52 protein-coding genes, 3 tRNA genes and 1 pseudogene (2 of these 56 running past the window's edge) are annotated in these 55375 nt (G+C 69.8%); 29 read left to right on the top strand and 27 right to left on the bottom strand.

Annotated features, from left to right (window positions below; genetic code table 11):
• Positions 1-565, bottom strand: partial view of an NAD(P)H-quinone oxidoreductase gene (locus tag ACN269_RS19055; RefSeq protein ID WP_421473703.1) — the 5' portion only. Its footprint begins 413 nt before the window's first position; 565 of the gene's 978 nt are visible here — the first part of the coding sequence; its start codon is at positions 563-565; its stop codon lies beyond the left edge, outside the window.
• Positions 566-864: 299 nt separating this feature from the next.
• Between ACN269_RS19055 and ACN269_RS19050 the strand changes: the two genes are divergently transcribed.
• The 3 genes and pseudogenes from ACN269_RS19050 (at position 865) to ACN269_RS19040 (ending at position 1970) form a co-directional block, all read left to right on the top strand.
• Positions 865-951: transfer RNA gene (locus tag ACN269_RS19050), tRNA-Ser, on the top strand.
• A 14-nt stretch (positions 952-965) separates the two neighbouring features.
• Positions 966-1326 (top strand): annotated as a pseudogene (locus ACN269_RS19045) (XRE family transcriptional regulator); the annotation flags it as partial.
• Between the two features lie 326 nt (positions 1327-1652).
• Positions 1653-1970 (top strand): hypothetical protein, encoded by a 318-nt coding sequence (locus tag ACN269_RS19040; RefSeq protein WP_421473702.1) that lies wholly within the window; start codon positions 1653-1655, stop codon positions 1968-1970.
• 10 nt (positions 1971-1980) lie between these two features.
• Here the strand turns inward: ACN269_RS19040 and ACN269_RS19035 are convergent, their stop codons facing one another.
• The gene (locus ACN269_RS19035; protein WP_421473701.1) at positions 1981-2136 is read right to left on the bottom strand and encodes a hypothetical protein; all 156 of its coding nucleotides are present in this window, start codon (positions 2134-2136) and stop codon (positions 1981-1983) included.
• A gap of 143 nt (positions 2137-2279) precedes the next feature.
• Here ACN269_RS19035 and ACN269_RS19030 point away from each other — a divergent pair, with 143 nt between their 5' ends.
• Complete coding sequence (locus ACN269_RS19030) at positions 2280-2822, top strand: YbhB/YbcL family Raf kinase inhibitor-like protein (protein ID WP_421473700.1); 543 nt, start codon at positions 2280-2282, stop codon at positions 2820-2822.
• A gap of 90 nt (positions 2823-2912) precedes the next feature.
• On the opposite strand, the gene ACN269_RS19025 is transcribed toward ACN269_RS19030, so the two are convergent.
• The gene (locus ACN269_RS19025; RefSeq protein WP_421473699.1) at positions 2913-3623 is read right to left on the bottom strand and encodes a class I SAM-dependent methyltransferase; all 711 of its coding nucleotides are present in this window, start codon (positions 3621-3623) and stop codon (positions 2913-2915) included.
• 212 nt (positions 3624-3835) lie between these two features.
• On the opposite strand from ACN269_RS19025, the gene ACN269_RS19020 reads away from it, so the two are divergent.
• Positions 3836-5665, top strand: coding sequence for a hypothetical protein (locus ACN269_RS19020; protein ID WP_421473698.1), 1830 nt, complete (start codon positions 3836-3838; stop codon positions 5663-5665).
• An 18-nt stretch (positions 5666-5683) separates the two neighbouring features.
• Here the strand turns inward: ACN269_RS19020 and ACN269_RS19015 are convergent, their stop codons facing one another.
• Entirely contained in the window at positions 5684-6466 is a 783-nt protein-coding gene (locus ACN269_RS19015) for an IucA/IucC family C-terminal-domain containing protein (RefSeq protein ID WP_421476422.1), read from the bottom strand.
• A 386-nt stretch (positions 6467-6852) separates the two neighbouring features.
• On the opposite strand from ACN269_RS19015, the gene ACN269_RS19010 reads away from it, so the two are divergent.
• Positions 6853-8382 (top strand): peptide deformylase, encoded by a 1530-nt coding sequence (locus ACN269_RS19010; RefSeq protein ID WP_421473697.1) that lies wholly within the window; start codon positions 6853-6855, stop codon positions 8380-8382.
• 69 nt (positions 8383-8451) lie between these two features.
• Here ACN269_RS19010 and ACN269_RS19005 read toward each other — a convergent pair whose 3' ends face one another.
• On the bottom strand, positions 8452-9567 hold the full coding sequence (locus tag ACN269_RS19005) for a globin domain-containing protein (protein WP_421473696.1): 1116 nt from the start codon (positions 9565-9567) through the stop codon (positions 8452-8454).
• 144 nt (positions 9568-9711) lie between these two features.
• Between ACN269_RS19005 and ACN269_RS19000 the strand changes: the two genes are divergently transcribed.
• A complete protein-coding gene (locus tag ACN269_RS19000) occupies positions 9712-10482 on the top strand; it encodes a CPBP family intramembrane glutamic endopeptidase (protein WP_421473695.1) in 771 nt (256 codons plus the stop codon).
• Here the strand turns inward: ACN269_RS19000 and ACN269_RS18995 are convergent.
• Positions 10443-11339: a hypothetical protein gene (locus ACN269_RS18995; RefSeq protein WP_421473694.1), complete on the bottom strand. Its 897-nt coding sequence runs from the start codon at positions 11337-11339 to the stop codon at positions 10443-10445. The two genes, ACN269_RS19000 and ACN269_RS18995, sit on opposite strands and share 40 nt — an antisense overlap.
• 817 nt (positions 11340-12156) lie before the next feature.
• Here ACN269_RS18995 and ACN269_RS18990 point away from each other — a divergent pair.
• Positions 12157-12247 (top strand) — tRNA-Ser (locus tag ACN269_RS18990).
• 35 nt (positions 12248-12282) lie between these two features.
• Positions 12283-12355: transfer RNA gene (locus tag ACN269_RS18985), tRNA-Arg, on the top strand.
• Positions 12356-12741: 386 nt separating this feature from the next.
• On the opposite strand, the gene ACN269_RS18980 is transcribed toward ACN269_RS18985, so the two are convergent.
• The 5 genes from ACN269_RS18980 to ACN269_RS18960 all read right to left on the bottom strand — a co-directional run bounded on the left by ACN269_RS18980 (position 12742) and on the right by ACN269_RS18960 (position 17477).
• Positions 12742-14526, bottom strand: a complete 1785-nt coding sequence (locus ACN269_RS18980; protein WP_421473693.1) for an AIPR family protein — start codon at positions 14524-14526, stop codon at positions 12742-12744.
• A 314-nt stretch (positions 14527-14840) separates the two neighbouring features.
• Complete coding sequence (locus tag ACN269_RS18975) at positions 14841-15335, bottom strand: hypothetical protein (RefSeq protein WP_421476420.1); 495 nt, start codon at positions 15333-15335, stop codon at positions 14841-14843.
• A 152-nt stretch (positions 15336-15487) separates the two neighbouring features.
• Positions 15488-16099 (bottom strand): PIN domain-containing protein, encoded by a 612-nt coding sequence (locus tag ACN269_RS18970; protein WP_421473692.1) that lies wholly within the window; start codon positions 16097-16099, stop codon positions 15488-15490.
• A gap of 45 nt (positions 16100-16144) precedes the next feature.
• On the bottom strand, positions 16145-16615 hold the full coding sequence (locus ACN269_RS18965; RefSeq protein ID WP_421473691.1) for a helix-turn-helix domain-containing protein: 471 nt from the start codon (positions 16613-16615) through the stop codon (positions 16145-16147).
• A gap of 661 nt (positions 16616-17276) precedes the next feature.
• Positions 17277-17477: a hypothetical protein gene (locus tag ACN269_RS18960; RefSeq protein WP_421473690.1), complete on the bottom strand. Its 201-nt coding sequence runs from the start codon at positions 17475-17477 to the stop codon at positions 17277-17279.
• Between the two features lie 411 nt (positions 17478-17888).
• On the opposite strand from ACN269_RS18960, the gene ACN269_RS18955 reads away from it, so the two are divergent.
• From ACN269_RS18955 to ACN269_RS18925, 7 genes are all read left to right on the top strand, one after another.
• Positions 17889-18104: a hypothetical protein gene (locus tag ACN269_RS18955; protein ID WP_421473689.1), complete on the top strand. Its 216-nt coding sequence runs from the start codon at positions 17889-17891 to the stop codon at positions 18102-18104.
• A gap of 100 nt (positions 18105-18204) precedes the next feature.
• On the top strand, positions 18205-21270 hold the full coding sequence (locus tag ACN269_RS18950) for a type 2 lanthipeptide synthetase LanM family protein (RefSeq protein WP_421473688.1): 3066 nt from the start codon (positions 18205-18207) through the stop codon (positions 21268-21270).
• Positions 21263-21451, top strand: coding sequence for a hypothetical protein (locus ACN269_RS18945; protein ID WP_421473687.1), 189 nt, complete (start codon positions 21263-21265; stop codon positions 21449-21451). Before ACN269_RS18950 ends, ACN269_RS18945 begins: the two co-directional genes overlap by 8 nt.
• A gap of 8 nt (positions 21452-21459) precedes the next feature.
• The gene (locus ACN269_RS18940; RefSeq protein ID WP_421473686.1) at positions 21460-23628 is read left to right on the top strand and encodes a peptidase domain-containing ABC transporter; all 2169 of its coding nucleotides are present in this window, start codon (positions 21460-21462) and stop codon (positions 23626-23628) included.
• Positions 23629-23647: 19 nt separating this feature from the next.
• Positions 23648-24901 (top strand): sulfotransferase family protein, encoded by a 1254-nt coding sequence (locus tag ACN269_RS18935; RefSeq protein WP_421473685.1) that lies wholly within the window; start codon positions 23648-23650, stop codon positions 24899-24901.
• A complete protein-coding gene (locus ACN269_RS18930) occupies positions 24898-25494 on the top strand; it encodes a hypothetical protein (RefSeq protein ID WP_421473684.1) in 597 nt (198 codons plus the stop codon). The genes ACN269_RS18935 and ACN269_RS18930 overlap by 4 nt, the downstream gene beginning before the upstream one ends.
• Positions 25484-26248 (top strand): hypothetical protein, encoded by a 765-nt coding sequence (locus ACN269_RS18925; RefSeq protein ID WP_421473683.1) that lies wholly within the window; start codon positions 25484-25486, stop codon positions 26246-26248. The genes ACN269_RS18930 and ACN269_RS18925 overlap by 11 nt, the downstream gene beginning before the upstream one ends.
• On the opposite strand, the gene ACN269_RS18920 is transcribed toward ACN269_RS18925, so the two are convergent.
• Positions 26249-26626, bottom strand: a complete 378-nt coding sequence (locus ACN269_RS18920; protein ID WP_421473682.1) for a hypothetical protein — start codon at positions 26624-26626, stop codon at positions 26249-26251.
• Positions 26627-26854: 228 nt separating this feature from the next.
• Complete coding sequence (gene sigJ / locus ACN269_RS18915; protein ID WP_421473681.1) at positions 26855-27790, bottom strand: RNA polymerase sigma factor SigJ; 936 nt, start codon at positions 27788-27790, stop codon at positions 26855-26857.
• Positions 27791-27929: 139 nt separating this feature from the next.
• Between sigJ and wrbA the strand changes: the two genes are divergently transcribed.
• From wrbA to ACN269_RS18900, 3 genes are all read left to right on the top strand, one after another.
• Positions 27930-28538, top strand: a complete 609-nt coding sequence (gene wrbA / locus ACN269_RS18910) for an NAD(P)H:quinone oxidoreductase (protein ID WP_421473680.1) — start codon at positions 27930-27932, stop codon at positions 28536-28538.
• Between the two features lie 135 nt (positions 28539-28673).
• Complete coding sequence (locus tag ACN269_RS18905) at positions 28674-29195, top strand: DUF2243 domain-containing protein (protein WP_421473679.1); 522 nt, start codon at positions 28674-28676, stop codon at positions 29193-29195.
• On the top strand, positions 29195-30028 hold the full coding sequence (locus ACN269_RS18900; protein WP_421473678.1) for a cytochrome c oxidase assembly protein: 834 nt from the start codon (positions 29195-29197) through the stop codon (positions 30026-30028). Before ACN269_RS18905 ends, ACN269_RS18900 begins: the two co-directional genes overlap by 1 nt.
• Before the next feature lie 20 nt (positions 30029-30048).
• Here ACN269_RS18900 and ACN269_RS18895 read toward each other — a convergent pair whose 3' ends face one another.
• Complete coding sequence (locus tag ACN269_RS18895) at positions 30049-30675, bottom strand: disulfide bond formation protein DsbA (RefSeq protein ID WP_421473677.1); 627 nt, start codon at positions 30673-30675, stop codon at positions 30049-30051.
• Positions 30676-30714: 39 nt separating this feature from the next.
• Here ACN269_RS18895 and ACN269_RS18890 point away from each other — a divergent pair, with 39 nt between their 5' ends.
• Both ACN269_RS18890 and ACN269_RS18885 read left to right on the top strand, forming a co-directional pair.
• A complete protein-coding gene (locus ACN269_RS18890; RefSeq protein WP_421473676.1) occupies positions 30715-31233 on the top strand; it encodes a MarR family winged helix-turn-helix transcriptional regulator in 519 nt (172 codons plus the stop codon).
• A gap of 105 nt (positions 31234-31338) precedes the next feature.
• Positions 31339-32541, top strand: a complete 1203-nt coding sequence (locus tag ACN269_RS18885) for a low temperature requirement protein A (RefSeq protein ID WP_421473675.1) — start codon at positions 31339-31341, stop codon at positions 32539-32541.
• Between the two features lie 101 nt (positions 32542-32642).
• Here the strand turns inward: ACN269_RS18885 and ACN269_RS18880 are convergent, their stop codons facing one another.
• The 3 genes from ACN269_RS18880 to ACN269_RS18870 all read right to left on the bottom strand — a co-directional run bounded on the left by ACN269_RS18880 (position 32643) and on the right by ACN269_RS18870 (position 36431).
• Positions 32643-33911: a cellulose binding domain-containing protein gene (locus ACN269_RS18880; protein WP_421473674.1), complete on the bottom strand. Its 1269-nt coding sequence runs from the start codon at positions 33909-33911 to the stop codon at positions 32643-32645.
• On the bottom strand, positions 33908-35023 hold the full coding sequence (locus ACN269_RS18875; RefSeq protein ID WP_421473673.1) for a ricin-type beta-trefoil lectin domain protein: 1116 nt from the start codon (positions 35021-35023) through the stop codon (positions 33908-33910). Before ACN269_RS18875 ends, ACN269_RS18880 begins: the two co-directional genes overlap by 4 nt.
• Before the next feature lie 247 nt (positions 35024-35270).
• Complete coding sequence (locus ACN269_RS18870) at positions 35271-36431, bottom strand: low temperature requirement protein A (protein ID WP_421473672.1); 1161 nt, start codon at positions 36429-36431, stop codon at positions 35271-35273.
• 214 nt (positions 36432-36645) lie between these two features.
• Here ACN269_RS18870 and ACN269_RS18865 point away from each other — a divergent pair, with 214 nt between their 5' ends.
• Positions 36646-37479 carry an ABC transporter ATP-binding protein gene (locus ACN269_RS18865; RefSeq protein WP_421473671.1) on the top strand — a complete coding sequence of 278 codons (834 nt, stop codon included), beginning with the start codon at positions 36646-36648 and terminating at the stop codon, positions 37477-37479.
• Between the two features lie 43 nt (positions 37480-37522).
• Here the strand turns inward: ACN269_RS18865 and ACN269_RS18860 are convergent, their stop codons facing one another.
• Positions 37523-37741 carry a hypothetical protein gene (locus tag ACN269_RS18860; protein WP_421473670.1) on the bottom strand — a complete coding sequence of 73 codons (219 nt, stop codon included), beginning with the start codon at positions 37739-37741 and terminating at the stop codon, positions 37523-37525.
• Between the two features lie 169 nt (positions 37742-37910).
• Between ACN269_RS18860 and ACN269_RS18855 the strand changes: the two genes are divergently transcribed.
• On the top strand, positions 37911-39137 hold the full coding sequence (locus tag ACN269_RS18855) for a sensor histidine kinase (protein WP_421473669.1): 1227 nt from the start codon (positions 37911-37913) through the stop codon (positions 39135-39137).
• Positions 39125-39781 carry a response regulator gene (locus ACN269_RS18850; RefSeq protein WP_421473668.1) on the top strand — a complete coding sequence of 219 codons (657 nt, stop codon included), beginning with the start codon at positions 39125-39127 and terminating at the stop codon, positions 39779-39781. Before ACN269_RS18855 ends, ACN269_RS18850 begins: the two co-directional genes overlap by 13 nt.
• Positions 39782-39845: 64 nt before the next feature.
• On the opposite strand, the gene ACN269_RS18845 is transcribed toward ACN269_RS18850, so the two are convergent.
• From ACN269_RS18845 to ACN269_RS18835, 3 genes are all read right to left on the bottom strand, one after another.
• Entirely contained in the window at positions 39846-41075 is a 1230-nt protein-coding gene (locus ACN269_RS18845) for a GH25 family lysozyme (RefSeq protein WP_421473667.1), read from the bottom strand.
• A gap of 337 nt (positions 41076-41412) precedes the next feature.
• The gene (locus tag ACN269_RS18840; RefSeq protein WP_421473666.1) at positions 41413-42858 is read right to left on the bottom strand and encodes a non-reducing end alpha-L-arabinofuranosidase family hydrolase; all 1446 of its coding nucleotides are present in this window, start codon (positions 42856-42858) and stop codon (positions 41413-41415) included.
• Between the two features lie 341 nt (positions 42859-43199).
• A complete protein-coding gene (locus tag ACN269_RS18835; RefSeq protein WP_421473665.1) occupies positions 43200-43862 on the bottom strand; it encodes a hypothetical protein in 663 nt (220 codons plus the stop codon).
• 182 nt (positions 43863-44044) lie between these two features.
• Here ACN269_RS18835 and ACN269_RS18830 point away from each other — a divergent pair, with 182 nt between their 5' ends.
• The 3 genes from ACN269_RS18830 to ACN269_RS18820 all read left to right on the top strand — a co-directional run bounded on the left by ACN269_RS18830 (position 44045) and on the right by ACN269_RS18820 (position 48537).
• Positions 44045-45262, top strand: coding sequence for a HupE/UreJ family protein (locus ACN269_RS18830; RefSeq protein ID WP_421473664.1), 1218 nt, complete (start codon positions 44045-44047; stop codon positions 45260-45262).
• Positions 45263-45404: 142 nt separating this feature from the next.
• Entirely contained in the window at positions 45405-47378 is a 1974-nt protein-coding gene (locus ACN269_RS18825; protein ID WP_421473663.1) for a fibronectin type III domain-containing protein, read from the top strand.
• Positions 47379-47469: 91 nt separating this feature from the next.
• Positions 47470-48537 carry a WxL protein peptidoglycan domain-containing protein gene (locus tag ACN269_RS18820; RefSeq protein WP_421473662.1) on the top strand — a complete coding sequence of 356 codons (1068 nt, stop codon included), beginning with the start codon at positions 47470-47472 and terminating at the stop codon, positions 48535-48537.
• Positions 48538-48541: 4 nt separating this feature from the next.
• On the opposite strand, the gene ACN269_RS18815 is transcribed toward ACN269_RS18820, so the two are convergent.
• Positions 48542-50101, bottom strand: coding sequence for an acetolactate synthase large subunit (locus ACN269_RS18815; RefSeq protein WP_421473661.1), 1560 nt, complete (start codon positions 50099-50101; stop codon positions 48542-48544).
• A gap of 238 nt (positions 50102-50339) precedes the next feature.
• Between ACN269_RS18815 and ACN269_RS18810 the strand changes: the two genes are divergently transcribed.
• Positions 50340-51311, top strand: coding sequence for an NADP-dependent oxidoreductase (locus tag ACN269_RS18810; protein ID WP_421473660.1), 972 nt, complete (start codon positions 50340-50342; stop codon positions 51309-51311).
• 3 nt (positions 51312-51314) lie between these two features.
• Here ACN269_RS18810 and ACN269_RS18805 read toward each other — a convergent pair whose 3' ends face one another.
• The 5 genes from ACN269_RS18805 to ACN269_RS18785 form a co-directional block, all read right to left on the bottom strand.
• A complete protein-coding gene (locus ACN269_RS18805) occupies positions 51315-51905 on the bottom strand; it encodes an HAD family hydrolase (protein WP_421473659.1) in 591 nt (196 codons plus the stop codon).
• A 16-nt stretch (positions 51906-51921) separates the two neighbouring features.
• Complete coding sequence (locus tag ACN269_RS18800; RefSeq protein WP_421473658.1) at positions 51922-53127, bottom strand: low temperature requirement protein A; 1206 nt, start codon at positions 53125-53127, stop codon at positions 51922-51924.
• Between the two features lie 72 nt (positions 53128-53199).
• Positions 53200-54258, bottom strand: a complete 1059-nt coding sequence (trpS, locus tag ACN269_RS18795; protein WP_421473657.1) for a tryptophan--tRNA ligase — start codon at positions 54256-54258, stop codon at positions 53200-53202.
• Positions 54259-54350: 92 nt separating this feature from the next.
• Positions 54351-54527 carry a hypothetical protein gene (locus ACN269_RS18790; protein ID WP_421473656.1) on the bottom strand — a complete coding sequence of 59 codons (177 nt, stop codon included), beginning with the start codon at positions 54525-54527 and terminating at the stop codon, positions 54351-54353.
• A 4-nt stretch (positions 54528-54531) separates the two neighbouring features.
• Positions 54532-55002 carry a PRC-barrel domain-containing protein gene (locus ACN269_RS18785; RefSeq protein WP_421473655.1) on the bottom strand — a complete coding sequence of 157 codons (471 nt, stop codon included), beginning with the start codon at positions 55000-55002 and terminating at the stop codon, positions 54532-54534.
• A 144-nt stretch (positions 55003-55146) separates the two neighbouring features.
• Between ACN269_RS18785 and ACN269_RS18780 the strand changes: the two genes are divergently transcribed.
• Positions 55147-55375 carry the 5' portion of an SCO4848 family membrane protein gene (locus ACN269_RS18780; protein WP_421473654.1) on the top strand. 26 nt of this gene lie beyond the right edge of the window, so only the first 229 of its 255 coding nucleotides appear in the window; its start codon is at positions 55147-55149; its stop codon lies off the right edge, out of view.

Below are 55375 nucleotides of genomic sequence, written 5' to 3'. Positions count from 1 at the left end.
CGATCGTGTGCGCGGCACCTAGCTCCCGCAGCCGGGCATGCTTCGCCGTGCGGGCCGTCGCCAGGACCGTGGCACCGAGCGCCGCCCCGAACTGGATCGCGAACGTGCCGATCCCACTGCCCCCGCCGTGCACGAGCAGCGTGTCGCCCGCATCGAGCCGACCCACCCCCACTACGTTCGACCAGACCGTACAGGCCACCTCCGGCAGCGCCGCCGCGTCGACCAGGTCCACGCCGGCCGGCACCGGCAGCAACTGGCCGGCGGGCACCGCGACCCGCTCGGCATACCCGCCGCCGGCCAGCAACGCGCAGACCTCCTGGCCGACCGCCCACCCGGTCACCTCCGGGCCGACCGCGTCGATCACCCCCGAACACTCCAGACCGAGGTACGCGGGCGCGCCCGGCGGCGGCGGATAGTGCCCCTGCCGTTGCAGCAGATCCGCGCGGTTGACCCCGCTGGCCCGGACGCTGACGATCACCTCGCCCGGGCCGGGCTCGGGATCGGGCACCTCGGCCCAGACCAGCGCGTCGGGTCCACCGGGCTGCGGAACGGTGATGGCTCGCATGCCCCCAGTCTCACCCGTCGCGCTCCGCGCCGCAGACGTACCCCTCGCGGCGGTGCGGCGGCTCGGTCCGGCCGTGGCCGGCTTGGTCCGGCCCGTGGCCGGCTTGATCAACTCGGCTTCCGGGAAACCGGGGCATCCTGACGCGCGGGATGCCCCGGCTTCAGGGAACCCGAGTCGATCAACGCCACAATGGACCCTGGAGCTGCCGCCTGGCCGGCCTTTTCGGGGAGGGACGGCGAGCCGGCCGGCGGGTGCCGTGGCAGACTGTTCACGGCCGCGCACCCACGGGTGCCGGTCCGGGAGGGTTCGCCTAGTGGCCGATGGCGCTGGTCTTGAAAACCGGTAAGGCAGCGATGTCTTCGTGGGTTCGAATCCCACACCCTCCGCTCATCTGGACATTGTCGGCCTTCGTACCCGGGTTTCGCGGCCGTTGGTCGACGTGTACGCCGTGATGTGCGCGGTGGACCTAGGAGATCCTGACGAGGCCCAGAGGCGTGCGCATTCGCTCGATCCAGCATCGATTCCGTCGACCGAGCGGCGCGGCCGACACTACGTTGAGCTTGCCCGCTCCGCCGATCTTGAAGGGGCGCGCGAGGCGACGCTTCATCTGCTGACTCTCGCCGAGACCACGTCTCCGGAGACCGTTCGATACTCGCCAGCGGCTCAGGAGTTGGCGGGGCGGCTGGCTCGGGAGGCGCCGGCGGCGATTTCGCGCGGAGGCGATTCAGTTGGAGACCCGGATCGCGGTGCCGGAACTCTAGGGGTACCTCCTGTCGCTGGGTACGTCGCGTACCCTCTGCGGCCCGTCTAACTCCATAACGTGTCCTCGCGATTGCAGTAGGTGGTGGCGGTTGGCCGTTGACCCGGAGGGGCAGCGGCCAGGACGCCGCGCCCTGAGGCGGGAGGACGCCACGATGGTTTGGCCTTTCAAATTGCTGCGCCGGAGATTCCGATGGCTGTCGCTTGCCGTACCGCCGACGGGCATCGGTCCGGCGATCCAACGGGCTGAGCAGGAAGCCGCGCGGACGCGATTGCTGGCTCAGGCTCGTGAGCAGTCCGCCGGGCGGCCGGAAACCGGTGCGGGCCGATGATCGGGGAGGTGCCCACCACAGCCAAGGCGGCGGCACGAACCCGAGTGGCACAGGGCGAGCGGGCCGCCGCCGCCCTGGATGGCCGGCTAGCAGATTTCCACGTGCCGCGCCGACCGGGATGGACCTGCCGTAGCTGTGATCAGGACACGCCATGGCCGTGTGCGCCGGCCCGAGTCCGCTTGGCCGAGGCCTACGGACGGGACCGGATCGGCCTGTCCATGTACGTGGGCAGCCTGCACGCGGTGGCTGTGATGGAGTTGCCGACGATCCCGGCGGGCGAACTGTACGAGCGCTTCGTTTCCTGGGCCCGTTGATAGCCGACGGCTACGTACCCTCGGGATCGTTCCGTCGGGCTTCGCGGATGGTCGTGTCGGCGAGCCGTTCGACGGCACGGCGGCGCTCCTCGGCGAGCGCCCGTTCGTCCGGTTTGCGTAGCGCGCCGACCACGGCGACCAGAAAGTCCCGCCAGATGCTGAGCAAGAAATTCCCCCCGTGGACGCTTCCGGGGCATCACCCTAGCCTCCGCTCCGTGACCCGGCACACCCCGACCAATCGGTCGTTCCACGCCGTGGAAAGGGGTATGAAGAGGCAGGTATCTGCCTACTCCGGAAGGACGCGTCCCGATGACCCTGGAACGACCGATCGCCCCGGACCCGTACGAGCTGCTGCCGACCGTTCCGTCGTTCACCCTGACCAGTGACGACGTGCAGAACGGCGAGCCGATGGACGTCCGGCACGCGCACGGCAGCACCGGCGGTGAGAACGTCTCGCCGCAGCTCACCTGGTCGGACTTTCCCGCTGAGACCAAGAGCTTCACCGTCACCTGCTACGACCCGGACGCGCCGACCGGCAGCGGCTTCTGGCACTGGGTGCTGGTGAACGTGCCGGCCGGCGTCACGCAGCTCCCCACCGGCGCGGGCGGCGCGGCGGGCACCGATCTCGGCGGGGCGTTCTCCGTCCGTAACGACTACGGCGACCAGGGCTACGGAGGTGCGGCGCCGCCGCCCGGCGACCGCCCCCACCGGTACGTCTTCGCGGTGCACGCCCTCGACGTCGACCGCCTGGACCTGACCCCCGACGCAAGCCCCGCCTACGTCGGCTTCAACCTGACCTTCCACACCCTGGCAAGGGCGGTAATCCGCCCCACGTACCAGATCAAGGAGTAACCCCGGCCGCGTCGATCTTGCACTTTCTGCGCTCACATATCCCCATGCAAGGGACGTGTCGGCAACAGGAAGTGCAAGATCGGCGGAAAACTAGGCCGGGACCCGGGCTACCGCGAAGACGGATTGGCCGAACGGGGGGCGGACGAGCTGCTCGGCGGCCTTGGTGGCAGGCAGGACCAGGGTGTCGTACACCTTGACCATGGGGCCTTCCTTCGGCATCAGCCGGAAGACCTTGGTGGCCATGAAGTAGCCGATCAGCCCGAGCGCGTTCGCGTAGTGGATCTTCTCTACGGTCAGGCCGGCCTCGGTCATCGCCGTACCGAGCGTCTTCTTCGTGTAGCGGCGGACGTGGCCGGTGGCGATGTCGGCCGGGCTCATGGCGAACTGGAACGCCGGCACGATGATGATCACCGCGCCGCCCGGGCGGACCAGGTCGCGCATGCTCTTTAGCGCGCCCACGTGGTCCTCGATGTGCTCCAGGACGTTGTACGAGACCGCAGCGCTGTAGTTTCCCCGGTCGTTGTGCGGCAGCAGCATCTGTCGGACGTCGACGCCCGGCTGCTCGGCGAGCCGCTCCTTGAGCTGCACGAGCCGGTCGGGGTCGGCCTCCGTGGCGGTGAACCGGGGCAGCCGCTGCGACCATTCCAGCGCGTAGTCGCCGAGGCCGCTGCCGATCTCGATCGGGTCGTCACCGAGGTACGGCACCGCCAGTTCGACGAACCAGCGACGGTGGTTGACGGCCATCGCCAGGCCCTCAAGCACCTCGGACTGGACGCGCTGGTCCCCAGTGATTTCTGCCATGCGTCGATTCCTCACGATATGAACTCGACCCGTGCCTGGACCGACAGAGTGAATCATCCGCGTGGATGGCAGCGGAATCCGGGGAGCTGTTGGCCGAATTGCGGGTCGGGGGATGGGCACGTGATCGGCGGTCGGCGAACCCGGCACATAGTACGGCAGTACCTCGAAACATGTCACGGCACCGCCATACGCTGACTACCCTATGAATTGTCATGACTACTCCCGAATCGGACGCTCCCGGCGAGGGCCCGTCCACCGCGTCGCGGGTGGAGGGGTCCGACGGCGGCAGTCGGTTGCGCCGCAACGGGAAGTGGGCCGATCTGGTCGCCGTGCTGAGCTTCGTGGCGCTCGGCTTCTGGGTCACCGGGCGTCTCTGGTGGGATCCGGGCAGTGGAGTGCGGGACAACCGCTCGGATCAGTCGCAGTTCGAATGGATGATGGCGCACGGTGCGCGGGTGGTCACGCAATTCGTGTACCCGTTCCACTCGGACCAGATGAACGTGCCGGACGGCGTCAACCTCATGGCGAATACGTCCGTATTATCCATTTCATTGCCAATGACGCCGATCACCCTGCTATTCGGGCCACGTGCGTCATTTCTCCTATTCCTCACCCTCGGAATGATCGCCACCGCCACGGCCTGGTACTTCCTGCTCTCCCGCGTCCTGGTCAAAAGCCGGGGACCGGCCTGGCTGGGCGCCGGCTTCTGCGCCTTCGCGCCGGCCATGGTGTCGCACGCCAACGGGCACCCGAACATCGTGTCGCAGTTCGTCGTCCCGCTGATCATCTGGCGTACGCTGCGGCTCGCCGACCCCGGCCGCTGGCTGCGTAACGGTGTGCTGCTCGCGTTGGTGATCTTCTGGCAGGCCTTTCTCAACCTGGAGATCCTGCTGATGACCGCGATCGGGCTCGGCGTGATCGTCGCCGCGTTGGCCCTCGCTCGCCCCGCCCTGCGGTCACGGGCCCGAGGATTCCTCGCCGGGCTGGCCGTCGCCGCAGTGGTCGCCGGTGTGCTGCTCGCGTACCCGTTGTACGTGCAGTTCTTCGGCCCGGGCGCCTACTCCGGGTTGTCCAGCCTGATCCGCGGCTACTCCAGTGACCTGGCCTCGTTCGTGGCGTACTCCCGGGAGTCGCTCGCCGGCAGCCCGCGCACCGCCGCCGGCCTGGCCAAGAACCCGACCGAGGAGAACAGCTTCTTCGGCTGGTCGCTGCTCGTGCTGGTGGTCGCCCTCGTCTGGTGGCTGCGGCGCTCGGCGGTGGTGCTCGCGCTGGCCGGGCTCGGGCTGCTCTTCGCGGTGCTCTCGCTCGGGCGGGAGATCCGCTTCAACAATCGGGGTACCGGGGTGCCGGGACCCTGGGCGGCGCTGGAGAACCTGCCGATCCTGCACTCGGTGGTGCCGACCCGGTGGGCGCTGGCGATCACCCCGATCATCGGGGTGTTGCTCGCCTACGGCGCCGAACACGCCCGCGAGTTGGCCCGCGCCCGTCCGGCCGCCCGACCGCAGATCCGCTTCGCCACCGCGACCGTGCTGACGATGGCGCTGCTGCCGATCCTGCCCACCCCGCTGCCGGTGGTCGAACTCGATCCGGTCCCCACCTTCGTGACCAGCGGGTCGTGGCGGCCGTACGTGGCGGGTGGGCGCAGTGTGGTGACTCTGCCGCTGCCGGACACCACCTACGCGGAGCCGCTGCGCTGGGCCGCCGCGACCCGGGACGACATGCCGCTGGCCCGGGGTTACTTCCTCGGCCCGGACACCCGCCCGAGCGCCCGGCCGCCGAAGGTCGCGCTGTTCACCGCGCCGCCCCGACCCACGAGCAGCTTCTTCGCCACCATTCGCCGTACCGGCGCGGTGCCGCCGATCACCCCGCAGAGCCGGGTCAAGGCGGTCGACGACCTGCGCTACTGGCGGGCCGGCGTGGTGATCCTCGGACCGCACGAGCACGAGACGGAACTGCGCCGGGGGATGACCGAGCTGACCGGTATCCAACCGATCTTCACCGGCGGCGTCTGGGTGTGGGACGTGCGACCGCTGACCGACTGAAGGGCGGGACGCGCCTGGTCAGCCCTGACGGACGCAGCAGCCCTGGCAGACCTTGGGGCTGGGCAGCGTGAAGGCCAGGCAGCAGGTGCGGCGCTGGACGCTGGGCTCGCCCGCCGGGCCGGGGACCAGCTCGATCAGATCGGCCAGGTCGAGCGCGCCCAGCAGGGTGTCGATGCTCTGCACGGTCGAGCCGGGCAGAGCGTCCGCACCCCGCAGGATGCCGTGCGCGATGCCGGAGGCGACCGAACCGAGCAGCGTCCGGGTGCCCACCCGCACCTCCGCCTGGATCGCCGCGATCAGCGGGGCCAGGTGGGCGTCGAGCAGGGAGGCCCGTAGTTCGGCGAGCAACTCCGCCTCACCCGCGACGACGCGTACCTCCGACAGGCCGGACAGCGCCAGCGGGTCGCTCGGCAGGACCGCCACCGTGGTGCCGCGGCGCAGACCCAGCGTGATCAGGGGCCGGTGGTCCTCGAAGTGGATCAGAACGTCGGACGGGTGGAGCAGCGGAACCCGGCGGGCCGAGGCCCAACCGAGCACGACCGGCAGCGCCGTCCAGTAGCTGTACGACTTCCAGGCCAGCGCGGCGCAGGCGTGCGGGGTGCCGCCCCAGCGGACGCTCGCCGCGCGGAGCAGCTCCGGCAGGCGGGTGCCGTCGACCAGGGTCGTCGCGGGTGCCCAGCCCAGCTCGTCGTCGACCAGCAGCCCCCGAGCGAGCCCGGGGAGGTCGTCGGTGCCGAACATGGTCCGCAGTGCGGCGGTGACGGGGGCGAGCGGCGTGGCGATCACGTCCCGCCTCGGCATCACCGCAGTCACCTGAGCCGTCCCCCGTCTGAGTGGCCGAGGAACCTCCCCGGCGGACGACCAGATGCCGTCCTGAGCTAAGGCTAGCCTAACCACACTCGCCGGAATACGCGAGCGTCTGTAATCCGAGCGACAGGCCGGACACCTGGAGGCCCTGGACCGCGTACCGCGATCCAGGGCCTCGTAAACGCCGCTCAGCCGTTCGGCCGGCGTGGGCTTGCACGACAGCTTCCGGTGACTCCGACCGTCCGGCGCGGGTTGCCATCGCCGGCTGCTGTCACACGGGTTGCGACATCACCTGTCAAGCGATGTGTCGGGAACATGCCAGATGAGTGTGCGCTCGGCCACGGAACGTGAAACTGATACTCCCGGCCGCGAGGAAGCCGATGACGACCTCACCCCTCGAACGGGCTGCCGAGTCCTTTGCGGCCGAGCTTGCCCGCCAGCGCGCCGGGCGGGGCCTCTCCAAGAAACAACTGGCTGTCCTGATGGGTTTCGACCCGTCCTACGTGAGCCATGTCGAAGGGCGTCGGCACCGTCCGACCGAGGACTTCGCCCGCCGGGCCGAGGCCGTCCTGGAGGCCAGCGGCGCGATCTGGCAGCGTTTCCGGGAGTACGACGACCTCCGGCACGCCCGCTCCGGCCAACCGCAGCGCGAACCCCCGCTGTCCGGTCAGTGGCTGCCCCCCGGCACCGGCCTCGTGGTGGAACGGGAGCTGGCCACCCTCACCCACACCGACGACGGCTACCGGTGCGTCATCCACCGCGAGCTGTACAACGCGGGTACCGAGCCGGTCACCCGCTACCTCGTCCGCGTCGCGGTGGACCGTTACCCGAACGACCCCGGTCGCTCCAACCGGCACCACCGGGAACACCCGCTCACCTTCGCCGAGCTGCAACTCCAGGCCCGCCGCGACGACGGCACCGGCGACCCGGAACCGATGCACTGGCGGGCGAAACACGACCGGGACGCGTTCAAGGAGATCTGGCTGCTGTTCGAGAACGGCGAACGCCGCTTTCCGCTGTACCCCGGCGACCGGACCAGCATCGAGTACGCGTACAGCGTCGGCCACGACAAGTGGGGCCCCTGGTTCCAGCGGGCCGTGCGGCTGCCCACCCGGCACCTCGCCGTACGCCTGGATCTGCCGGCGGCGTTCGACCCGCAGGTCTGGGGCGTGGAGACCTCGCTCTCGGCGGAGGAAGGCCCGCTGCGGACGGCCCCGCAGCGGCACGACGAGGGTGACCGGGCGATCGTCGACTGGCAGACCGACGACCCGCCGCTGAACGCCCGCTACCGGATGCAGTGGCGATTCCGGGCCCGGCCGGACAACGAACCGGACCTCGGCCCCGGTGCCAACCGGGTGCGGCCGAGCGACCGCATGCGCGGGATCGGCATCGTGCAGCGCGGCGACGACCTGCTCCGACAGCCGGTCCGACAGTTCGACCTGCCCGGCGAGGAACAGGCGGCCCGCGACATCGTGGACCGCCTCACCATGGCGCTGGCCCGGCTCGACGAGCTGCACCCGTTCAGCAAAGGGGTGGGTATCGCCGCCCCGCAGCTCGCCATCGGCCGGGCCGCCGCCGTCGTCCGACCCCCCGACCGTTCGGCGGAACCGGTCGTCCTGCTCAACCCGCGGGTGGTGGACGCCGACCCGGAGACCGACGAGCAGTACGAGGGGTGTCTCTCCTTCTTCGACCACCGTGGCCTGGTGCCCCGGCCGCTGCGGCTCGACGTCGAACACGCCCAGTGGGACGGCAGCCGGATCATCACGTCGTTCGAGTTCGGCATGGCCCGGCTCGTCGCGCACGAGATCGACCATCTTCAGGGCCGGCTCTACGTGGACCGGATGGCGCCGGGCGTGCCGCTGGTGCCGGTCGAGGAGTACCGGGAGACCGGGCAGCCCTGGCGCTACTGAGACAGGGAGGGGCCGGGGCGCGCGCCCCAGGGGGCAGGGGCACGCGCCCCGGTGTGGGGGGAGGAACGTCTAGAGATCACCGAACGTGTCGTAGCGGACGGTCGACGGCGGCACCTCGTCGGCGGCCAGCACCCGTAGCGTCGACCGGACCATCTGGGACGACCCGGAGACGTAACAGTCGTGCGCGGTCCACGGGCCGTACCGCGCCACCACGTCCGGGATGTCGCCCTGCTCGCCGTCGAAGTCCGGGTCGTCGCTGCACGCCGCCGTGACCGACAGCCACGGATGCGCGGCCACCAGCTCCTGCAACCCGGCCAGCCCGTACAGGTCCGTCGCCTGCCGCGCGCCGTAGAAGACGTGCACCCACCGCGTCCGGTTGTAGCTGGCCAACTCCTCCACCAGCGCCTTGATCGGCGCGAGCCCGACGCCACCGGCCACGCAGAGGATGTCCCGCTCGGAGGAGCGGTCCAGGGTCATCGACCCCATCGGCGCCGCGAGCCGCAGCAGATGCCCGGGCTGCACCCGGCGGACCAGCGCCCCGGACACCCATCCCGCGCCGGGGCTCCGCACGTGGAACTCCAGCACGTTGTCGTCGTTCGGGGCGTTCGCCACCGAGTAGTTCCGCCACACCCTCGGGTGGAAGCGGGGCAGCTCCAGGCTGACGTACTGGCCCGCCCGCCAGGGCAGCGGATGTTGCAGGGCCCGGCAGGTCAGCACGGCGATGTCGGGGCCGTGGCGCTCGTGGGTCAGCACCTCGGCGTGCCAGAACGGCGGGTTGTCGTCGGCGGCCGCCCCGGCCACCATCTTCGCGCAGATGGCCGCGTACGCATCCCGCCATGCCTGGTCGTACTCCAGGTTCCAGCCGTCGCCGGCGGTGCTGCGCAGCGCGTCGAGCAGCGCGACGCCCATCGTGGCGTAGTGCCGGTCGTCGACGTGGTACTTGCGGTGGTCGCGACCCAGCGCGCGTAGGAACTCGTCGAAGCTCTCCGGGTCGCCCACGGTGTGGATGGCCGTGACGATCGCCTCCAGCAGGCGGTCACCCTGGCCGGTCATCTGCACCGGGAAGAGCTGGCGCAGGGTGGGGTCGAGCAGGAACACCCGAGCGTAGAAGTGCGCGGTCAGCCGCTCCCGGTCCTCCTCGACCAGGGTCCAGCTCTCCTTCAGCAACCGTGCGACGTCGTCCACCGGCGCTCCTTCTCCAGACGGCAGCGGATCGGGCACCCATAGAATCTCCACGGAGCGTGCACACCGGTCGCACAGAATGTGCGATCGGTTCATGCCGACCGGTCGGCCCTGCCCGCCGGCCCGTCCGTCGGGCAGAGTGGTGCGGTGACCGTTGAGCTGACCCGCCCGGTGTCCCGCCGGCTGCTGGGGACCGAAACGTTGCTGGTCCTGGGCTTGTCCCTCGGCCAGTCCGCCGTCTACGCGGTGGTCTCGATCATCGCGAAGCTGACCGCCGAGGGCCCGCTCTCCAAGCAGACCGCCGCACTGAACACCTCCGCGTCGGCCCGCCCCTGGCTGGACCTGACGTACCAGCTCCTCGGCATCGTGTTCGCGTTGCTTCCGGTGCTGCTCGCCGTACACCTGCTCAGCAGGGACCCCGGCGACCCGGCGCGGACCCTCGGCCTGGACGCGCGGCGGCCCGGTCAGGACCTGGCCCGGGGCGTCGGCCTGGCCGCGCTGATCGGCCTGCCCGGCTTGGCCCTGTTCTGGGTGGCGGCGCAGCTCGGCATCAACGCCACGCTGGTGCCGGCGGCCCTACCGCACGTCTGGTGGGCGGTCCCGGTGCTGATCCTCGCCGCCGTGCAGAACGCCGTGCTGGAGGAGGTGATCGTGGTCGGCTACCTGGTCACCCGGCTGCGTCAGCTTCAGTGGCGGCTCGGTGCGGTCATCGCGGCCAGCGCGCTGCTGCGCGGCAGCTACCACCTCTACCAGGGCTTCGGCGCGTTCGTCGGCAACGCGGTGATGGGCGTCGTGTTCAGTCTCTTCTACCTGCGTACCCGCCGGGTGATGCCGCTGGTGATCGCGCACACCCTGCTCGACGTGGTCGCCTTCGTCGGCTACGCCTCGCTGCCCCGCGAGTGGTTCGACTGGTTGTGACGCGGCCGGTAGGCGGCCACCGCACGGGCCGCCAACCGATCGGCCGCCGCCGCGTCGCCGAGCGTGGCGGCCACCACCGCCGCCCCCGGCACCAGCCGGGACGCCAACCGCAACGCCACCCATCCGCCGGCCTGCGCGGTCAGCGGCGCGGCCAGCCGCCAGGCGGCCTCCGCCGCCTTCGGCCACGCCCCCTCCACCGGGTCGCCGGCCTCCCGCGCACCGACCAGTGCCGCCCGCGCGCTCGCCGCGTCCGGATGCACCTGGGTCAACACCAGCAGTTCCTCGGCCCGATCGGGGTGCGCCGGGTCGCGGCCGTACGCCGCCGCCAGGTGCAGCACCAGGTTCGACTGGCTCCACAGCACCGACACCAACTCCGCCAGCGGCGCGAACAGCCCGGCGAGGGCCGCCGCCGCCCCTCCCGCGCCCGCCGCCCGCACGTACCGCCGGGTCGCCAGCCGGGCCAGACCGTCCGCCGGAGCGTCCGGGTAGCGTTCCCGCAGCCGCCGCGCCCACTCGGCCGCGCCGGGTCCGAGCATCCGCACCGCCTCCATGGCCAGGATCTCCGGCGCGAAGCCAGGATGGTCGCGCAGGCGCGCGACCACCGCCGGCAATTCCGGGGTACGCGTCGAAGCCTGCTCGGGGTTGCTCGGTGCGACCGTCACTGGGGCCGGGCCCGGGGTGATCGCGGAAGTGGCTTCCGGGCTGGGTGCCGGTGCGCTCACCTGCGGCGTGGCGACCCGGCGCGGGGTGGGCTCGGCTCCTGCGGCCTTCTCCGGATCGGCCGTGCGCGAGGTGGCCTTGCCTGGAGCGGCGGGGTCCGACTTCGCCGCGCGCGAGGTCGCCTTGCGCGGCGTCACCCTGCTTGGCCCTGCCTCGTCCGGCGTCGCGCTACCTGCCGCCGCTCTGCCCGAGGTGGCCTTGCTGGGGGTGGCCTTGTTCGGGGCCGCCTTGGTCGGGGTCGTCTCGCTGGCGGTGGCCCTGTTAGAGGGCGTCGCGCGAGTGGGTGCGGCACGCTTGCGAGGTGTCGGCGTGACCTCGGTCGGCTCGGCTGTGACCGGCGTCGCATCTGGTAGGGCCTGCGCCGACGGTGGTGTCGGCGCCGCGACGGCTGCCGTAGCGGTCTTCCGGGGGCGGGGAGTCCGCGCCTTTGGTGGCTGGACCGTCGGTTCTCCCGCCGTGCCGGTAATCACCGGAACCGTGTCGGGCTGCGCGGCCTCCGCGGCGGGCTGCCCGGTCTCCTCGGCAGGGGGTGCCGCTTCCCTGGCGGCGGGTGGCTCGGTGGGCACGCGCTCCGCGCGGGCGGGGGTGAATTCCGACTGTCGGGGCAGAGGACGGTCTGGCTCCGGTGGCTGGAAGATCACCGGCGCTGCCTTGGCCCGGCGTGGACGCGGGCTCGCCGGTGCCGCAGGGGCGGTCTCGGCAGACTGCTCGGTCACCTGCGGCGGCGTGAACGTGGCCCGCGCCGGACGCCGACGCGGGCGCTCAGCAGGCTCTTGGCGAGTCGGTTCGCTGGGCGGCTGCTCCTGCATATCGATGGAGCGTAGTCCCGATCACGTCGCCGCACAGCGGTGAAATACCGGGACGGACCACCCCGGTCGGCGTACCCAGGAAGTCGCTTTGCCCCCGGTGGCTGCCGACCTGTATCCTCGGGCGCGGTGGTCTGCGGGCCACCAGGGAGACTTCGCCTAGTCTGGTCTATGGCGCCGCACTGCTAATGCGGTTGGGGTCTTAAAGCCCCTCCCGGGTTCGAATCCCGGAGTCTCCGCGCGAAAGCCGGGTGTGTACACTGGCTGAGCACGAGCGCCCGTAGCTCAATGGATAGAGCATCTGACTACGGATCAGAAGGTTAGGGGTTCGAGTCCCTTCGGGCGCACAGTGGTTGAGCAGGGAAAACACCCCTCCAGTCATCGATGAAGGTCGACTGGAGGGGTGTTTTTGTGCCACTTGGGTGGCACGCTGGACCCTCGATGTTGGCTCACCGCCACGCAGTACGAAGCGGCTACATATCCGATGAGGCGACGCCGCCTGCTTCGAAGCCCCTACCCCTTGCTCGTCCTACCCACCGGGTTTAACCACCTGGGATCGCCAAGCATGGCGATCCACTACAGCCCACGCTGCTCCCGCGCGACGGTCCGGGACGGTCAGCGGGACGGGGTGCCCGAGTTGGGCTATCTGGCAGCGAGGCTAGATTGGAAGATCAGCGCGGGTCCGCCGTGCTCCAGGAGCTCGTAGGCTTCCCTCGTCTGAAGCTCCCTTGCCCTACGAAAAACGCTTGAGCAGGCGCTCGACGAAGTCAGGCCCCTTGGTAGTGCTGTCGTGCGATATCCCCAGCAGGTGCTCGACGAAGTCAGGCCCCTTGGCGATCTTGTCGAGTGAGTTCCCCGTGCGGCGTTCGTGCGCAGCAAACTCGCCGCGGAGGAAGGCCAAGGTCGCCGGTAGGTCTGCGTCTGCCAGCGGGGTGCCCGCCGAGGCCAAGCGGCTGAGCTGCTTCGGAGACCGTACGGGCTGGCCCACGAGCTTCGCCGTTGCCACCATTGCCAGATGGAAGCGGTAGTTATTGCGCTCAGGCACGCTGACGCCGGCAGTCTCCGACGCCAGGAAAGCATCGATCTCCTTCTGAGCCCGGGCGACCCAGAGATAGATCTCCACCGGGATTTCCGTGGAGAAGATCCGCTTGTACTCTTCGTCACGCTTCAGCAGGCTAGAAGGTCGGGCACGGGAGTTGTCGGGGCGGCTCAACCCCATGGCCATAACCGCCTGCGCAAGTAGGGAGATGCTCACGATCCGTTCGGCGCTGCGGCCGCTGTTGCGGTAGAAATTCTTCCGGCGGTCGTAGTACCAGTCGTGTCCGAGGAAGTACGCCTCAATGTCCCGCTGGATGTTGTCGGTGGCCCGCAGCGAGGCGGCTGGCACCGACGTTTGGCGGTTGGTGGCACGGATGACGAGATCCCGGGTAGCCAGGTCGTCGCCCGTCACCAGGATGCGGACTAGCACTGAACGGTCGAGGGCAGGATGGCTTTCAGATGCCGTGCGCAAGAAATTGAAAATGGTGTGCGAGGACTGCAGCCCGTTGACTACCTGGACATCGTCTAAAGAATAAGTCTTGCCAACTGCGGTTGCCTTGGAGCAGACGATAGTAACGCCGTTGTTGAGCCACCAGAATTCGGGGCCTTCGGGGTCTTCCAACGAGGCCCGGATTTCTCGGTTTACCTCAACGTCGCCTTGATAGTCGCGGACGTTCCAGTCGAAGATGTGCCGCCGGAGTTGGCCGTCCTCATCCTTTAGGAAAGCCATGTAATCGCGGAGCTTAACCAGAGCGACGTGGCTGTTGCCGCTGGTCGCGTTTTCCTGGTAGGTCAGCTCAGTTGTGTATGACGCGACGGTGTTCGCCCGTCGCCATAGCTCGGCCGCCCCGAGGAACTCGACGTGGCCCTTCGCGCCGGATATGACGCTAGCGAGTTGGGTCTCAAGGTCCCGCGCCTTGATCTCGACCTTGGTGTTGATCGAGTTTTGGCCGGTGGCCCGACCACGGGTGGCATACACGAAGTGGATTTCCACCTGGGGATGCCGTGTGGCTAGGGCCCGGAGGGCCTTTCGGAAGAATCCGGTCCGCGAGACGGTGCCTGAGGAGTAGAGCTTGAGGAGATCATCTTCGTTCTCGGCGAGACTCAGTAACCGCGCGAGCGCAGCTGCAGCCTTGTCGATGGCCGTCTCGGTGAAAGAGGTCTCCCGCTTGGCCTGTACCAACCAGAGTTGCAGCTTGACGCCCCGGGGCAGCCTGCTCGATGAGAATCCGGCCTGCAGCACATCGCTGTCCTCGGAGAGAAGCATTCCATCGACGAATACGTAGATCGCGTCGATGGCGCCGTCGTTGCTGCCTCCGATGACTCCCTCAGCGACTTCCTCTGCGGATAGTTGCCGGGTTACGAGCGCCTGTTCCGCGGCGAACAGTTCGAAGGCTTCGTCGTCGCGGATCGGGACCGATCGCTCGGCCTGCCGCTGGACCAGAACTTGATCGAGCAGCACCTGTTCGTTGTCGGCCACGCACGAAGTGTAGGGGAAGCCTCTCGTCCCCGCGATCCTGATAGGCATCTGTCTTTTGCCTGCTATCCGACCGATTGGTGGAGATCTCCACCTAACCGAGAGGACTGTTGCACCCTCCAGGCAGAGAGTGTGCCGGCCGGTCGTCGGGCCGTGCGACCCGGCAGTACTTCGACACGAGTCAGGCGTGCCATTTGAGTGGCACCTTGCAGGAGCGAAGCGTGTTCGGGCGTCACGTTCCGTTTACGCTGCTATATATCAAAGCAGGACAAACATATATATGCAGGTCACGGCAACTCCTTTGCGTTGACTACGGATTAGAAGGTTAGGGGTTCGAGTCCCCTTCGGGCGAACAAGATCAAGAGGGGCCCGAGCTTCCGAAACGCGGTTCGGGCCTTTTCTGCTGTCCGGCCTTTTCGGACGGTGAGTGTCACGTGGGTGCGATGTGGGTGCGGCCCCGGAAGCGACCCTCTCGCGGTTCCGTCGGGACGTGACCTGCGACTTTGCGGCCTGCTTGCGCTTTCGTGGGGTCCGAGCACCTGCTTTCGGTTTTGTCGGCGCCGGGGTGCCGGCTTTGGGGCCGCGCGGTCGGGCCGGTTCTTGCGGGCGCTGGCTTTGGTCTTTTTGCGGGTGCGGCGGGCGGCGTTGAGGACCAGTTGGGCGGTGGCGTCGGCGCAGCGGCGTTGGATCTGCGGTAGGACGCTGGTGTAGGTGTCGGCGGTCACCACGATGCTGGGGTGCCCGAGGAGGTCCTGCAGGGTTTTGAGGTCGGCGCCGGCTTCGTGGGCGAGGGACGCGGCGCCGTGGCGCAGGTCGTGCAGGCGTTCAGTTCAGACGGGTCGGCAGCCCAGCCGAATCCGGTGTCCATGCTCCACGGCTGCGGTCAGCCGGCGGTACCCGGTGGTTGCGGCGGCGGGTGTGCCGATGAAGGTAATGCGAGCGGCGGACATTGCTGCTTGCGTGGTCACCAGATTCGGAAGTGTTCACTGGTTCTCAGTAGGAATGCGAACCGTCCAGCCCCCGCCCTGTCAAGGCTGTCCGTGCTGGAGTCCGCAGCCTCCTCTTCGCTTAGCTTGTTGCGGCGTTGCCAGTACATGACCTGGGACAGGAAGCGCCGCCGAACAAGCTCTGGGTGGCGGTCGGCGATCATGCAGAGGAAGGTGTCGACGTGCTGCACATCGATGCCAGCGTCAACATGGTCGAGACACTGCTGGAAGTCATTGACGTCACCGTCCTGGGTGACGAGTATGTCGACCCTGCCAGCATGGGCAGCGGCCAAGACATGGTGATCATTCGGATCTCTAGGGCAGGGAATAGACCCAGGCTCCCAGTTGGTGACCTTGGCTTCAGGGAAGTTCTCGTCCAGAGAGTCACGCCAACGCTCGATCTGCTGCTCCGGCGCACCTGGATGATTGCGGCGTAAGTGGTAGAAAGCCTCAGCCAACACAGCCTCGCTCCATCGAAGCTCAAACGCGGTATGTTGGCTGTCGAGTGCCATCATCACCAGCCAATCACGCAGGCATCGTGAGTACAGGATGTTGGCGTCTATGAACACTGTAAGCGGCACCGGCAGCACGCGTTGAGGCTACCGATACCGCATGGCTAAAGCCACAGTGGAGGTTTACTCGTAGATGCCCAAGTCGTCTTGCTCGGTCATCAAAGCTTCATAGGCCTCGCGCTGTTGAGAGATGCGGCGCCGACGGTAAGCCAGTACGTCCCTCAGTGCTACTCGACGGTGCGTGCCCACCTTGTGGGACTTGATCGCTCCTTGATCAAGCAGGCTGATCACGGTCGGTCTAGACACGCCTAGCACTCGTGCGGCCTCACTGGTGGTGAGCTCTCGAGCAACCTCGCTCACGACCACACCGTCCCCGCGGTCAAGGACGGCGCTTACTTGCCTCAGTAGATCAACGACCAGGCTGGGGACGGTGACGGATCCCGCGTTGCGGGCTACTAGGCGCACCTCATCGTGATCCAGTTGTGAGAGAAGAGCGAAGAGAGACTGCAGTGAGTTGTATTCCGGGCTGTCCTTCCGGTTGGCCGCTTCGGAAAGACGGAGCGCCGTTGCCGCGAGTGTCGTCGCCGTGGCCATGATCTACTCCTCGCTGCGGAGCCTCTAGGTGAGCTCGCGCCTCTAGTTTCGGTCACATCTGCAGCATCCGCAACTAGCTTTGATTTATTTCACTTACCTGAAGTCTAGCCGAGGGATGCCGCCTTCGCTGGTAGACGCGGGTGTCTGGGCGGAACTCGGGCCATGCCGGCCGACCGCAGGAGCGCAAGAGTGCCTCAAGCCCCTCGTTGTACCCGTCGCCGAGTAGGCGAGACCACCGACTGTGGCAGTGTCGTCAGCCGTCTCATCCCCGACCGCCGGGCCGCCCCGGGCCTACGCAGGCGCACCGGCCGATCACAGTTGCGGGCATCTGTGTCTGTTACCGACTCACTGGGATGGACTGTCCCTGGATCTGCAATCTCGCGCTCCGATGGTTCGCCGTTGTCGGTGCGCTGTTCCGACGGTGGTCCGCGTGTGGATCCTTACCGTCCTCGCCGCTCAGCGCGCGACGGCGACCCGGCGATCATCGCGCTGACCGTCTCCGCAGACTCCTCGACGCCTTTGTCCTCGCCATGACGCTCCCACCAGAGCACGCCTGCCCTGGTCGATCTGGCGACGAAGATCCCCGAGTCGCGCCCGACGAGCCCCAGGCGACAGTGCCCACCCATTTTGATCGCGCCCGACGGCCGGCAGGCACCTTGAATCAGGCGAACAATGCGATCGCGGAGAGGATGAGTCCGAGTACGGACATCACCATTCCGGCGGTGCGGTATTCGGTAGTTCTCGCGGGGTCGAATTTCACCAGGCCGAAGTGGCCGACCAGGCGTGCCATCCCGATCGGACGCCATGCCAAAAGGGCACCGGCCACCAGTGAGAACAATCCAACGATAAGGACGGTCGTCATCGTCCAAGGGTAACGCTGATCCGGACGGAGCGCTGCCCACCGGAGGGTCGGGCCGGCGGTCAGCGGCGCCGTCGGCGGTGCCGCGTGATCACCGTGGCCAGCGTCGTCGCCAGGGCCGCCACTGCGGCCACGCCCAGTACGATCGTTGCTCCGGCAAGTCCCATAGGGACGATCGTACGTCGCACCCCGCTTGTTCGCACGCTAGTCCAGATTTGCGGGCGTCTCGTTCGGGATGAGGGCCGGATCCACTCTGTCAAGAATTGTTTGACATGCTGTCTACAGGCGTCCGTCAATGTCAAATTGACGGACGGTCGAGCAGATGCCAACTAATTCACAAAGGGATGTCGCCTGGCATTGTCGTGGATATGTTGAGGTCTCCGTTGTTCGCACGAACGAAAGGGAGGACGAGCAATGATCATCAAGGGTATGACGGACGCCTGGCAGAACCGAGGGTCCGAGGAGGCCACCATGCCGGCCGTTCCGGCGGGCGCTTCTCCGCTGGACGAGATGTACCTGGAGTCGATCGTCGGTGGCGCCGCCGACAGCCTCGACTTCTTCACCTTCGTCTGCAGCAGCAGCGTCCCGCCGTCGGTCGTCTGCCCGACGACGTCGAACCTCTGCGCCTGATCGCGCGGAAGCGCTGCGCCGAGTAGTCCGGTGCACCGGCCGCCCGTCCCGGCCCGACCGGGGCGGGCGGCCGTCCTCATCCATGACGCGGGGAGGCTCCATGTCGACAGACCTGATGCGCCGCTGGTCCACCGTGCCGCCGTTCCGGACGCTGCCGGAGGACGCACTGCGTACCCGACTCTCCCTTCCCGTCGGCGGCAGCCCACCACCTCCGGGTGACGCGCCTGGATCGGGGTCTGCGGCGCTGCCGCAAACGCTGGCGGAGTCGCCGGTCGGCTGGATGGCCGAGGAGCCGGTTCTCTGGCCGCTGCTGCCGTTGTGGCCCCGGCTCGCCGACCTGCACGGGGCCCTCACCGAAGCGGGACGCGCCGAGGACCAGGGGGCTGCGGCCACGGTGGCCGATCGCTATCTCCGGAGTCTGCTGGGCGACGTGCGCCGGCTCGCGTGCCGCGCGGCCGCAGAAGATCTCAACGCCCCGAACGAGAAAGCCGGGAAGACCGGAGGATCGCCGACTGCCCGGCGGACCGAGGCGGAAGCGGCGGAGATGCTTGCCGTCCGGTACGCGACCCGCCCCGCCGCGGCCGAATTCGCCGACCGGTACGCCCCGCTCCTCCGCCAGGTGAAGCACGTCCTCGACGCGTACCTGCGCACGTTCACCGAGATGCTGCAGAGGCTGCGCGCGGACGGCCCGCTCGTCACGCCGCTGCTCGGCGGGGTCGAGGCCCGGCAGATGCGAGCGGTACGCGCCGTGGGCGACCTGCACGAGTCGGGCGCGGTGCTGCTGCTCACCTTCGCCGACGACACCCAGCTCCTCTACAAGCCTCGCAGCCTCGCCCTGGAAGTCCAGCTCACCTCGGTTCTGCGGTGGCTGGACAGCCACGAGCCGGGACTCGCGCCCCGGGTGCCCCGATCGGTGGACCGCGGTCGCTACGGGTGGCAGGAGTTCGTCGCGTGGTCGCCGGCCCGCTCGGCCGACGAGGTGCGGGCCTTCTATCGCCGCTCGGGAGCGCTCGTTGCGCTGGCGTACCTGATGCGGGCGACCGACCTGCACTACGAGAACGTGCTGTGTGACGGCCGGTCACCCGTCCTGGTCGATCCCGAGTGTCTGTTCACCACCTCCTTCCGCACCCGTGGCGACGGTGTCGAGGAGATGGGTGGGGTGAAGGCCACCACCGTCCTGGACTCCGGTCTGCTGCCGGAACCCGGCCACCGCGGCGACCTGCCGACGGCCCTGGACCTCTCGATGCTCGGCGCCGTCGGCGAACGGCGGCAGCCCCGGCAGATCCGCGAGCTGCGCGTCGACGAGCACGGCCGATCCGAGTTCGTGATGCGGTCCCTGCCGGCGGAGGACGCGACGCACATGCCGGTGCTCGACGGCCGCGTCGTGCCGGTGGTCGGGCACGAGGACACGGTCGCCGACGGTTTCGTCGCTGCGTACCGGATGTTCCTGTCCGACCGTGACCACCTCGACCAGCTCCTGGGCGGGTTCGCCGGGGCCCGGGTGCGGCACATCGTGCGACCGAGCTGGCAGTACGGCAAGTTGCTGTACGAGTTGGGGCATCCCGACGCCGCTCGGTCGGCACTCAAGCAAGAGGAAGTCGTCAACACGATCTGGCCGGCGAACGCCCACGAGCGGCAGCTCGCCCTCCATCTGTTCGGCAGCGAACGCCGTGGACTACTGCGCGGTTGCATCCCGACGTTCGAGCGCCGCGCCGGTGATGTCGACCTGCTCTCCGACGGCGAACTGGTGCACTCGTCGGCTCTGCTGGTCAGCGGGCTGGACCTGGCCCGCCAGCGGCTGCGCTCACTGTCCGCCGAGGATCTGCGGGTGCAGACCGGGATCATCCGAGCCACCCTGTCACTGCTGCGCATCCCGGCCGACGCACGGCACCGGCAGTCGTACTCCCCGGTCCGCGCCGCAGCGCCGGACAGCGACGCCGTCCTTCGCGCGGCCACCGACATCCGGGACGCCCTGACGGCCGACATGGCCGACGTCCGCGGCCGAGCCTGGTGGCTGGGCGGTGTCGAGGTGTCCAGCGGAATGTTCGGCGTGCGACCGAGCCCGTTCGGTCTCTACGACGGCGTCGCCGGGATCGCGCTGTTCGCGGGCTACCTGGACTTGATCACCGGAGCACGCAGCCGGCTGGCCACCTCCGCCCGGTCGGCGATGCTGGTCGATGCCGAGTCCGTGCTGCAACACAGCACGCTGGAGCAGCTGGCCCGCAACCGTCAGCTTGGGGTGCTGAACGGGCTCTGGGGAACGGTGTACGTGGCAGCCTGCCTCGGCCATTCCGCCGGGGACTCCGGCCTGGCTCGCTGGGCCCGCGACGTCGCTGACCGGCTGACACCGGCCCCACTGCCGACCGACTGGGACCTCCTCGGTGGTTCCGCCGGAATCGCCGCCACGGCGGCGGAGCTCGCCACGGCCTTCGGCCGGGAGGCGTACGCGACGGCCGCCGACCGGTTCCTCCGATCGACCGCGATGCAGCTGGAATCCGTCCTGCGTGCCGAGGAGATTCCGGCGGGCGTGGCACATGGCATGTCCGGCGCCGCCCTCGCCTTCGGCCGGGGAGCCGGCCTGTTTCCCGGCGCCGGGTGGGACACCGCCGCCCGGGTGTGCCTCGACGCCGAGCGTTCGCAGCGTCGTCCCGACGCGGGTGGCTGGCACGACGCCCTGCTGGCGCGCGAGGGAGTGCCACAGGAGGGCAAGCGGCAGAGCTGGTGCCGTGGCGGGGCCGGGATCGGACTGGTCCGGCTGGCACTCGGCGAGGAGGCGGCCGGCGGCGGCGCACTGATCGGCAGCGAGGAGAAGCTCGACATCGACCTGGCGGTCCGGCTGACCGTCGAGCACGGTTTCGGGTACGACCAGAGCCTCTGCCACGGCGCCATGGGAGCACTGGAGCTGCTGCGAGCCGCCGGATGCGAGCAGGAGTACGACGCCCACCTCGGTGGACTCCTCGCGGCCGGTGAGCGGCACGGCTGGCGTACGGGCCTGCCGCGGCCGCTGCCGGATCCGGGCCTGTTCACGGGCGTCGCGGGCATCGGCTTCGGTCTGCTGCGGCATCTGGAACCACGCGCCGTTCCGCGCGTCGTGACGCTCAGCCTGCCGGCCGGTTGCCGGTCGCCGGAGGGGCCCGTCGAGGAAGGAGCGCGGAGCGATGCGTGACAGCATCACCGATCCGTACGAGAGCGTCGAGGCGTCCGCCGCCGGGGTGGAACGAGCGGCGCTGTGCGGGCTGGCCGCGCAGCGTTCGATCACCCGCCTGTGGGTGGCGCTCGCGGTGTGGATCCTGCTCGCGCTCGGAGTGCTGGTGCTGGTGCTGGTCGTGAACGGGATCGGGAGGTAGCGGCAGCGATGGCGAAACGGGTTCAGACGATCCTGCAGATGTCCCAGTCGGACTGCGCCGCGGCCTGTCTGGCGATGGTCGGCAGCGCTCTCGGCCGCAGCGCCTCGACCGGCTTCTGGCAGCGCGCTCTCGGCAGCGGCCGGGACGGTACGTCCGTCGCGCGGATCGTGACGACGGCCACCGCGCATGGCCTGACCGCGCGGGCGTACGCCGTGCAGGATCTGCGCGCCGCGGTCACCTCGACCGTGATGCCGGCGGTCCTGCACGTGGACGGCAACCACTTCGTGGTGCTCACCGGTGTGCGGGGTGGCCAGGTCGAGATGGTCGATCCGGGGGAGGGCCGGCAACGCTGCGACGTGGACGCCCTCGCGCGGCGGATGTCCGGGCCGCTCATCGTCTTCGGCGTTGCCGGCGACGGACGTACGCCCCAGTCGCCGGACGTCGCGTCGCGGTTGTCCCTGCGGGGAGTGATCACGCGGAGCTCTCGCGGGTTGCGCGGCCAGTTGATCGCCGCCACCGCGATCATGGTCGCCGCCACTCTCGGCCCGGCGTTGCTCACCCGCGAGGCGGTCAACGCCGCCGTGGCCCGCGAGGGGCACCTGTCGCCCTGGCTGGTCGGCGTCGCGGCGGCAGGCTGTCTGGGCCTGCAGTTCCTGGGCACTCTGCTGCAGTCGGGGCTGGTCCTGCGCCTACGGGCCCGGATCGACGCGCGGTTGATGACCGCCTTCGTCCACCACCTTCTCGGCAAGGACCTGGAATTCCTCGAACAGCGTGCGGCCGGGGACATCCTCTCCCGGATCTCCGCCAACGCCGCCCTCCGGGATTCCCTGACCCTGCTGCTTCTCGCCGCCGGCCTGCACCTGCCCCTGACCCTGATCTATCTGGCCGCCCTGGTGGCCGTCTCGCCGGCCCTGTCGGTGATCGCGCTGCTAGGCGCCGCGTTGCAGGTGGGCGCCGCGGTCGCCTTCGGCCGGCGGGTGGAGGCCGCCCAGCGGGAGGCACTCCGCGCCGACGCCGAGCTCCAGATCAACTCGGTCGACGCGGTGAACAACTACGCGGTGATCAAGGCGATGCGGCTGGAAGCCGGGGTGACCGGACGCTGGCTGCGGACCTTCGCGGCATCGGCTGCCCGGGGCCTCAAGCGCGACTCCGAACTGCAGTCCCTGCAAGCCTTCACCGGCCTCGTGCAGTTCGCCGTCCCCATCACCATCGTGCTGACCGGCGTCTGGCTGGCGGCCGACGGCACCGTACGGCTCGGCTCCGTCCTGGCCATGCTGACCGTCGCGGGCATGTTCCTGGCCACTCTCGGGCGCCTGGTGACCGGGGCGCAGGGCATCTTCCTGGTCCGCGGCCAGCTGGAGCGGCTGGAGGACATCATCGACGGCGCAGCGCCGGCACCGGTCGCGCATGCCGGCGATACGGCTGCCGGCCAGGACGCCGCTGCCGTCACCGCCGCCGACCGGCACCCGGCCCGAGCGGCGATCCGGCTGGAGCGGGTCAGCTATCGCTATCACCGGGACGGCGCCGATGTGGTCGACGACGTGTCACTGGAGGTGCGCCCCGGCGAGCTGCTCGGCATCGGCGGGGCCACCGGTGGTGGCAAGACCACCCTCATCCACCTTCTCCTCGGCCTGTACCAGCCGCAGTCGGGCACCGTGACCAGGGCGCGCGTCGACGCAGGCGGCCGGCGGATGCCCGGCGAACTGTCCTACGCCTACGTACCGCAGGACCCGGAGTTGTTCTCTGGCACCATCCGCGACAACGTGCTGGCGTGGCGCGCTGGCGTGCCCGACCGGGCGGTCTGGGAGGCGCTGGAACTCGCCGCGGTCGAGGAGGACGTCGCGGCGATGCCGCTGCGACTCGACACGCCGATCGGCAGCCGCGGCATGCACCTCTCCGGCGGGCAGCGGCAACGCCTCGCCCTGGCCCGCGCCTTCCTGGCCCGGCCGGACCTGCTGGTGGCCGACGAGCCCACCAGCCACCTGGACCCGGCCACCGAGCAGACCGTGCTGACCGCGCTGCGGATGATGCCCGGTACCCGGATCGTGGTCGCCCACTCGACGCCGGTGCTCGGCGCCTGCGACCGGGCGCTGCGGATGACCGCGGGTGATCTCACGCCGCTCACGGTCGTCCCCGGCGGCCCGCTGTCCCTCGCCGACGTCGACGCCGTCAACTGATCAGACTGGAGGTAACGCCATGACGAGCGAGCCGCGCACCAGCACCGACGGCCCGGTCTTCATCCTGTGCTTCGCCCGGTCCGGGTCGACCCTGTTGCGGGTTCTGCTGGACGCTCATCCGGAGCTGGCGAGCCCACCCGAGACGAGCGTGGCCCGGGTGTGCGAGACCACCGAACGGGCCTGGCGGCAGGTCTGCCTCTCCGGTGGTCGCGGCCCGCTGCCGACCGAGGCGATCGACGAGATCCGCTCGGCGGTGGATCGACCGATGCGCGCGTACGCCCGCGCCCGGGGCAAGCGCCTCTGGGCCGACAAGTCGCTCGACAACCTCTTCCTGGCCCCGCTGCTCTCCGAGGTCTTCCCGCAGGCCCGCTTCGTCGCTCTGCACCGGCACTGCCTCGACTTCGTGATGTCCGGCCTGGACGCGAGCCGCTGGGGCTTCGCCGCGTACGGTTTCGAGAAGTACGTCCAGAAGTCCCCCGGCAACACCGTGCACGCGCTCGTGCGGTACTGGTGCGATCACACCGAGGCGCTGCTGAGCTACGAGCGGCGCAACCCGGACCGCACGGTGCGCGTCCGGTACGAGGACCTCGCCCGCGACCCGGACCACGAGATGAGCCGGCTGACCGGATTCCTGGGCGTCGAGGACATCCCCGGCCTGTCCCGGTCGGCTTTCGTCGGACAGCACGACATCGGCGCCGGCGACCACAAGCTGCCGTTCACCGACCGGGTCTCCGCCGCCAGCGTGGGTACGGGACGACGCGTACCGGTCCACCTGATCCCAGCCGACCTGATGCAGCGGATGAACGAGTGCCTGCGCCAGCTGGACCACCCGGAGGTCGGACCTGACTGGAACGCCCTGCCGTCCGAGGGGCCGGCGGGCGAAGGGCCGGACCGGTCCGCCCGCACCGCGCTGGCCGACGTGCTGGGCGGCGACGACCCGGCCCCCCGGCTCTGCTCGCACGAGCAGGACCGACTGCGGGACCACGTGCTGGTGACGATCGAGGACCGGCAGTCCTCCTGGCTGATCGACCCTGCGACGGGCGAGGCGTCGTTCTGCGACCGGCCGTGCCTGCCGCCGGCGCGCATCCTGACCGACTCGGCCACCCTGCGGGGCGTCGTCACCGGGGAGGCCAACATCGGTGGTGTGCTGCGCACGGGGGCGCTGCGTGCGGTCGGCGGCGTCTCCCGCGTGGCCGACGTCGTGGCCGGGTTGCGCGCCCGGCACCCGGCCGCCGGCTCGCGGGCCCTGGCGGTCACGGTCGGTGCGCGATGATCGGTCACCTCCTGGCGTGGTGCTTCCTGTTGCTGTTCTCCGCCTACACCGCAGCCGCGATCATCAGCTTCGTGCCGGCGGTGGACCGCCGGATGCGACAGGTCCGGATCGGGGTCGCAACGCTGCGGTCGATCCTGCCGTTCTGGGGGCTGTTCGCTCAGCGCTTCGGCATGTTCGACCTCGACCTGTCCTACCGGATGCACAGCAGATCGGCGGCGGCCACCTCGCCCGACGCGGACGAGCATCCCTGGACGCCGCTGACCAGCAACCGCTGGCGCTGGTGGTCACCGTTGTGGCGCCCCGGCCAGCGCGCCGATCAGAGCGCGCAGATCCTGGCGTACCGGCTGATCAGCGGGGGTGCGGCCGATGGCCGCGACATGCGCGACGACCCCGCATACCGGCGGGTCGTGGCATCGGTACGCCGCTCAGCGCTGCGGGCCGCCGACCTCACCCCTGCGGACCGGGCCGAGTTCCGGTTGGTGCTGACCCGTGGGTACTGGACCACGTCGCCGCCTCGCACGATCTTCGTGTCCGCCCGCGAACCCGTCCTCCCCGAACCAAGCAGCCGATCGGAGGTCCGTCATGACAGCTGAATGGTTCCCGAGCGCTCTTTCCGCCGACGACCTGTTTTCGCTGGCCGCGCGGGTGGCCGGCATCGCCCTGCTGGTGACCGGTGCCGAGTTGACCGCCGCGCTCCCCGGGCTGGCCCGCTGGCGGCGCCCGGACGCCGCCGCCGGTCCGCGATGGGTGCTCGCACACCGGATGATCGCCCTGCTGCTGGCCCTGCTCGGCGGCTGGTTCCTCGTCGACCCGCGAGCGTGCCTGTCCGGCGGAGGGCTGGCGGCCGTTCTGATCCTCGGTTACCTGATGGTCGCACTCCAACCGCTCGGTGACGGCGCGGACATCATGCTCATGATCGTGCTGGCCGGCCTCGGCGTGCTCTGGCTGGTGCCGTCGGCCGGCCTCACCGACTGGGCGGCGTGGCTGGTCGCCCTGAACGTCTGCCTCGCCTACCTGTGGAGCGGTGTGGCGAAGCTCCGGGTGCCGGCGTGGCGGCACGGACGTCAGGTCGCCCTGGCGGTCAACTCGCCGCGGTTCGGCTCGGCGCAGATGGCCTGGCACCTGCTCAACCGGCCCACGATCACGCGGCTCACCGCCTGGAGCGTGATCCTGCTCGAGGTCTCCTGCCCGATCTTCTTCATTCTCGGTGGCTGGCCGCTCATCGCCTGGGCTGTCTGCGCGATCCTCATGCACGTGTCGGTCGCGATCATCATGGGCCTCGGCCGGTTCCTGTGGTCGTTCGGCGCGGGCCTGTTCGCCATGGCCGGCGCACGCCTGCTGGTCTGATCACGTGGGACACCGGTGCTGCTGCACGACGTCGCTGAAATGGGCGTGAGCTGCCTGTCGGCTCACGCCCAGCAGATCCCCGATCTGCCGCCACTTGACGCCTCGGTAGCGGGCGTGCGCGACGGCGCATTCCACCATGGTGACCGAGCGCGTCTGCAGCGTCAGCACCTTGGTGATCAGCTCGACCGCATCGGACTCGGTATCTTGCTGGCTGACATCCGCGCACTGGTCGAGGATGGCCTCGGCCAGTTGTTCCAGGTCCTGCGAAAGCTGAGCGAGTCGATCGATGGCGACTTCCGGCGTCTGCGGGGAGCCCGCACCCGAGCCGGCCTGAGCGCCTTCCTGTGTGAACCGCTGCCCTGGCGTGTGCGACTGCACGTCCTGTCGTCCCCCGTAACTCATGGAGACACCGGGCCTGATCGTCGTCTCACCCGGCATTGCGGCGCGCGGGTGGCCGGGCGGCACCGAACGGCCGCCGAGCCGATCCCCCGTACCACTATCCCCCGTGGATAGTCGAACGTCACTGAAGTATCCCTCGACCGGGTGACCAAACATGACAGTCTCATGACACCCGCCGGGCAGCCTCCACAGTGCGCGGTTCCGTGGTCAACAGGTCGCTGTCCAGGAGCGGAGCTTGTCGGGGTTGAGTACGGCCCAGATGTGGTGGATGTGGTCGTCGCCGAGGTCGAACGCCATCACCGACACGGTGACGCCGTTACGCCGAGCCACCAGACCGGGCTGGCCGTTGACCGTGCATTCCTGAAGCGTCACCCCGGCCGCCGCCGTGGGCCGGTCGACGAAGAAGCGGGCAACCTGCCCGGCCCCCTCGATCGGGTGGAGCGCGGCGGTGACGAGCCCTCCGCCGTCGCCGGTCGCCGTGGCGTCGGACGCCAGCAGGCCGATGAGCGCGTCGATGTCCGTGGTCTCCCACGCCCGCTTGAAGGCACGGACGAGATCGGCGCGCCGGGTCGACGGGCCGGCGTCAGGGCGTGGGACCTGGATGCGTCGGCGGGCCGACACGGCGAGCTGGCGGCAGGCCTCAGGGGTACGGCCGACGATGGCCGCCACGTCGGCGAAGGGGTAGCCGAAGATGTCGTGCAGGATGAACGCCACCCGCTCGGCAGGGGTCATCGCGTCGAGCACGACCAGGAAGGCCATGCTGACCGACTCGTCGAGAGTGACCTGGTCGGCCGGGTCGGCGCCGCCGCTCGACCGGCCGCCGATCCATTCGGCGCGGTGGGGCAGCGGTTCCGGGATCCATTCGCCGACGTAGCGCTCGCGCCTGACCCGCGCCGAGCGGAGCAGGTCCAGGCAGATGCGGCTGGCAACTGTCGTCAGCCAGCCGCCGGGAGCGTCGATGTCCTCCTGCTGCCGGTGGGACATGGCGTACCAGCGGGCGTAGGTCTCCTGCACGACGTCCTCGGCGTCGGCCAGCGAGCCCAGCAGCCGGTACGCCAGGTTGGTGAGCTGACGTCGTTCGCTGACGATCGCGCTCAGCTTGGCGTCGGACCGGCCGTCTACCGGCTCGGACGGGTGGGCCATGGGTTCACCGATTCCTTCGGACGATCTGGCTCACCTCTTACGACGAATCGTCGCCGCGAATTGTGCGGTCGCAGGTCGCCTCACATCGTGTCGGGCTGTCTCGTCGTACCGCCAGAACCGCAGAGGGAGGAAACCGACAGTGGAACCCGTGCACGTCGCGATCATCTACTACAGCTCCACCGGCACCATCCACACGTTGGCACGTGCCGCCGCCGAAGGGGCCGAGGAGGCCGGCGCGACCGTGCGACTGCGTAAGGTCTGCGAAACCGCGCCGGTGACGGCGATCAGCGCCAGGCCGGAGTGGGAGCAGCACCTGACGGACACCGCGGACGTCGCCGAGGCCAGCCACGACGATCTGGAATGGGCCGACGCGGTGCTCTTCGGCACCCCCACCCGCTTCGGCAACCCCGCCAGCCAGCTTCGTGTGTTCATCGACACCACCGGCCCGCTGTGGTTCCGGGGCAAGCTCGCCGACAAGGTGTACTCGGCCTTCACCTCATCCAACACGGCCCACGGCGGCCAGGAATCCACCCTCCTGGCGCTGGCGAACACCTTCTGCCATTGGGGCGGCATCATCGTGCCGCCCGGCTACACCGACCCGGTTCAGTTCCAGGCCGGCAATCCCTACGGCGCCTCCCACGTGGCCGGCGACGGCCCGCCCGGCGACGTGAGCCTCAGGGCGGCCCGCCACCAGGCCCGCCGGGTCGTCGGCATCGCCACCCGCCTCGGGGCGGGCGGCGCTGCCTGAGTTCACCGCCACGAGGTACGGGGCCCGCAGAGTTCGCGCAACCCGCGGCGGAGATACGGAGTTCCGCCGCGACCTCGTTTATCTGCCCCTAGCGTGGAGAACAGGCCACCTCGGGTGCCGAGCAACGGAGGGGTCATGACAGCCACCGCGGACGAGGGCCGGGTCGGCCTGCGCCTTCCCGGAATCGTGCTCGGGGTGGGGCTCGGCGGCTTTGCCGACGGGATCTTCCTGCACCAGATCCTCCAGTGGCACCACATGCTCACCAGCACCAACTCCGATCGCATCGGGGTGCGGTACTACAACCCGCACACGGTCTCCGGGCTGGAGATGAACACCGTCTGGGACGGCATCTTCCACGTCGTGTGCTGGCTGGCGGTCCTGGTGGGCCTGGCCGTCCTGTACTCCCGGGTCACCCACGACCGGCGCGCGGTCTGGGGTTCGCGGGTGTTGTGGGGCTGGATCATCGCGGGTTGGGGCCTCTTCAACCTCGTCGAAGGCGTGGTGGACCACCAGATCCTCGGCATCCACCATGTTCGCGGTGGCCCCCACCAGCTCTGGTGGGACGTCGGTTTCCTCGTCTTCGGCGCGTTGTTGCTGGTCGGCGGGTGGTTCATTCAGCGCGGTGGCCGGGTCGCCGACGCCGACCACTCGGTCTGATGGATCCCCACCCGCACCACGAGGGCGCCACGCTGGGAGTCGGACTGGCCGAGACCGTGCTGCCCACCGTCGTCCTGCTCGCCTGCGCGGGCCTCTACCTCTACCTGGTCGTGCGGGTACGCCGCCGGAACCCGGTGCTGGGCTGGAACCGATGGCGTACGGCGAGCTTCGTCCTCGGACTGCTCCTGCTGGCCGTGGCGCTCCTGCCGCCGCTGGCACCCCTTGCCCATACCGACTTCCGCGGCCACATGACCCAACACCTGCTCATCGGCATGTACGCCCCGCTCGCGCTGGTCCTCGCCGCCCCTTTCACGCTGCTGCTGCGGGCGCTACCCGCGTCCCGCGCCCGCCGACTGACCGCGCTGCTGCACACCGCTCCGGTCCGGGTGCTGACCCATCCGGCGGTGGCCTTCCTGCTCTCCACCGCCAGCCTCGCGGCGCTCTACTTCACCCCGCTCTACCACCTGGCCACCGGCGATCCGGTCGGTCACTGGCTGCTGCACACCCACTTCCTGCTCTCCGGCTCCCTCTTCGCGTACGTCATCGCCGGCCCGGACCCGGCACCCCGGCGGCCCGGGGTCCGCACCCGGCTGGTCTACCTCGGTCTCGCGATCGCGACGCACGCCGTCATCTCACAACTGATGTACGGCGGTTTCTGGGTCGACATCCACGCCCCGATCCCGCAGGTCCAGGGCGGGGCGCAGCTGATGTACTACGGCGGGGACATCGCCGAACTGCTCCTCGTCGCCGCCCTCGTGGCGACCTGGCGACCCGAGCGCCGCGATCGGTCCGGTGACACCATCCCGCTCGTCACCACCCCGGCATCGACCTAGCCTGTGGGTCGCCCGGATTCCTAGGTGAAGCTCAGAGCGTCGGTCCGGGCGCGTTTGAGCTCGGAGAACGCCGGACAGCCGGCGAGCAGACGGGCACCGTCGAAGACGCGGAGGGCGTCTTCTCCGCGTGGGATCGAGGAGAGGACGGGGCCGAAGAAGGCCACGCCGTCGACCACGATCGTCGGGGTGCCGAGATCCTCACCCACGAGTTGCCGCGCGCGGGCGGTGCTCGCCCGCATCTGGTCGTCGACGTCGCTCCGACGAGCGACGTCGGCCAGGTCGGCGGGAAGGTCCACCTCGTCCAGAGCCGCCGGGATGACGGCGCCGAAGTCCTTGTCGCCTTCGTCGTGGATCCGCCGACCGAGCGCCGGGTACAGACGCGCGAGGGCGGCGGACCCGTGTCGGGTGACGGCCGCCGTGCACACCCGCGCCGGCCCCCAGGCCCGGTCGTTGAACTCGCGGTACCAGGGCTCCAGGTCGCGATGCTCGTTGACGACGGCGAGGCTCATCACCTCGAACCGCAGGGCGATGGGCCGCAGGCGGGCGACCTCCATGAGCCACCGCGAGGTGATCCAGGCGAACGGACAGGACGGGTCGACGTAGACCGTGACCTCTGGGGTGAGCGCTTGAGACGACTTATCTTCCACGGAAGATAATGTATCTTCCGTGGAAGGTATAGTGCAAGCGTGGCTGAGGACCGGGTTGCCGACATCGTGGACCAGTGGCGTCGTGAGCGACCCGACCTGGATCCCACCCCGCTGCTGATCATTGGGCGGATCCAGCACCTGGCCGAGGTGCTCGACGCGGCCCTGCGGCCGCCGTTCGCCGCCGCAGGTCTGGGTAACGGCGAGTTCGACATGCTCGCCGCGCTGCGCCGCGAGGGCGAGCCGTACGCGCTCACGGCGGGTCAGTTGAGTGAACGGATGCTCGTCACCACCGGTGCGGTGACCAAGCGGGTGGACCGGTTGGTCACCCGAGGTCTCGTGTCGCGCTCGATCTCCGAGGCCGACGCGCGCGGCCGGGTGGTGGGCCTGACCCCGGCCGGAGTGGCGTTGACCGACCGACTCATCGGCGAGCACCTGGCGAACGAGGCGGCGATCCTCCGAGGCCTGACGGACAGCGACCGCAGCGCGCTCGAGCGCCTACTGGCGACCTTGGCGCGCACCGTGGGGGCGAGAGCGCAGCAGGCCGGCCAGAGGCTTTGACACACGCCCTAAGGGGCGGCGGCTCGTCGTACCGGCCCCGGCGAGCAGCCGGAGATGGTATCAATCTCCGAAAGGCGAAGAATCCGGGCAAGGTCGGGCGGCGACATGTCGACAGGCGCAGCGGCGCTGCTTCGCAAGCCGGAGCAGCCGCAGCGGCCGAGTCTCCTGGAACTCTTCTTCGACCTGGTGTTCGTCTTCGCGCTCAACCGGGTCTCCCATCGGCTGGTCGATGACCTGACCCAGGGGCGAATGGTCCTCGCCGAGGTCGGCGAGACGTTCCTGTTGCTGATGGCCTTTCTGTCACTCTGGTTCGTCACGGCGTGGGTCACCGATCTCTACGACTCCGAGCGACCACAGGTGCAGTTCGTCGTCTACACGGCCATGCTCGGCGCCCTGATGATGGCGGTCGCGGTGCCACAGGCGTTCGGCACCGGGGGCCTGGTCTTCGCCGGCTCGTACGTGGCGGTGCACATCGTGCGTGGTCTCATCATCGTGCCGCCGTTGCGTGGTCTCGAGGCGCAGCGTCGGGCGGCGGGGGTGCTGCTGTGGTTCTCGATGTCCGCCGTCCCGTGGATCGTCGGAGCGCTGCTGCCGGATGCGGCGCGGACGGTGCTGTGGGCGCTCGCGCTCGCCATCGACGGTACGGCGCTGCTGCTCTTCTACCCCGCGCCGTGGAACATCTCCAGCCGGCCCAGGTGGCCCGTGTCGGCGGAGTACATCTCCGAGCGGTACCGCCAGTTCTTCATCATCGCGCTCGGTGAGCTGATCCTGACCACCGGATCGGCCTACAGCGACACGTCGTTCCAGGAGGGCGGCGCCGCCGCGGCGTTCGCCGTCTCGTTCGCCACGACCGTGCTGTTGTTCCGGGTGTACCTCTTCAAGGCGGGCCAGTTGCTGCCCGGTGCGCTCACCGCCGCCCGCGACCCGGCGCACCTCATCCGGGAGGCGTTCATCGCCCACATGCTCATGGTCGTCGGCACCGTCGCCATCGCCGTCGGCTACGAAATCGTGATCACCCATCCGTTCGGGCGCACCGGCACGTCCTGGATCGTCGCCATTCTCGGCGGACCGCTGCTGTTCCTGGCGGGACGAATGCTTGTCGAACACGCGGTGTTCGCGCGGGTGTCCCGCTCCCGGGTGATCGGCGCCCTCCTGCTGGTCGCCGTCGCGCCCGCGATGATCTACGTACCCCCGCTGGTGGTGGCCGGCACCGCCGTCGTCGTCCTGGCCGGCATCGCCATCTCGGACGCGATCCGCGCCATGGGCAAACCCCCAGAGCAGCCGTCCCCGCCCGGCTACGGACGTTGACGAGCGGGCCACGGACCCGACCGGCCGGGTGGTCGAGGCGACCACGAACGGCCGGGCCGGGCCGACTGGCCCGGCCCGGCCGTTTCACGACCGGTGGACGGTCACGGGCTGGTGCAGGTTGGCGACGGGTTGGTAGGCGTACCGGAGCCGAGGAAGCCGAACGTCGTCGTGCCGCCCGGGGCGAGCGAGCCGTTGTAGACGGCGTTGCGCACGGTCGCGGTCGAGCCGCTGGTGCTCAGCGTGCCGTTCCAGACCTGGCTGATGCTCTGCCCGGTGCCGAGTGTCCAGCGGACGGTCCAGCCGTCGACGGCGGCGGTGCCGGCGGTCACCGTCACCTCACCCTGGAAGCCACCGGACCACGAGTTGACCGTGTGGTAGGCCGCGGTGCAGGCAGCGCCGGAGGGCGGCGGGGTCGTCGGTGGCGGCGTGGTGGGCGGTGGCGTGGTGGGCGGTGGCGTGGTGGGCGTACCCGTGGTGGGCGGTGGCGTCGGTTCACCCGGCGGCACCAGGGGGCAGGTGGCGCTGTACCGCGAGACGCCCCGGCTGTCCGCCAGCGGGCAGAGGAACTGGGTGTAGCGGGTGTCGTTGTCGAGGAACGTCTTCAGCCAGGGGATCAGGAGCCGCATCTCGGTCGGGTTCGACCTGGTGAAGGAGAGGTGGTCGTTGCCGGCCAGCTCGGCCCAGGCGTGTTCCACCGTGGCCGGCAGACTGTTGTAGATGCCCTGGACGTACGAGGGTGTGACCGTCCCGTCGTTCTGACCGGACAGGAGCATGGTGGGCACTTGGGTGCTGGACATGTTCAGGTTGTTCCCGGGGGTGCCGGGCGCGAGACCGACCGCCGTCTTCAGGGTGGGCCGCCGCAGCGAGGCGAGCAGGGTTCCCGCGCCGCCCGCCGAGTGACCCATGACGCCCAGCCGGTTCGGGTCGACCTGGTTGCGGACCGGGCTGGTCCGGGTGAGGTAGTCCAGCGCGGCGAGCAGCTGGGTGGCCCGCGCGTCGGCGCCGTCGGTACGGCTGTTGGTCTCGATGCCGATCACCACGAACCCGAACGAGGCCAGCCAGGGGCCCATCCAGGCCTCCTCGTTGGCGAACAGGGCGGAGTAACCGGGGACGATCGCGATCGCGCCCCAGGTGCCCAGGCTGGTGTCGGTGGGGTAGTAGACGTACCCGCCGTTGAAGCCGTTTCCGGCCGGCACGGTCGCCTGCGTGGTGGCGAACGGACCTCGGGTGGCGGCCACGCTGGCCAGGGTGGGGTCCGGGCCCCGCTGGTACGGGCTGTCCGCGACCGCCGCGTCCCGGGTCGTCGTGGCCAGCGCCAGACCGAGGACCACCGCCAGTCCGGCCGTCAGCCACCGTGTCGGCTGCTTCATCGACGGCTCCACTGCTGGTTGGTCTGACCCGTGCACGTCCAGAGGACGAGCTTGGTGCCGTTGCCGGTGCCCTGGTTGTACGGGTCCAGGCAGAGGCCGGACTGCACGCCGGTGATGGTGCCGTTGGCGTTGACGTTCCACTGTTGGTTCGTTCCGCCGTGGCAGTCGTAGATGGTGACAAGGGTGCCCGGCGAGGTGCCGTAGCCGGCGGCGTCGAGGCACTTGTTGCCGTACACCGTCAGGGTCTTGCTGGACGTGTAGGTCCACTGCTGGTTGGTGCGGCCGTGGCAGTCCCACAACTGCACCTGGGTGCCGTTGGTGGTGGAGGAGCCGGGGACGTCGACGCACCGGCCGGAGAGCGTGCCTACGAGGGTGGTGGTGGTCTGACCGCCGCCGCTGCTCGGGTCACCGATGCTGCCGGGGACCGACTGCAACGCGCTGTACCAGCGGGCGGCCATCTTGTCGTAGCCGCCGGCGGTGGGGTGGACGCCGTCGATCAGGTCGGAGGTGCTGAGCGCGCTGTACATATCGACCAGGTGCACCCGCTTGCCGGCGTTGACCTTGCTCTGCACGATGCCGGGGATCGCCGCGTTGAAGGTGCGGGCAGCCGCGTTCTGGCCGCTGTTGGAGATCGGAATGATCTGCGCCACGAACACCTCGGCGGTGGGCACGGTGTTGGTGATCTTGTCGATCAGGGTGGAGAGCCGGTTCGGAGCCGTGCTCACGTTGTAGTTCTGCAGGATGTCGTTGGTGCCGATGTGCAGCAGAACGGTCGCCGGTCGTTGCGTGTTCAGCCAGTTGACGATGTTCGCGTCGATCTGGTCGATCCGCCAGCCGGGATGCCCCTGGTGGTCGTGGTCGCCCAGGCTGCCCGGCCCGTTGAACTGCGATCCGACGAAGTCCACCGTGTACCGGCCGCTGACGAGCCGCTGCCACAGCCCGATGCGGTAGCCACCGGGCACCTGTGTGCCCTCGGTGATGGAGTCGCCGAGTGGCATCACCCGTACGCCACCGTTGGACTCTGCGCTGGCGGGACTGGTGGGTGCCGCCACCCCGGCGATCACGACACCGAGCGCGGCGAGTGTCGCGAGCCATCGTGCCCTCGTTCGCATGGATCTCTCCCCTTGGTTGGTAGAGCTGGCCGAGGGCGTTGGCCGATCGGTAGGGCCGCCCGGGCAGCCGACATCCGAAGGGGGCCGGCCGGACCGAGCAGCCGCCGGCTGCCGGGCGTCGCCCGGCTCGCGCCGATCGTCGGATCGGCACGGCGTTCTGCCTCAGCACTGGGACGAGTGTGAGCGCTAACACAGACGAGTGTAGATTCATTGGCCCGATCTGGTCTACCTCGACGGCGCCCGCGCCCTAGCTCGCCAGGGCGCGGGCCCGGAGCCGCCAGGTGTCGCTGAGCGTGATACCGACCAGGACGCCCGTCGCGACGACCGTGACCAGGACCGGGTCGAGCAGTAGCAACGCGGGCATCGCGCCCACCAGCAGCGCCAGCCAGGCCAGGCGCGACTTCGGTAGCTGGCCCAGGAGTACGTACTCGGAGTTCATCCGTCCGATCACGAAGAGGACCGGTCCACCGGCGATGAGGAGCACCCAGCTCGCCGGGGTGCTTCGCAGGGGCTCGTGCAGGACGAGGTCCACCCCCGCTGACGTGGCGATCACCCCGGTCACCACCTGGGCGTAGACGTACGGTGCCAGGTAGACCGAGTGGCGTGGGCGCCAGTGCGCCGAGCGGTCGACGAGCTTGTTGCTCTGCAACACGTAGATCTGCCAGAACAGCAGCGCCGTGAGGATCGCGGCGGCGAACGCGACAGCTCGGGCCGGGGTGTACGAGGTGCTGCCGAACGTCAGCGTGGTCATCAGGGTCAGCTCGCCGAGCGCCAGGATCGCGATCTGCTGATAGCGCTCACCGAAGTGGACGCTCAACTGGCTGTACTGCTCCAGCGGTATCCGCCCGCGCAGCGGCGTCGGGTAGCGCAGCGCCGCCGCCAGGTAGTCGATCGCGAGCGCCCCGACCCAGAGGCCGGTACGCCAGCCCGGCGAGGCGATCCCGCCAGCGACCCACAGGACTCCGGACACGACGAACCAGAAGAGGAAGCGTTCCTCCCGCGCGTGCGCCCGGCGTGGACGAAGCGCCACGATCAGCATGATTCCCCGGGCCAGGTGCAGGCCGACGTACGCGACGGCGAAGAGGAGACCTCGCCCGTCGTAGGCGCCCGGTATCGCGACCGCGATCAGGGCCACCCCGACCACCGTGCCGACGACCACACCCTGGACCGCCCGGAGCTGCGGATCGTAGAACTCGGTGGTGTTCACCGTCACCGACCAGGTCCACCAGGCGGCCAGCAGCAGGACGAGTCGCTGCCCGAGCCCGGCCCAGGTCGGATCATCGGCCAACTGCATCGACAGTTGCGCGAACACGGCCACGTAGAAGACGTCGAAGAACAACTCCAGGAGGGTGGCCCGAGCCGACGAGTCGGGCTTGCGTCGTGGCCCGGTCGGGTCCGCCCTCGTCATGGGTTCGCCGCTCCCGCTGCCGTCGTCCGCCCAAGCTGCCGCGACGCCTGACAGCCGGACCCGGAGGCGCGCGGCGGCACACGGCTACCAACGAGCGAGCCCGCCGAGGGATACCGCGATGGCGTGCGTACGACGGCGGTGGCCCTGGTCACTGACCTGCACGCCGGTCTGTGGCACCGTGCAGGGCGACCGTCGCCGTACCGATAGAGGGCCCATGCTCCCCAGGACCGCCGAGCCCCACCCGCCGCCTCCCGTCGTCGAACTGTGCGACGTGACCTTCCGGCGGAACGGCAAGCAGATCCTGCACGGCATCGACCTCACCGTGGGCGGAGGTGAGCACTGGGCGCTGCTCGGCCCGAACGGGGCCGGCAAGAGCACGCTGTTGGGCTTCTGCGGTGCGCTGACCCACCCGACCTCCGGAACCGTACATATCCTCGGTCAACAACTCGGCCGCGTCGACCTGCAGCAGCTCCGCAGGACGATCGGTCACGTGAACCCCCGCCATCCGCTGCGATCACCCCTGACGATCCGGGAGGTCGTCCTGACCGGGATCGTCGGGTCGATCGACCTGCCGCCACGCTGGCAGCCGACCCGGGACGACCGTCACCGGGCGGATTCCCTCCTGGGCGTGTTCGGGCTGGTCGACAGGGCCGACGAGCGCTGGCCGACCCTCTCCCAGGGCGAGCGGGGTCGTGCCCTGATCGTCCGGGCGCTCATCAGTCAGCCGCGACTGCTGCTGCTGGACGAGCCCTCGACCGGTCTCGACGTCGCCGCCCGCGAACAGTTGCTCGAGACCATCGACCTGCTCCGCGAGACCCACCCCAGCCTCGCCTCGATCATGGTCACCCACCACCTCGAGGAACTCCCGGCGACGACCACCCACGCGATGCTGATCAGCGGCGGCAGCGTGGTCGCCGCCGGCCCGGCCGACGAGACGGTCACCACCGCGCAGGTCTCGGCGGCCTTCGCGCACCCCATCGAGGTACGCCACGAGGACGGGCGCTGGGCGGCCCGCGCCGCGTCCGTCCGCCGGGTGGCGGTCGGCTGAACCCCGATTCGGGTACGCCTGCGGGGTGAACGGTCGGTCAGACTCATCGGTGGCGGCGGTGGTGGGCGATCAGCGCTCCGGCGCAGAGCACCGCCACCACGCCGAACGCCGAGCCGATCCACGGGTTGCCGACGACCGTCGTCAGCGCGGCGTTGGTCGCCGCGCTGAGCAGCAGCACCAGCCACAGCAGCGGACGGAGCAGCCCGCCGGGTCCTTCCGGCGCGCGGTCAGAAACCTCGGTGCGGGGGTACGGGTTGGTCATGGCGCTCTCCTTCGACGATGTTCGGCGACACCATCGACGCTAGGTCGGCGGCCCGTCGGCGACGATCCCCCCAGCTCGACAACCACGGGTACAGCAGGCTGTACTTTCCGCCGCGGACGCTGCCGCGCGCGCCGAGCGTGACCTATGTTGGCGCGGGAGGTGGGTGGCGATGGCATACCTGCGGGCCCGGTTCCGCGCCTCGGTCGACGCCCTCGAACACCTCGTCGGTGGGCTCGGCACCGCGCTGCTCGCGTTGGGCGCGTTGCTCTGGGCGGTGGTCGTGGCCCTGATCTGCCTGACCGGGCTGGGGCGGCGGTTGGTGCCGGGCGTCCTGCGGATGCTGCGCTCGGTGGCCGATCGGGAGCGGGCGCGGCTGTCCCGCTGGGGCACGCCGATCCCCCCGCCGGGACCCGTGCAGGAGGGGCTGCGGGAGGCGGCGCGAGATCCGTTCGTCCGGCGGGAAGTCGGCTGGGTCACGCTGCACGCGGCCATCGGACTGCTGGCGGGGCTGGTCGGCCTCGCCCTGCCGCTCAACGCTCTCCAGGAAATGACCTTTCCGCTGTGGTACCGGCTGGTCGCACCCGAGGACGGCGCTCCGGGGTTCGTCTGGTGGCGTATCGACGGGTTGGCCGAGGCGCTCTTGGTGGGCCTGCTCGGGGTGGCCTCGCTGGTCGCCGCGATCGGGTTCGGTCCGGCGCTGGCCCGGGTCCAGGCCTGGCCGGGTCGGTTGCTGCTGCCTCCACCACCGGGGATCGACCTGTCGCTGCGGGTGGCCGCGCTGACCGCCACCCGGGCGGCCGCGCTGGACGCCCACGCGCTCGAGCTGCGCCGCATCGAACGGTCGCTGCACGACGGCACGCAGAACCGGCTGGTCGCGGTCAACGTGCTGCTGGGGGCGGCGCGGCGGGCCGTGCGGCGCGACCCCGACCGGGCCGACGAGATCCTCGGGCAGGCTCAGGACGCCGCGGAACAGGCGCTCGGCGAACTCCGTACGGTGGTGCGGGGCATCCTGCCGCCCGTGCTGGACGATCGGGGTCTTGCCGGTGCGCTGGCGGGCCTGGCCGGCAGTTGCGCGGTGCCCTGCCGGCTCACGGTCGACGTGGCCGTCCGCTGCGCGGCATCGGTCGAGGCGACCGCGTACTTCGTGGTGGCCGAGGCGCTGACCAACGTCGTCCGGCACAGCGGCGCGAACGAGGTGGACGTCGCCGTACGTCGTGCGCAGGGTCTGCTCCTGGTGACCGTTGAGGACGACGGGCGCGGCGGCGCTGCCGAGGCCCACGGCTCCGGGCTCACCGGCATCCGCCGGCGGGTCGAGGCGTACGACGGGCGGATGACACTGACCAGCCCACCGGGAGGACCGACGAGGATGCATGTGGAGCTGCCGTGCGGATCGTGATCGCGGAGGACGACCCGCTGCTGCGCGAGGGATTGGCGCTGCTGCTGCGGGCGGAGGAGTTGGACGTGGTGGCCACGGCGGGCACTCCGGGCGAGTTCCTGGTCGCCGTCGACGAGCACGCCCCGGACGTGGCGATCGTGGACGTACGGATGCCGCCAACCCACACCGACGAGGGCATCGTGGCCGCGGTGGAGGCTCGGCGACGTCGTCCGGGCCTCGCGGTACTGGTCCTGTCGGCGTACGTCGAGCAGGCGTTCGCCTCCGAGCTGTTCTCGGTGGGCGCCGCCGGGCTCGGCTACCTGCTGAAGGAACGGGTGGGCCGGGTCGAGGAGTTCCTCACCGCGCTGCGCCGGGTCGCCGACGGGGGCAGCGTGATCGACCCAGAGGTGGTGGCCCAACTACTCGCCCGCAACCGCCACACGGACACGGCGCTGGACGAACTGTCGCCCCGCGAGCGCGAGGTGCTGGGGCTGATGGCCGAAGGTCTCGGCAACACGGCGATCGCCGAGCGGATGTTCGTCACCGACGGGGCGGTGCACAAGCACATCCGCAGCATCTTCGCCAAACTCCAGCTACCGCCGGACGACCGCGCCGACCGTCGGGTCACCGCGGTGCTGCGCTACCTGGACGGCGGGCAGCGGTAGCTCCGGCCACCCGGTGCCGCCCGCCCGGCGCTCCCGCGAGGGGGCACCGGGCAGGCGGCGGCGCTCACAGGGAGATCCGGTCGAACTTCTCCCAGGTGCTGATCGACGTCCGGTTGGCGATCAGCGGCTTGATGCCCTTGCTCTCGGCCACCACGTATCTGCCGTTGGCCGCGGCGCGCAGGCTGATCGTGCCGTCCGAGTTGTTGACGATGGTGAACTTCTCCCACGTGCTGACCTTGGTCCGGTTGGCGATCAGCGGCTTGGTCCCCTTGCTCTCCGCGCTCACGTACCGACCGTTCGAACGGGAGCGGAGCGCGACGTAACCACCGCCGGCGTTGACCACGTCGAACTGCTCCCACCGGGCAACGGTGGTGCGGTTGGCGATCAGCGGCTTGGCGCCGGCGCTCTCGGCCACCACGTAGCGCTTGTTCGCCCGCGCGCGGAGGGCGACGGGCGGCGTGGCCACCGGCGTGCTGGTGAGCTTGGTGAGAGCCGCGTACGTGCCATTGAAGACGTTCTGGCTGTAGTTGCCGGGCTGGCTCGGGTTGCCGGCGGCGTACTGCCAGATGGTCTCGGTGGTCCAACCCGCCGGCAGCGGCGGACGAGTCGCCGTGTAGCCGGCGATGTCCAACGGGTTCGCGCCGAACGACGCGTTCTTGCCGGTGCAGGGGTTCCAGTAGTTGGTGTTCGTGTAGATCATCACGGGCCGGCCGATACGTGCCTTGACCTGGTCGGTGAAGGATTTGATCCAGTTCGACATCTCGGTCGGGTTCAGCCCGTAACAGGTGGGCGCACCGGTCCAGTACGGCCATTCGATGTCGACCATGGGTACCAGTGTCTGGCCGTCCTTGGTGAACTTTGCGCTGTCGACGAAGAAATTGGCCTCGTTGATCGGGTCGCGCTTGTCCGGACGGGCGAAATGGTAAGCGCCGACGAGAAGTCCGGCGTCCTTGGCCGCCGCGTAGTCCTCGGCGAAATACGGATTGAGGTACGTCCTACCTTCCGTCGCCTTGACGTAGGCGAACTTGACGCCGCTGGCCGCGACGGCCGGCCAGTTGATCGGGCCGAGGTTGTGGTCGTGGCTGGAGACGTCGATTCCCCGGACCGTGTAACCCGCCGGGATGGCGGCGCTCTTGGCCATCGCGGCGCTGCGCGAGCCCGGGGCGATGCCGGCGTTCGCCCGGCCACCACCGTCGTCGGAGGGGTCGGCGGCCTGCGCCGGCTGCGTCACGCCGAGCGCCGTACCGACGGCGAGACCGGCGGACATCAGCACGCAGAGCAGTTTTCTGGGCATGGTGAGGTGGGGTTCTCCTTGCTCGCGAGGTCGACTGACCATCCGCATGGGCCCGCAGAGTATCCCTTGTCGACGATGGATCACGCTGTCCGGCGTACCGAATTCAGATCATCGGCAGGTGCGTCGAGCCGTACGGTGGACATTCGGCTTCGCCTTTCCCCATTCGATCCGCAGCTGATCACCCGGTTAGCGGCACGGGTGCGACAGGACAAGGGCATGCTCGTCATTACCGCGAAAGCAAACCAGGGGGATCCCGCTTGGCGGAGGCGCCATGAGCTGTGCCGCCACGAGGGACGGGCCCGGCTGGTGCCGGGCCCGTCCGTATTCGTGGGTCAGGTCAGCGTTGCAGGGTGAGCAGGCCGGGGCGGTAGGGCAGGAGGCCGTAGTCGACGCCGTTGGAGGAGGGCGATCGGCCTTGGTAGAGCAGTTGGAGGTTGCAGGGGTCGACGGTGAAGGTCTGGTCGGCGCTGGTGCGGATCAGTTCGCCGTGGCTGATGTCGTTGGTCCAGGTGGCGCCGCTGTTGGCCTTGCCGGCGAAGGGGTTGCTCTCGGTGGCGGCCTGGGGGGTCCAGGAGCCGTTGAGGCTGGTGGCGGTGAAGGAGCGGAAGTAGCGGCCCTGGCTGCCGATGGCTTCGACGATCATGAGGTAGCGGTTCTGGCCGCGGAGTTTGTAGACCTGGGGTGCTTCGAAGAGGTTGTTGGTGGTGTCGCTCATGATGGTGGTGTAGTTGGAGCCGAAGCTGCTGGGGAAGTTCCCGATGGGCATGCTGGCGCGGTAGATCTTGCCGTTGTCGCCGGCGAAGAAGAGGTACATGTTCTGGTCGTCGGCGATGAGGGTCTGGTCGATGGGGCCGGTGCCGGAGCCGGTGATGCTGCCGGTGAACAGGGTCTGGGCGGCGGACCAGCCGTTGGCGTTGGTGGGGTCGGTGGAGGTGCGGTAGGAGAACGCGGTACCGCCCCACTGGTACGCCAGGACCCAGATGTTCTTGGGTGCGAAGTAGAACAGTGTCGGTGCGACGGTGCCACTGTTCATGGTGTTCTGGCTGGCCGATCCCATCTCCGACCAGTTGGTGAACAGACCGAAGTTCATCGAGCCCCACCGGGTGCCGAAGTCATGGGTGGTGGCGTAGACGAGCTGGCGGCCGTTGTAGGGCGCCACGGTGAAGTCCTTGAGGGAGACCCAGCCCGACTTCGGCTGCGCCAACGCCCCGGTCGACGACCAGCGGTACGAAGACGGCAGGTTGCACGTGTTCGGCGGCGGGGTCGTCGGAGGCGGTGTGGTGGGCGGCGGTGTGGTGGGCGGCGGCGTCGTCGGTGGCGGCGTGGTCGGCGGTGGCGTGGTGGGCGGCGGAGTGGTGGGTGTGGTGCCGCCGTTGCAGGTCACCCCGTTGAGGGCGAAGCTCGTCGGTGCCGGGTTGCTGCCCGTCCAGGAACCGTTGAACCCGAATGACGCCGTGCCGTTGGTCGCGATCGAACCGTTGTAGCTCACGTTCCGCGCGGTCACCGCCGCCCCGCTCTGCGTCAGGGTGGTGTTCCACGACTGCGTGATCGTCTGCCCGGCGCTGTAGGACCACGTCAACGTCCAACTGGTCACGGGATCGCCGAGGTTCGTGATCGTGACGTTGGCGCCGAAGCCACCCGGCCAGTCGGACGACACGGCGTAGTTCACCGAGCAGCCCGCCGCGGCCGCACCGGCTGGCAGCGCCACGGCAACCGTCGCTGACGCCAGTAACGCGACACCGGCCGAGACGACCCCGATATTGGTCGGTCTGAATATGGTCATCGAGCACCCTCCTGACGGGATGGCGGCCTCCACATTCGTGGGAGTCATTGTTAGGTGAGCGTTAACAGCCGCTTCGAGTATGTTACGGGAGCGCTCCCAAACCATCAACCTCGATGTCTTGCCGTCCGGTGGACGGACTCATCACGCCGTTGACCAGGGCTTTTGCAGCCGATCTTGGTTGCCCACCGAGCCGGGTGCAGGCGCCGGCCCCCGTGGACCAGGTGGTCGACAAAGCGCATGGCGGCGTGCCGGCGCTGTTATCGATAACATCCGCGCGGCACGCCACGTCGTACTCCAGCACGCGGAGGGCGGTGCTGACCGGCGTTCAGCCGGCGGGGAGGTCAGAGCCAGACGACGATGCCGGTCAGACCGTTGAGCACGGCGGCCACGCCGGCCCGGATGGCGGCGGCGCAGCGTTCGGCCGTGAACGAGCCCGCGTCGTACGTCGACGACATGCCGAGCCCTTCGCCGCGGAACGACGCGCCCGCCCAGTCGACGGCGGTGACGTTGTGGGTGGGCTCGGCCAACTCGGCGCCCACGACCAGGAACTTCTCGTCCAGGTGGTTCGGTGAGACCAACGCCAGCGGATCGATCAGGTCGTTGCCCGCGCTGACGATGAGGTCCGCGTTCATCCCGATCGCCTTGCTGATGCCCGCGACGGCCTCGTGCGGCTCGCCGACGACGACCGTGCGCAGGTCCACGTGCTCGTCGTCGGCCCAACTCCGTACCGCCGCCGCCAGGGCCTTGGTGGGCGCGTCCGTACCGGCGGTCAGCAGCACCACCCGGTAGTCCTTCGACGGGTGCACGTCGGCCCACGATCCGGGCTTCGGCGTGATGGTCGCCTCCGGCGCGGGCGTCGCGGCGGTGTCGACGAATCCCGGTCCGAGCGTGCCGACCGCGCTCGGCGTGGGGTGGGGGTGGGACCAGTCGTCGCCGGAGCCGCAGCCGGCGATGAGTACGGCGGTCGTGGCCAGCAGGGCGACGGCCCGAAGCGGGGGGCGCAAGGTGATCGTCCTTCTCCGATGACTGAGGCAGGGGCGGTACGACTCGTATTCCTATCCCAGATCCGGCGGCCCGCGATCCGTGGGCGGCCGATGCGGATATTTGTTCGCCATCGGTTCGTCGGCGGGCGGGTTCTTGTTCACCCGCGACGTGCAGCGTGCACTGGCCAACCGAGGGGAACCGCATGCTGGGACACATCCGTCGTACCGTTGTCGTCGCCGTTGTCGCATTCGCGGCGACGGTGCTTCCGTTTTTCAGCGGTGGAGCGGCGTTCGCGCACGGCTTTTCGTCGACCGTGTACGCGAAGATCTTCGCCGGAGACGAGGGTCACATCCGCGCCGAATTGGGCCTCGAATACGACCTCCTCGTGGTGTCGGCCGCCGACTCCGGTCACGATGATCCCCTCTTTCGGGTTGGAACCGCCGCCTTCGAGGCGGGTGACCCGAACGCTCAGGCCGTCGCACTGAAGGCCCACGCTCCGACGGTCCTGCGCTACGTCGACGACCGCCTCTCGGTGACCGCCCGTGGCGCGGCCTGCCGGCCCACCCAGGTGGGCGACGCCACGGTCAGCGTCCGGGACGGTGTGCCGTACGCGAACCTGCTGCTCGACTGGACCTGTCCCGAGCGGGTCGCCGAGCACGAGGTGCGCAGTGGTCTCTTCCCGGACGACGAGGCGTACGTCAAGGACACCAAGACGATCGTCACCTACCAGATCGACGGCCGGTCGGGCAGTGCCGCGCTCGACGCCGCCAACCCCTCCTTCTCGACGGCCCAGACCGCCTACCAGCGGTTCAGCGAGTTCTTCCTGCTGGGCGCCGAGCACCTGCTCTCCGGAATCGATCACATCCTGTTCCTGCTGGCGCTGATCGCCGGGTCGCGGCGGCTGCGGGAGATCGTGCTCGCGGCCACCAGCTTCACCCTGGCGCACTCGGTGACGTTCCTGCTCGCCGCCCTCGGCCTGGTCGACGTGCCGGCGAGGATCGTGGAGCCGGTCATCGCGCTGTCGATCGCCGTGGTGGCCGCCTGGCACCTGTGGGGGATCTGGCGCCGTGGTGACCACGCGACGGACCTGGAGACCTCCGGACGCGGTCACCTCAGCCTGGACCGCCGAGGGTGGATCCGCCTCGGTGTCGTCTTCTGCTTCGGCCTCGTACACGGGTTGGGCTTCGCGGGCGCGCTGGGCATCGACGAGGCGTGGTCCTGGACGCTGCTGTGGTCGCTACTGGTGTTCAACGTGGGTATCGAAGTCGTCCAGTTGGCGATTATCGCCGCCGTCTTCCCGCTGTTGTTCGTGCTGCGCCGACGTGCGCCGAAAGTGGGCCTGTGGGCGACCGGTGCGGTTTCCGCAGGGGTGTCCATCATGGGCCTGATCTGGTTTGTTCAGCGCGTCACCGGTTCCTGAGTACGGCTAACCAGTTCGTGAAGTGCAGCCGCCCGCAAGATCACGTTAATGATCGGTTCACCGGTCGACGAAAGTTTGGATTCGCTTCTCCGTGCCCGGGGAAGAACAATCCATTTCTCTATTCGAAAAGGGAACAATGTCGATGACATTGAGCACCTCGACACGGGCCGCCGGGCTCGTGCGGCGGCGCGTTGTCGCCGGGGTCGTGGCCGGATTCCTGGGAGTGGGCGTGGCGGTCGGCAGCGGTGTGCTGACCGCCGCCAGCGCCGCCGACCCCGCCACGGTGTCCGGCATCGTCCTCGGCGTCGGCGCCAACGAGACCCAGCGCATCGTGTCCTGGTACTCCTCGGCCGACACCGCTCAGAAGATCCAGCTCGCCCCGACCGCCGAGATCGTCAACGGTGAGTTCCCGGCCAGCGCGATCAGCTTCGACGCGGTCGGCGCAGCGAACACCTCGACGACCGGTTACAACCGGCACGCCACGATCAGCAACCTGCGTGAGAACACGGCGTACTCGTACCGGGTCGGCGCAGAGGGCAGCTGGTCGCCCACGTACGCCTTCCGGACGCGGGACTTCGAGGGCGACTTCGACTTCCTGTTCTTCGGCGACCCGCAGATCGGCGCCTCCGGCGACGTCGCGCGGGACCAGGCCGGCTGGGCGGAGACCCTGAAGGTCGCCACGGCGGCGAACCCGAACACCGAGCTGCTGGTCTCCGGCGGTGACCACGTCGAGTCCGCCAACAACGAGGCTCAGTGGGACGCGTACCTCTCCCCGGACCAGCTCCGGCAGTACCCGACGGCCGCCACCATCGGTAACCACGACGTCGGCGGCAAGTCCTGGGAGCAGCACCACTTCACCCCGAACACGGACCGCTCGGCCCAGTACTACAACGGGGACCAGTCGACCCGCTCCGGCGGTGACTTCTGGTACATCTACAAGGACGTGCTGTTCATCGACCTGAACAGCAACAGCTACGTCAACCCGGCCGACGGCTCGCTCGGCGGCGACGCGGCGCACGTCGCGTACGTCTCGGACATCGTGAAGAAGCACGGCTCCGAGGCGAAGTGGAAGGTGCTGGTCTACCACCACTCGATCTACTCGGCGGCGAGCCACTCCACCGACGCGGACAACAAGAACCGCCGCAAGGACTTCACGACCGCGTTCTCCGACCTCGGCATCGACATGGTGCTGCAGGGTCACGACCACGTGTACACCCGCAGCTACTCGATCAAGAACGGTCAGAAGGAGAACCCGGCCGAGAAGCCGGGTGCCGCTGACGTCTTCCCCGGCCCGGGCGGCGTCCTCTACGTGACGGCGAACTCGGCCTCCGGCTCGAAGTACTACGACATCAAGAAGCCGGACGGCTCCGGCACCGGCGTCGACGGACTCGGCCCGGACCCGCTGAACCCGAGCAACTACTGGTTCAACTCGGTGGAGAACCAGGAGCACGTCCGCAGCTACGTCAAGGTCGGCGTCAAGGCCGACAAGCTGGTGCTCCAGAACATCCGCAGCGGCACCTGCGCGGCCCCGAACGCGGCCGTCGAGAAGGGTGTGTCCTGCAGCAACACCGCCGAGGGGCAGCCGGTCGGCTCGATCGTCGACAGCACCACGATCCACCCGTACCACGGTGACGGCCAGGCCATCCAGGTCAACGTGCCCAACCCGGCGCCGGGTGAGTTCGGCTGGACCATCGACGGCTACAACGGCCTGGTCGACCTGGGCACCGCGCAGGAGCGCAACGGCACCTACTTCGAGGCGACCGGCAAGATCAACCCGATCCTCGTGTCGGACAGCCGTCGCTCGCTCGCCCCGTGGTCGATCTCGGCCAGCGTCGGCGATTTCTCCGACGCCGACAAGACGTTCTCCGGCTCGTACCTGGGTTGGACCCCGTACGTCCTCGATGCCGGCGCGGGCGCGGCGGCCGGCGCTCCGGTCCTGTCGTCCCTCGACGACCAGGGCAAGGGCCTCTCGGTCTCCAGCGGCCTGGGCGCGGCCGTGCAGGGTCACCCGCGCGGCGGGGCCAAGCTCGGTGCCGACCTGGATCTGAAGATCCCGGACAGCATCGCGAAGGGCAGCTACCGCACCACCCTCACGATCACTGCCCTGAGCAGCTGATCGAGCCTGTTCCACCGGGCGGGGTAGGCACCTTCGGGGGCCTACCCCGCCACCGGTTCACCCACCACCAAGATCACTTCGAGGACCTGAGATGCGACCGTCCGTAATGCGCTGGAAGACACTTCTTCGTACCACCGTGCTGTCCCTGCTCGCCGCCGTCGCGGCGGCCGGCGTCGGCGGCGGGCCCGCCCTGGCGGCAGACGGCAACGTCGCCTGGACGGTCCGGACGGCGTCCAACAGCTACGGCGAGGCCCGGTCCAGCTACAGCTACAACGTCAATCCCGGCGGAACCGTCGAGGACGCCATGGTGGTGGCCAACCGCGGCCCGGCGCCCCTGACCCTCGCCGTGTACGCCGCCGACGGCTTCACCACCGACGCGGGGCAGCTCGACCTGCTCACCAAGGACAAGAAGTCCGTAGCGATCGGCGCCTGGGTCGAGCCGAACGCCGGCAGCGTCGTGATCCAACCTGGGAAGACCGCACAGGTGCCCTTCACGATCGCCGTTCCGGCCAACGCCACGCCCGGCGACCACGTCGGCGGCATCCTGACCGCGCTCACCCAGACCGACCAGGCCGAGGGCATCAACGTGGACCGCCGCCTCGGCATCCGGATCACCTTGCGGGTGGGCGGCGAGTTGAAGCCGGCCCTCGCGATCGAGGACCTTCACGTCAGGTACGACGGGTCGACCAACCCGATCGGCAAGGGCGACGCGACCGTCTCCTACACGATCCACAACACCGGTAACGCCGCTCTCTCCGGTAAGCAGTCGGTGTCGGTGTCGGGCCCGTTCGGCGTCCTGCGCGCGCGGGCCGGTGACATCGCCGCGCCTCCGCAGTTGCTTCCGGGCGAGACCTGGGACGTGACGGTGCCGGTGCACGGTGTCGCGCCCGCCGTCCGGCTCGCGGCGACCGCCACCGTCACCCCGCTGCTCACCGACGCGTCGGGCTCCACCACACCGCTCAGGTCCGTCGAGGCGACGGCACACGGCTGGGCCCTGCCGTGGACGCTGGTGTTGGCGCTCGTCGTGCTGATCGCCGCCGTCGTCGGCGCGTACCTGTACCGCCGCCGGGCCCGGACGGTGCGCAAGGCGCGCGAGGACGCCCGGGTGCGCGACGCCGTCGAGCAGGCACTCCGTGGACCGCAGCCACGGACGTCCTGAGCACTCAACCAGCGGGCGGGATCACCGCCTGGATGAGGTGCGGTCCCAGCTCGGCGACGGCCCTGGAGAACTGCTCGGCCAACTCCTCGGCGGTCGTGGCACGGCTGGCGGGCATCCCGAACCCCTCCGCCAGCTTCACGTAGTCGATCGCCGGGTTAGCCAGGTCGAACAGCGGGTTCGCATCCGGGTCGCCGGGGCCGGGGCTACGGCTGAAGTAGCCCCACTCCGCGCGCAGGATCGCGTACGCGTGGTTGTTGAGGATCACGTTGGTGACGTTTTGCCGCTCGCGGGCCTGGGTCCAGAGCGCGGTGAGGGTGTACATGGCGCATCCGTCGGACACCAGCGCCACCACCGGTCGGTCCGGCGCGGCGACGGCGGCTCCGACGGCCAGCGGCAGACCGTCGCCCATCGCGCCGCCGCACTGCATGAGAACGTCGTGCCGGGGAGCGCCGGCGGTCGCCGCCGGCAGGGCCGTGCCGGAGCTGACCGTCTCGTCGACCACGATCGCCCCTTCGGGAAGGAGCGCGCCGACCACCTCGGTCCAGTTCTGCAGCGTGAGCGGCCCGGTCGGCAACTCCGGACGGTGGGGCTTCGCGACGTCGGGCGCGGTGTCCGGGGCCAGCAGGTCGGCGAGTTGAACGAGCGCGGCGACGACATCCTGACCGGCGTCGGCGAGCGCGTGTGACTGCGCGTCCGCCGGGACCAGGCAGCTCGGGAGGTCGGGGTAGGCGAAGAAGGCGACCGGTGCCTTGGCGCCTGCGGTGATGACGTGCTTCACCCCGGCCAACTGCTTGACCGTCTGATCAGGAAAGAAGCTCAGCCGCGGGAAGGTGGGCAGACCGGCCCCGTGCTCGAGCCGGTTGGAGTAGATCTCCTGGAGGACCCGCGCGCCGGTGGCGGCGCCGATCCGGCTCGCCGCGCAGAGGCCCGCCTCGAGCACCGCCGGCCCGCCGAGGATCAGGGCGGCCGGCTCACCGCTGCGCAGCACGTCCGCGATCTGGGCGATCACCTCCTGGGTGACGGGCTGCGGCGGCGTGCGGGCGGCGGGTGTGCCGACCACTCCGCCGTCGTTCCAGGAGGCGTCCGCCGGCACGATCACGGTGGCGATCTGGCCCGGTGGCTCCACGGCCGCGGCCAGGGTGGCAGCGGCGTCGGTGCCGGTGCCCGCGGCGTTCTCGGGACGGCGGACCGAGCCGCGCAGCCAGCCGCCGAGTGCGGCGATGTCCGAGGTCAGGGGTGAGTCGTAGACGTTGTGGTAGGTCGGGTGGTCGCCGACGATGCTGACCACCGGCGAGTTGGCGCGGCGGCTGTTGTGCAGGTTCGTCAGCCCGTACGCGAAGCCCGGTCCCAGGTGCAGCATCGTCGCGGCGGGCTTGCCGGCGATGCGGGCGTAACCGTCGGCCGCGCCGGTGGCGACGCCTTCGAAGAGGGTCAGTACCCCGCGCAGCCGCGGTACCTCGTCCATAGCCCCGACCAGGTGCATCTCCGTGGTGCCCGCGTTGGCGAAGACGACTTCGACGCCGCCGTCCGCCAGGGTCCGCATGAGTGCTTCCGCCCCGTTCATCTGGCCGCCTCTCGATGGGTCGTTAGCGCCAGAGTAGAGGGTTAAAAGCCATCAAATGCCTCGTATTGCTCAGTGATCGACGGCCTGGGCACGCGATCACGCCGACCCGCCGGCACCGGCGTCGCGGCACACCGCCGGTGCGGTCGCCCTTGTGGGTGAACGGCGTCTGGCACCCGGTCGGAGCCGCCCGCGAGCCGGCATGCTGCGACGGTGACGCCGGCCCGGAGAGGAAGCCCCCATGGTTGACGCGGACGTGCCAGAGCGGATGCAGGCCGCGGCCTTCGACGAGTTCGGCGGGCCGGAGGTGATCACCCTGCGCAAGCTCCCCGTGCCCGAGGTCGCCGCCGACGAGGTGCTGATCAGGGTCCTGAGTGCCGGCGTCGGGGTGTGGGACGCGTACGAACGGCAGGGCCTGTTCGTGTCGGAGGGCTCGACCCTCCCGATCGTCCCCGGCTCCGACGGCGCGGGGACCATCATCGCGGCCGGCGACCAGGTGACCGGCCTCGCCGTCGGCGACCAGGTCTACGTATCCGCCACCACCCGACCCAAGGGCGGCTTCTACGCCGAGTACGCGGCCGTCAAGGCCGAGTACGCCGCGAAGCTGCCCGCCGGCGTACCCGCCGAGCACGCCGGCGCCATGTCCACCGACGCACTGACCGCGCTGGCCGGGTTGGACATCCTCAGCCTGCCGGCCGGCGCCTGGCTCCTGATCTTCGGTGCGAGCGGCGGTCAGGGACACCTGGCCGTGCAGCTGGCCAAGCGGCAGGGCCTCAACGTGATCGCGGTGGCCTCCGGCGCGGACGGCGTGGCACTGGTGACCCGGCTCGGCGCCGACGTGTCGCTGGACGGCCACGGCGATCTCGCCGAGGTGCTCACGACGATCCGGGACGCGGCCCCGCAGGGAGTGGCCGGCATCCTGGCGATGGCCGGCGGCGAGACGCTGGACCGGCTGACCGAGACGCTGTCCGACGGCGGAGTCGTGGCGTACGCCCACGGGGTGCGGCCGGAGCCGAGCGAGCGCCCCGGGATGACGGTCCGCGCGTACGACGGCGTGTCCAACCCCGAACAGTTGCGGCGTCTCAACGAACTCGTCGAGGCGGGCCCGTTCGTGGTGCACGTCGCGGAGAAGTTCCCGCTGGGCAAGGTGCGCCAGGCACACCAGCGCCTGGAGACGTCCTACGCCGGCAAGCTCCTGCTGACGATCGCCTGAGGGTCAGGCGGTGCGCTGCTGCGGCACGCGTACCGACGCCATGCCGGCCGCCGTCGCGGCCTGGATGCCCAGGTCGGTGTCCTCGAAGACCAGGCAGGACTCCGGGGGTACGCCGAGCTGCCGGGCCGCGAGCAGGAACGCCTCCGGGTCGGGCTTGGCCCGCGTGTAGTCCTCGGCGCACACCAGCACGTCGAACCGGTCGAGCAGGTCGAGCGCCGCCAGGGAGGCGGTGACCGCGGCCCGGGTGCTGCCGGAGACGACGGCGAACGGCACCCGCCGATGCGCCTCGTGGATGTGCGCCACCACCTCGGGCACGGCGGCGACCTGCGGCAACAACTCCTGGAAGATGCGCTCGCGGTTCTCCACGACGGTCTCCACCGGCATCGCCAGACCATTGCGCTCGTTCAACGCCACGATGATGTCGGCGGTCGGCCGGCCACCCCAGGCGTAGAAGAGGTCCTCCGGGAACTCACAGCCCCACTCGTCGAGGGCCCGCTGCCAGGCCACGTAGTGCAGCGGCATCGAGTCGACGATGGTGCCGTCGCAGTCGAACAGGTACGCGGCGAACTCACCGGGCGGCAGAGGCAGAGTCACCGGGGAAGGGTAACCGTCAGGGCCGCATCGGCCGAGTCGGGGCGACCGGTCCGTCACGCCGGTCGAACCGCCGCTCGTTCCAGGTCACCACGATCAGCAGGACGGTCAGTAGGGCGAGCGCGGCCAACGGCGGTAGGGACCGACCGACCGGCAGCAGCGCCAGCGGCAGCAGCGCCGCGATGATCTGCGCCGGATACACGACGCGCACGGTCAACCGGCGGAGCACCAGCCTGCTGAGCAGGTAGACGGTCACACCTCCGTAGAGGGCACCCGCGGCCTCCCAGCCCAACTGGCCCGTGTCGGAGGGCTCCTCAGCGAGCCGACCGATCACCTCCTCGATACCGAGCGCGAAGTAGATGGCGCCGACGATCAGCGGAGAGTGCCCGATGCCGTACGCGTCGCCGGCCACATCGGCCCGTCGATCGTCCGGCACGTCGCTGATGGCCGCCCGCGCGGCGGGCGCCAGCCGATCGAAGTAGAGCCACCACAGGCAGACCGTGCTGACCAGGCCGAGCAGCGCGGCCGCCACCGCCGCGCCGACCGGCGCCATCGTCCGTGGCCCCGCGCCAGCGGAGATCAGTGACTCGCCGAGGGCGATGATGAGCACCAACCCGTACCGCTCGGTGAAGTGGTCCACGCTGCGCAGTTGCCAGGGGTGGAAGGCGGACGCGAGCCGCGCGCCACCGATGTCCACCAGCAGCGCGGCCGTCCAGAGCGCCGTCTGGGCGGTTCCGCCGAGCAGCGCCCCGCCGAGCAGTGGAAACCACGCCAGCACCACGGGCACGGTGAAGAAGCGCAGCGTCGGGCGCAGCGTCGGGATCGTCACGCTCACCCAGGCGAGGATCACGAGCTGCACGGCCCGGACGACCACGTATGCGAGCGCGAGGGTAAGCGGCGCGTCGAGGAGCCCAGGGCCCTGCCGCCACGCGTCCGGCAACACCAGGGCGGCCACGAAGATCGCCGCCATCGCCACCAGGGTCGCTCCGCGGACCAGGCCGAGGTCCGCGCGGACGAGGTTGCCCACCCAGGTGTACGGCCCCCACGAGTAGAGCAGCAGTAGGAGCAGAAGCAGTCCCTGGGCCAGGGTGAGCAGCGCGGTCGGCGGCTGCGCCATGAACGCGATGACCCGGGTGAGCGCGAAGACGAAGACCAGGTCGAAGAAGATCTCGAACATCGTCGTCCGGTGCGTGGCGCCCGCCACGACCGGACGAATTCCCCTCATCCTGGCATTCTGCGCCCTCGGCGGGCCGTCTCGGGTCTCCCCGTGACAACGGGAAGACCCGAGACGCCCGCGTCAGGCCGGCGCGTCCGTTCGGCGCCGGGTCCGCTCGGCCCGCCGGCGCACCTGTTGGTACGTCCCGGTCAGCCCCATCGCCCGCCGTACCTCCGTCAGGGTCTGGCGTACCTCCTTCCGGGTGCGCTCGGTGCCCTCGACGATCAGCCGGTCGACGAGCCCCCGGTCGGCCTCGATCGCCGCCCGGCGCTCCCGGATCGGGGTCAGGAACGACTCCAGCGCCTCGACCAGTCGCTCCTTGACCTCCACGTCACCGACCTGCCCGGTCCGGTAACGCCGGACCAGGTCGGCCACCTCCGCCCGGTCCGGGTTGAACACCTCGTGGTACGCGAAGACCGGGTTGCCCTCCACCGTCCCCGGCACGTCGGCCCGTACCCGGTTCGGGTCGGTGTACATCCCGCGCACCTTGCGGCGCACGGTGGCCGTGTCGTCGGACAGCGCGATGGTGTTACCCCGGCTCTTGCTCATCTTGGCGACGCCGTCGGTGCCCACCAGGCTGGGGTTGTCGGCCGGGATCAGCTCGGGCACCGGGAAGACCGGCCCGTACAGGTGGTTGAACCGGCGGGCGATCTCCCGGGTCACCTCGACGTGCGCGGCGTTGTCCCGGCCCACCGGGACCACCTCGCCCTTGACGCAGAGGATGTCCGCGGCCTGGAGCACCGGGTAACCCAGCAACCCGTACGGCATCTCCTCCTTGCCGGCGTCGCGGGCCATGTCCTTGAGCGACGGCACCCGTTCCAGGCGGGGCACGGTCACCAGGTTCTGCAGGAGGGTGTTCAGGTCGCCGACTTCGGGAATCGCCGACTGGAGGTAGAACGTGGCCCGCGTCGGATCGACGCCGGCAGCGAGAATGTCGGTCACCATCTCGCGGGCGTTGCCGGAGACCTGGTCGATGTCCTCCCGCCGGTTGCGGGTGGTGAGCATGTGCAGGTCCGCGATGATGAAGAAGCTCTCGTAGCTCTGGTGCAGCCGGACCCGGTTGGCGATGCTGCCGACGTAGTGGCCAAGGTGCAGGCGGCCGGTGGGCCGGTCGCCGGTGAGCATGCGTGCGAGGGACATGATGATGTGCCTTTCGTGCGGGTGGGTGGGTCACGCGTCGGGCGCGCGCCGAGCGGGGCGAACTCGCCCTCTCGGTCGGCGGAGAACAGGGCTCAGCGAGCCGTCCGCCATCGCGCGCCGGCGCGGTACCGCAGACCACCGGCACGAAGCAGGTCCAGAAGTTGCTCGCGGCCGTCACCGGAGCTGGTCAGGGACGCGGGCACGGCACCGCGCGGGAGACCGTCGACCACGTCGACCGCCTCCGGTACGCAGCTGCCCGTCCGGACCATCCGCTCAGATTACCCGCGGCGCCGCTCCCGGGGGTGGCACCTGACGGTCCGCGTAGTACCTGCCGACGCGGTCCCGGTACTCCGGATCGAACGCTCCTGGGTCGAACGGCGGCGCGCCCTTGATTTCCTGCCGGGTCCGGTCGACGTGCACGACCCGGTCCTGGTGGTCGACGCGCTCCACCGTGCCGGCCGGCACCAGCACCTTCTGGCCGAGGATCCACGGTCCGGTGTCCACCACCAGGTGCCCGGCATCCGCCTCGTCGCTCGCCTCGTCGATGGTGCCGATACGGCCGTCGCGGGCGTGCACGTGGTAGCCGATGAGGTCGATCGGGGTACCCGGACCGGGTGCGTCCGGACCGTCGTGCCCGCCGTCCGGGTCCTCGGACGGTCCGGTCGAGGGCGTGGCCTGGGTGTATCCGCCGGCCAGCGCGGACGGATCGCGCCAGGCCCAGGGGTTGAAGATCGAGGGTTGCACGGGGTCACCTCCGGGGGACGGCATCGCCTGTCCCCTGACTCAGTGCCCAGCCCGTAGGTGCGGGAAACGAGGGCCGGCCGTCCTGCCGGACGGTGGTCGGTGTCGTCATCGGCGGGCGCGGGTCCGCTGACATACTCGGCAGTCATGGTGCTGTCGCGCGGGTGGTCCGTCTTCCTGGTCGGGGTCGGAGTCTGGACCTGGGTGATCTGGCCGAGATTCGCGGTCGCGATCTGGCAGGACCCACGGTCGTGGACGTCCGCCACGGTGGGCGACGGTGCGCCGACCAGTTTTCTGTGGGTGCACGCCCTCCTGATCGCCGCGTCACTGGCCATCGGCACGACGGTCGGGGTGCTCGGGATCCGTGGGTGGCTGG

The sequence above is a fragment of the Micromonospora sp. WMMD736 genome, from assembly GCF_049179015.1.
GTDB lineage: Bacteria > Actinomycetota > Actinomycetes > Mycobacteriales > Micromonosporaceae > Micromonospora.
This window is presented reverse-complemented; position numbering and strand designations above follow the sequence as displayed.

What these genes read in the sequence shown, in the direction of transcription:
- ACN269_RS19040 (WP_421473702.1), top strand. Translation starts at nt 1,653, where the DNA reads ATGATCGGGGAGGTGCCCACCACAGCCAAGGCGGCGGCACGAACCCGA.
- ACN269_RS19030 (WP_421473700.1), top strand. Translation starts at nt 2,280, where the DNA reads ATGACCCTGGAACGACCGATCGCCCCGGACCCGTACGAGCTGCTGCCG.
- ACN269_RS19025 (WP_421473699.1), bottom strand. Translation starts at nt 3,623, where the DNA reads ATGGCAGAAATCACTGGGGACCAGCGCGTCCAGTCCGAGGTGCTTGAG.
- ACN269_RS19020 (WP_421473698.1), top strand. Translation starts at nt 3,836, where the DNA reads ATGACTACTCCCGAATCGGACGCTCCCGGCGAGGGCCCGTCCACCGCG.
- ACN269_RS19015 (WP_421476422.1), bottom strand. Translation starts at nt 6,466, where the DNA reads ATGCCGAGGCGGGACGTGATCGCCACGCCGCTCGCCCCCGTCACCGCC.
- ACN269_RS19010 (WP_421473697.1), top strand. Translation starts at nt 6,853, where the DNA reads ATGACGACCTCACCCCTCGAACGGGCTGCCGAGTCCTTTGCGGCCGAG.
- ACN269_RS18965 (WP_421473691.1), bottom strand. Translation starts at nt 16,615, where the DNA reads ATGGCCACGGCGACGACACTCGCGGCAACGGCGCTCCGTCTTTCCGAA.
- ACN269_RS18960 (WP_421473690.1), bottom strand. Translation starts at nt 17,477, where the DNA reads ATGACGACCGTCCTTATCGTTGGATTGTTCTCACTGGTGGCCGGTGCC.
- ACN269_RS18955 (WP_421473689.1), top strand. Translation starts at nt 17,889, where the DNA reads ATGATCATCAAGGGTATGACGGACGCCTGGCAGAACCGAGGGTCCGAG.
- ACN269_RS18950 (WP_421473688.1), top strand. Translation starts at nt 18,205, where the DNA reads ATGTCGACAGACCTGATGCGCCGCTGGTCCACCGTGCCGCCGTTCCGG.
- ACN269_RS18945 (WP_421473687.1), top strand. Translation starts at nt 21,263, where the DNA reads ATGCGTGACAGCATCACCGATCCGTACGAGAGCGTCGAGGCGTCCGCC.
- ACN269_RS18940 (WP_421473686.1), top strand. Translation starts at nt 21,460, where the DNA reads ATGGCGAAACGGGTTCAGACGATCCTGCAGATGTCCCAGTCGGACTGC.
- ACN269_RS18935 (WP_421473685.1), top strand. Translation starts at nt 23,648, where the DNA reads ATGACGAGCGAGCCGCGCACCAGCACCGACGGCCCGGTCTTCATCCTG.
- ACN269_RS18930 (WP_421473684.1), top strand. Translation starts at nt 24,898, where the DNA reads ATGATCGGTCACCTCCTGGCGTGGTGCTTCCTGTTGCTGTTCTCCGCC.
- ACN269_RS18925 (WP_421473683.1), top strand. Translation starts at nt 25,484, where the DNA reads ATGACAGCTGAATGGTTCCCGAGCGCTCTTTCCGCCGACGACCTGTTT.
- sigJ (WP_421473681.1), bottom strand. Translation starts at nt 27,790, where the DNA reads ATGGCCCACCCGTCCGAGCCGGTAGACGGCCGGTCCGACGCCAAGCTG.
- ACN269_RS18905 (WP_421473679.1), top strand. Translation starts at nt 28,674, where the DNA reads ATGACAGCCACCGCGGACGAGGGCCGGGTCGGCCTGCGCCTTCCCGGA.
- ACN269_RS18900 (WP_421473678.1), top strand. Translation starts at nt 29,195, where the DNA reads ATGGATCCCCACCCGCACCACGAGGGCGCCACGCTGGGAGTCGGACTG.
- ACN269_RS18885 (WP_421473675.1), top strand. Translation starts at nt 31,339, where the DNA reads ATGTCGACAGGCGCAGCGGCGCTGCTTCGCAAGCCGGAGCAGCCGCAG.
- ACN269_RS18880 (WP_421473674.1), bottom strand. Translation starts at nt 33,911, where the DNA reads ATGAAGCAGCCGACACGGTGGCTGACGGCCGGACTGGCGGTGGTCCTC.
- ACN269_RS18875 (WP_421473673.1), bottom strand. Translation starts at nt 35,023, where the DNA reads ATGCGAACGAGGGCACGATGGCTCGCGACACTCGCCGCGCTCGGTGTC.
- ACN269_RS18870 (WP_421473672.1), bottom strand. Translation starts at nt 36,431, where the DNA reads ATGACGAGGGCGGACCCGACCGGGCCACGACGCAAGCCCGACTCGTCG.
- ACN269_RS18865 (WP_421473671.1), top strand. Translation starts at nt 36,646, where the DNA reads ATGCTCCCCAGGACCGCCGAGCCCCACCCGCCGCCTCCCGTCGTCGAA.
- ACN269_RS18860 (WP_421473670.1), bottom strand. Translation starts at nt 37,741, where the DNA reads ATGACCAACCCGTACCCCCGCACCGAGGTTTCTGACCGCGCGCCGGAA.
- ACN269_RS18855 (WP_421473669.1), top strand. Translation starts at nt 37,911, where the DNA reads ATGGCATACCTGCGGGCCCGGTTCCGCGCCTCGGTCGACGCCCTCGAA.
- ACN269_RS18845 (WP_421473667.1), bottom strand. Translation starts at nt 41,075, where the DNA reads ATGCCCAGAAAACTGCTCTGCGTGCTGATGTCCGCCGGTCTCGCCGTC.
- ACN269_RS18840 (WP_421473666.1), bottom strand. Translation starts at nt 42,858, where the DNA reads ATGACCATATTCAGACCGACCAATATCGGGGTCGTCTCGGCCGGTGTC.
- ACN269_RS18830 (WP_421473664.1), top strand. Translation starts at nt 44,045, where the DNA reads ATGCTGGGACACATCCGTCGTACCGTTGTCGTCGCCGTTGTCGCATTC.
- ACN269_RS18825 (WP_421473663.1), top strand. Translation starts at nt 45,405, where the DNA reads ATGACATTGAGCACCTCGACACGGGCCGCCGGGCTCGTGCGGCGGCGC.
- ACN269_RS18820 (WP_421473662.1), top strand. Translation starts at nt 47,470, where the DNA reads ATGCGACCGTCCGTAATGCGCTGGAAGACACTTCTTCGTACCACCGTG.
- ACN269_RS18815 (WP_421473661.1), bottom strand. Translation starts at nt 50,101, where the DNA reads ATGAACGGGGCGGAAGCACTCATGCGGACCCTGGCGGACGGCGGCGTC.
- ACN269_RS18810 (WP_421473660.1), top strand. Translation starts at nt 50,340, where the DNA reads ATGGTTGACGCGGACGTGCCAGAGCGGATGCAGGCCGCGGCCTTCGAC.
- ACN269_RS18800 (WP_421473658.1), bottom strand. Translation starts at nt 53,127, where the DNA reads ATGAGGGGAATTCGTCCGGTCGTGGCGGGCGCCACGCACCGGACGACG.
- trpS (WP_421473657.1), bottom strand. Translation starts at nt 54,258, where the DNA reads ATGTCCCTCGCACGCATGCTCACCGGCGACCGGCCCACCGGCCGCCTG.
- ACN269_RS18790 (WP_421473656.1), bottom strand. Translation starts at nt 54,527, where the DNA reads ATGGTCCGGACGGGCAGCTGCGTACCGGAGGCGGTCGACGTGGTCGAC.